The sequence below is a fragment of the Streptomyces sp. SID13031 genome, assembly GCF_010548305.1.
GTDB lineage: Bacteria > Actinomycetota > Actinomycetes > Propionibacteriales > Kribbellaceae > Kribbella.
In genome coordinates, this window is sequence record NZ_JAAGLV010000004.1 from 392,704 (window position 1) to 450,374 (window position 57,671).

Here is a 57,671-nt window from a genome sequence, read left to right on the forward strand (position 1 = left end):
ACCGGCAGCTCGAGGTGACTGCGCAGTACTACGAGGGCGAGCTCGACTACAAGCTGAAGAAGCTGATCGGGCTGTTCGAGCCGGCGGTGATCATCGTGATGGGTGCCGTGGTCGGGTTCGTCGCGATCGCCCTGGTGTCGGCGATGTACGGCGTCTTCCGGCAGGTGCAGGGCTGATGCGCGGCGGATCCGCTGAGCGGGGCGAGAGCCTGCTCGAGCTGGTTGTGGCGATTGCGTTGATGGGGGTGGCGATCGTCGCGGTGATGTCCGGGTTGACGACGACCGTGCTGCTGTCCGACGTGCAACGCAAGGAAGCGACGGCCTCCTCCGCAGTCCGCGCCTACGCCGAAGCGCTCCAGCAATTCGTTGCCAGCGGCCACTATGTTGCCTGCGCGAGCGCCGGATCGTACGCCGTACCGGGGTTCACGCCACCGGCCGGGTTCACCGCGCGCATCGTCGCCGGGTCCGTGCGGTACTGGGCAGGCGCGCTCTGGTTGCCGTTGTGCCTGCCGGATCGCGGGTTGCAGAAGCTGCGGGTCTCGGTGGAGAGCACGGACGGGCGCGCCTCGGAGTACCTGGACGTGGTATTGCGAAAGCCTTGTGGTGTGGAGGATCCGCCGTGCTCGTGAAGCGTGCCGAGCGTGGTTTCACGTTGATCGAGCTGCTGATCACGATCTCGTTGATGGGGGTGGTGGGCCTCGCGCTGTCCGACCTTGTCATCAGTGCACTCAAACAGATGAGTGCGGCCTCGGACCGGCTCGACCTGTCCCAGGACGAGCAACTCGGCGCGGTCTATTTCGCCCGGGACGTTGCGGCCTTCGGTTTGCGGGACTACGGTGCGGCGATCGGCGGGGGATCCCTGCCGTTCAAGCCGTCGCTCCAGCTGGACGCGGCCGACGACGCCGGCGGCACGACCTGCGGCCCGGTACCCGTCTCGGTCCTGCGCCTGCTCTCGGACGACTGGGACCTGTCCACCGCCCCGCCAGTACGCCGTACCACCGTCGTGGCGTACTACCTCAAGCCCGTCGACGGGGTGCTCGAGCTGCACCGAGCGAGGTGTGCCGGCTCGAGTACTCCGTCGTCGGATGTCCGGCTGTCCGAGAGCGTGAAACCCGGGAGCGTGTCCGTGAGCTGCTCGACACCGTGTACCGCGGTTGTCGCGCCGCTGTCGGTGACACTGCGGTTCCTCGCGACCAAACCGTCCATTGGCGACCAGGAGATCGTGTTGAGCGGCCTGCGGAGACAGTCGTGAGGTGTCAGTCATGAGGGGGCGGGACGAACGCGGGTCCTCGCTGCTGATGGTGCTCGTGGTGATCACCGTGGTCGCATTGGCGCTGTCCGCTCTGCTGACGAGGTCTGATGCCGCGCAGAAGGTGACCGAGAGTCTGCGGAAGGACGCGGCCGCGTCGGCCACGGCAGAGGGCGCCATGCAGGCGGCGATCAACAACCTGCGCAACAGCAGCTACAACGGCGAGCCGGGCCAGCACTGCTTCGGCCTGTCGGACACCCTCTCGCTGCTCGCCTTCGACGGCCTCAAGCCGGTGGCGGTGAAGTGCCAACCGGACCCGAAACAAGCGATCGTCCAATGCGGGGTGGCTGCCGCTTGTAACCGCCCGGACAACGCCATCCTTGCCCTCAGCACGATCCCCGGCGAGACGGCGCTCTCCGTGTCCCAGCCAGGCGGCTCGACCTTCCGCATCCACGGCAAGGTCTTCGCGAACTCGAGCATCGACGTCACCGCCGGCACGCTATCGGCCAGCGGAACGCTCTCAGCCCGAGGGCTCTGCTCCGACGGTGTCCTGGTCCCTTTATGCGGCCTGGGTGGCTCGCTTGCAGCGGCCCCCGCCTACGAGCCCGCCGTGGCGACTGTCCCCGCCCGCCGCTCCCTGCCGGCCTGTACTACACCCAACTCGGTCGTCACCTTCGTCCCCGGCTACTACGACGACGCAGACGGCCTGTCGACCATGATGAGCGGCACTAGCCCCTGCCACGACAGCACGTGGTGGTTCAAGCCAGGCGTCTACTACTTTGACTTCCACAACACCACGAACCCCCTACTGACAGGCAACAACACCTGGACCGTCAAGGACGGCACCCTGGTAGCCGGCACACCTGTCAACGCAGCCGGCGCCGCCATCGGCGCCCCGCCGGTGCCTGCCGCCATCCCCGGCTCCTGCGCCAGCCCCGTGGGTGGTGCACCTGCAGCCGGCGTGCAGTTCATCTTCGGCGGTACGAGTCGCCTCGACGTTGAATCCGGCAAGGCGGAGATCTGCGGCACCTACTCCGCCAGCAAGCCACCTGTCGCCGTCTACGGACTCACCAGTGGAGCCGAGACGGCTTCCAGCGACGTACTGAAGCCGACGGCGGTCAGCCTGTTCAGCAAGTTCGGCTCGTCGGCGACACCTGCGCGCCTGGGCACCGTGGACGATCAGGCAGCCTCCTGGAAGAGCACTGCGGTGAACGACACGGCCGGATTCACCTTGAGCGGCTACAGCCAGGCCGGCGCGATCCCGGTCGGCTCCGTCCTCGAATCGGCCGAGTTGAAGATCACCCACCGGCACAGCGACCCGCTCACCACCGACAAGCTCGACCTCTCGGTCGACGTCGGCCCCGGCGCACCGATCACTGCCACGGCGACCGGCCGGCCAGGCGGAGCGGCGTACGGGGTGACAACGATTCCACTCGACGCGTCTCGCACCGGCTCGCTGGCGCGCTCCGTGTACGCCGGCATCTTCACCGGCGCCTCAATCTCGCTCACCGCCGGTCTCACCGCGAAGGACGACACCGAAGACATCGATGCCATCCGAATCGAACTCAGCTACCGGGAACCCGCGCTCCGCAAGGGAAACGGCTGTGTTGTGGACGGCCCTTACCCGGCGAACGGCTGCGCGCTGATCGCCGGCAACGTCTTCGTCGACGGTACGATCTACGCCCCCGAAGCCGCCCTGGATCTCACCTCTGCGGGAGGAAATCGCCCGCTCGTCAAAGCCGGTGTGGTGATTCGTGCTTTGCGGGTTTCGATAACGGGCAGTCTCACTGGTGTGGCGATCGATTTGCCGGACGTTTCACCCGGGTTCACCTTCGGGCTGCATCTGTCCGTCTATCTCTGCCCCGGCACGCTGATCTGTGTGCCGAGCGGACGGCCGGCACTGCAAGCCAAGATCGGCCTGATCGACGCCGATCCCACGTCACCCGATCCCGGGCGGCGCAAAGTCACCGTGCTCGGCTGGTGGCGACCTGGCTGATGGGGGTTCTGACGCGCTCGTGGGTGCATTCGGTGGTCGGGGGAGAAGAAGCAATGAGTGAACAGGTCAAGGTCGTCGTCGTGGACGGCCACACGCTGGTCAGGTTCGGCCTGACCGGACTGGTCGGACAAGAGCCGGACCTGGAGCTCGTCGGCGAGACAGGCCTCGGCGCCGAGGCAATGGCGATAGTGGCGACCGCCAAACCCGACGTACTGGTCCTGGAGGCCGTCCTGCCAGACCTGGACGGCTTGCAGGTGGCCCGCGACTTCCGGGACCAGTATGCCGAGCTGGGTATCGTCCTGCTCGCCTCGGACGGCCGGGACGACGTCCTCTTCCAAGCGCTCGAATCAGGAGTCTCCGCCTTCGTCACCAACACAGCGCCGATCGAGGAAGTCCTTGCGGCGATCCGGCATGCAGCAGTAGCAGCCACGAGCTTCACCGCGAGCGGCCTGGCGCCTGCAATGGCCAGGCGCGACCAACCCTCCGCCCAGCCACTTCTGAGTCCCCGTGAAGCCGAGGTGCTCTCCCTGCTCGGCCAGGGCCTCTCAGTACGCGCGATCGCCACTTCGCTCTGCGTCAGCATCTCCACGGCCAAGACCTACGTGGCACGGCTCTACGAGAAGCTCGGCGCCTCCAACCGCGCCCAGGCGATCATGAACGCCCTGAAGCTCGGCCTGCTGCAGTCCTCGTGACTCACCCGGGAGAGCTACTCTCTCCCGGTGGACGACCGACGCGTAGTGGTACTAGTCGTCCCGGCAGCCGGTACTTGGGCCCCGCCGGGCCGAACCCCCGACGCTTGGCGCCTGGCGCTAGCGGAGGACACGTACGAAGTACTGGCTTCTCTGGACCGAGTAGACGTCGCAGTAGCCGTTGCTGGTGGAGACGAAGCTGGTCTGTCGGAGGTGGCCGCTCTGACCTGGCCCGACACCCCCGTGTACGCCGTGGACCCCGCGCGCCCCGTCCTGGACGCAGTCGACCAGGCCGGCCCCGCCGCGGCGGTTGTAGCCGTCAGCTTCGACGTACCCGATCTCCCAGGGCTTCTGATCGGCAAACTGTTCCGCGCCCTCGGCTCGGCCGACCTGGCTGTCACCCCCGCGGAAGACGGCTCTCTCGCGGCCATCGGCATCAAACTCCCGACGGCCTCCTGGGTCACGGCTGCCGCGCCGACCTTCGACACCCCACTGGCGGAGCTGGAGAACCTCAAGCCCCGCCGCCACGCCATCGCCCTCGGCCCCGGCTGGCACCGTCTGCGTTCAAACGCTGACTTGGCGCGACTGGACCCCGGCCTAGAAGGCTGGGACGCCACCAGATCCCTACTTCGAGGTGCTTGAGCCGTCACCTTCTCGCCGCTGGCTCGTTTCACCAGGCAGCGGGGACATGGGGGAATTTCCACGGGGACCTGTGGCCGTCGTCGCAACCGACTGCCGGTGCCGTTCAGGGGCGGTTCTACCGACAGCCGGGGAAGGGGGGAGCGACGACGGCCCCACCCAGTCACAACCGTGTGCGGGCCGACAGACAGGGACCGGCCCGCACACCCCGCCTCGACACGCCAACTGCTGACTAGCCGATCGGCCGGTAGGACCTTTCGACGAGTTTCTCGACAGCCGAATCGATACCGCTCGGCAGCTCGCCGACACCGAACCACGCCAGGTCGTGCGATTCCTCACTGACCACGTACTCCGTCCCCGCCGCGGCCGTCACCCGGAACTGGACGTCCAGGTGGAACCTGCCTTTGCAGCCGCCGGCCGTGAGCTCATGACGCGACAGCTGTAGCGGAACCGGATCGATCAGCAACCCGCTCAGTCCGGACTCCTCGGTCGCCTCCCGTAGCGCCGCGCCCGACAGCGTCGTGTCGCCCATCTCACAGTGCCCGCCGAGCTGCAGCCACCGGTTCACCAGGCCGTGCAGCGTCAACAGCACCCTGGGCGTCGCCGGATCCACGACCAGCGCGCTCGCCGTCAGATGCTCGGGCCGGGACGAGCGCCACATCCCGTCCTCATGCCCGGCCAAGTACTTCAGATAGTGCTCCCGCAGCTCAGCCTGCTCGGCATCCGGCGGATCCCAGCCAGTCAGTACTGCGGTCGCATCCGCGTGCAAACTCACTTGTCGCCTGAACCGCCCTTGTCGCCTGAACTGTCGCCCTCGTCGGTCGGGCGGTCCTCGTCGGTGAAGAAGTCGCTGATGTCGATGTCCGCCAGCTCACCCGCGTGCTGAGCGAACCCGATCGGGTCATCCAGATCAGCAGCGCTCGGCAGCAGATCCGGGTGCGACCACAGCTCGTCGCGCCCATCGACCCCACGGGCATCCCGTACTGCGGCCCACAGGTTTGCCGCGTCCCGCAGCCGCCGGGGCCGGAGCTGCAACCCGACCAGGGTGGCGAAGGTCTGCTCCGCCGGACCCCCGGCCGCGCGACGACGGCGTACGGTCTCTGCCAGCTGTACTGCGGCCGGCATCCGGTCCTTGGTGGCCTCCCGGACGACGTCGTCGACCCAGCCCTCGACCAGCGCGAGCGCCGTCTCCAGCCGGAGCAGTGCCGCCTTCTGCGCCTCGGAGTCCTCGGGCTCGAACAGGCCGCCCGCGAGGGCCTCCTGGATGGCTTCCGGGTTCTGCGGGTCGATCTCGGACATCGCGCGCTCGATCTTCCCGCTGTCGACCTCGATCCCCGCGGCATAGTCACCGACCGCGGCGAACAGGTGCTGCCGCAGCCACGGCACTCCGGCGAACAGCCGCTGGTGCGCGCACTCGCGCAGTGCGAGGTACAGGCGGACGTCCTCGTCGGTGAGCTCCAGGCCCTCGGCGAACTTCGCCACGTTGTCGGGGATCAGTACCGCCTGGCCGGCCGGGCCGAGCGGCAGGCCGATGTCGGAGGAGCTGACCACCTCGCCGGCCAGCTCACCCAGCGCCTGACCGACCTGGGCGCCGAAGATCGAGCCGCCGAGCTGACGGAGCATGCCGCCCATCGGTCCGGCCAGCTGCTGCGCCTCGGCGGGCAGGGCGCCGCCCATCGCGCCGGCGACGTGCTCGGCGACCGGGTCGACGACCGTCTGCCAGACCGGCAGGGTGTTCTCCACCCACTCCGCCCGGCTCCAGGCCGCTGACGTGGCCGATGCCTCGGGCAGCGTGGTCGCGGGGTCGAGCCAGTGCTCGGCCAGCCGCACCGCGTCGGCGACGCGCTCGGTGTCGGTCGGCGTGACGGACCTGTCCCCGGCAGCGGAGACGGTCTTGCGCGCGATGTCCTTGGCCAGGTCCCAGTTCACCGGCTTGCCGTCACCCGAACCGCTGAGCAGCTGCTGGACCTGCGCGAAGATCGCGTTCAGGTCTACGCCGTCAGCGCCGCCAGGGCCGGCCGCACCGGAGAACTGCTGGAACATGGCCTCGAACGGAGTTCCCTTGAACGGGTTGTCCGGTTCGTCGCTCATCGGAGTGGGCCTTCCTGTGCAGGTGGGGCGTACTACTCCAACGTACTGGTTGCCCGGCTCCGTTCCTCCGAAGGCGAACGGATTACCGTAGTAGGCGGCCGCTGGTGCGACAGTGTAGACAGTATGGTGCGCGCAGAGAGTAAGGACCGATCATGACCGAGACCATCAGGCTGCTGGACATCCGCGACTCCGCGCTGTCCAGCGACGAGGTGCTGGCCGCGATCGCCGACCCGGGCGCCGGCGGTACCGCGCTGTTCATCGGTACCGTCCGCAACCACGACCACAATCTCCCGGTCGACGAGCTCACCTACGAGGCGCACCCGGACGCGCTCAAACACCTCCGGGTCGTCGCCGATCGGGTCTGCGAGAACCCCGCCGTGACCGCCTTGGCGGCCGTGCACCGCACCGGAGTACTGACCGTCGGTGACACGGCTGTGATCGTCGGTGTGGCCGCCGCGCACCGCGATGTCGCCTTCGCCGCCTGCCGTCAGTTGATCGACGAGCTCAAGGCGGAGGTTCCGATTTGGAAACACCAGCGCTTCACCGACGGTGCGAGCGAGTGGGTAGGCACTTGCTGACCCGTACGCTGGGCGCATGAAGGTGGCCGGATGAAGGTCTTGGCGTGGCTGGCGTTCCCGCTGGTCGCCACCGCCCTGGCGATGTGCTGGGCGGCTTGGCGCGGGCGGAGTCGCGGTCCCCGCCGGTCCGGTGGCGCCTTCGCCTCGGTGGAGGAGTTCCGCCGCTTCAACGAAGCGGTGGCCGCGCCCAGTCCCCGCTCCACCCCTGAGCCGCGCCGCGGGCTGCGGGGTCTCTTCCGGAAACTCAAGATCGCAGGGCAGGGTTCGTGACACGTCGCACCGCCACGCTGGTCACCTCGATCGTCGTGCTCATCATCACGCTCGGACTGGTCACCGTCTTCCCGGTGCCGTTCGTCTCCTTCAGCCCGGGGCCGGTGAAGAACACCCTGGGCGAGTCGAAGGGCAAGCCGGTGGTCGAGATCACCGGTCACGAGACCTTCCCGACCACGGGCGAGCTGGACCTCACCACCGTGAGCGTCACCTCGCCGGACCGTGAGCTGACCCTGCCGCAGGCGATGCGCAACTGGCTCGACCCGCACCACGACCTGTTCCCGCGCGACATCATCTACCCGCCGGAGCAGAGCGCCGACGAGGTCGAGCAGCAGAACACCGCGGAGATGACCGGCTCGCAGGACAGTGCCGTCGCGGCCGCCCTGCAAGAGGCGAAGGTGCCGTTCAAGCCGAAGGTCTCGACGGTCTCCAAGGACAGCCCGGCCGACGGCAAGCTCAAGCCCGGCGACATCGTGCTGCAGGTCGACGGCACCACGCCGACCCAGGTCCCGCAGGTCGGCGAGCTGGTCCGCAAGCACCAGGTCGGCCAGGACATCAGCTTCCTGATCAGCCGCGCCGGCAAGCAGCAGACCGTCGTGGTGAAGACCGCCGCCACCCCCGGCGACGCCAAGCGGCCGATGGTCGGCATCACGATCGGCGTCGACTCGGCGGTCAAGGTGACGGTGAACCTCGGCCAGGACATCGGCGGCCCGAGCGCCGGTACCGCGTTCGCGCTGGCCATCTACGACAAGCTGACCGACGGCGACCTGCTGGCCGGCAAGCACATCGCCGGCACCGGCACCATCGACGCGCTCGGCCAGGTCGGCGCGATCGGCGGCATCCAGCAGAAGATCGCGGGCGCCAAGAAGGACGGCGCGACCGTCTTCCTGGTACCGGGTCCGAACTGCGAGGCCGCTCTGCACGCCGGCGTGGACGGCATCCGCCTGGTGAAGATCACGACGCTGCACGAGGCGATCGACGCTTTGAAAGCACTGGCCAGTGGAACTGGAGACGTCCCGGCATGCACGAAGTAGGACCTGACAACACCATCCCCGCCGACGCGCTGAGCCAGGCGGTGATCGAGATCGAGCGGCATGTCAGCAGCGCGGGCTGGGATCAGCCCGCGCAGCTGTTCGCGCTGGTACCGACCGGAGATCTGCTCGCCGCCGAGCCACAGCTGGCCGCCGAGCTGGGTGCGGACGACGCGTCCCAGCCGCTCACCCCGGTCGCCCAGGGCGAGCTGCCCGGTGGCATGGACGACGAGCACCTGGCCGAGGCGCTGGCCCGGATCGAGTGGCCGGAAGCGGTGAGCGGCTGTGCGGTCGCGGTCGAGCGGGTGGTGCTGCCGGCCTCGGTCGAGACCGGCCTGACCGCTGCCGAGTCCGACGCCGAGCTGGCCCGGCTGGCGGGTTCCGATCCGCGCCGGCACGAAGTACGGATGGTGGCCGCTGTCCTGCGCGACGGGGACCGGTTCGGCGCCGTCCGGCTGCGCACGCATGACGAGGACAGCGCGGTACTCACCGGCGTCGACTTGGTCCCAACGCTTTGCCAAGTACTGTCATTGACATTCGAGCCAACGACTTCAGGCAGTCCTGGTTCTGTGCTGGGCGGTACGAGTGACAACGAGGAGAAGCTGCCATGAGTGACGGCGTCTACGACATGCCGGAGGAGCCGAGGCGGTCGCGGCGAACGCCCGGCCAGCGCCCGCGGGCTCTACTGCCCACGATCGCCACCCTGATCGTGCTGCTCATCTTGTTCAGCGTCTTCACCGACGTCTGGACCCAGCGGCTCTGGTACCGGGCGGTCGATCTCGGCTCGGTGTTCAGCACCGTGCTCGGCACTCGCGTGCTGCTGTTCGTGGTGGTCGGCCTGCTGATGGCCGCCGCCGTGGTGGCGAACGTGATCGTCGCCTTCCGGACCCGGCCACGGGTCGCCATCGCGCCGTCGCCCAGTCCGGGCTTCGAGCGGTACGGCGACCTGCTGCAGCAGCGCGGCAAGATCGCCATCGGCGTGCTCGCCACGCTGATGCTGGTCTTCGGCGGCTCGGCCGCGTCGGGGGAGTGGAAGGTCTTCCTGGCCTGGAAGAACCGGACCCCGTTCGGCGTCGTCGACAAGCACTTCGGCAAGGACATCTCGTTCTTCGTCTTCGACTACCCGTGGCTGCGCGTACTGCTCGGCTTCGGCTACTCGATCGTCCTGCTGTCGCTGGTCGCCGCGATCATCACCCACTACCTGTACGGCGGCTTCCGCCCGTCGGCGAAGGGGCAGAAGGCCTCCGGTGCCGCGCAGGTGCAGTTCTCCGTGCTGCTCGGCCTGCTGGTCCTGCTGAAGGCGTTCAGCTACTGGCTCGATCGTTTCGGGCTGGCCACGTCCGACAGCAGGCTCTTCACCGGTATCGCCTACACGGGAGATCATGCCGTCTTGCCCAGCAAGGAGATCCTGGCCGTCATAGCAGTGATCTGTGCCGGCCTCTTCTTCGCCAACGTGGTCCGCAAGACCTGGCTGCTGCCAGGCGTCGGTACTGTCGTGCTGGTCCTGTCGGCAATCCTGCTCGGCGCGCTCTGGCCGGCTGCCCTGCAGCAGTTGCGGGTCCGCCCGAGCGAGCCGGTGAAGGAAGCCTCGTACATCACCAAGAACATCGAGGCGACCCGCCAGGCCTACGGTCTGGAGAAGACCAAGGTCATCAACTACGACGCGACCACGCAGGCCAAGCCGGAGCAGCTCGTGCAGGACGCCGGCGTCCTGCCGGGCATCCGGCTGATCGACCCGAGCGTTGTCGGGCCGACCTTCGAGCAACTGCAGCAGGTCCGCGGCTTCTACGCGTTCCCGACCGACCTGGACGTCGACCGGTACAAGATCAACGGCGAGGTCCGCGACACCGTGATCGCGGTCCGCGAGGTCGAGATCGACCGGCTGCCGGCCGGCCAGCGCAACTGGAACAACGACCACACCGTCTACACCCACGGGTACGGTGTCGTCGCGGCCAACGGCAACCAGCGCGCGGCTGACGGCTCGCCGGTGTGGTCCGAGAAGGACCTGCCGCCGGTCGGCGACCTGGGCGACTACGAGCCGCGGATCTACTTCGGCGAGCAGTCCCCGAACTACTCGATCGTCGGCGGCGCGAAGGGCGGCGCCCCGGTCGAGCTGGACACCCCGGAAGGCAAGGACGGTGGTCCGCCCACGCTGAACACCTACACCGGCAAGGGCGGCGTACCGCTCGGCTCGTTCGGCAACAGGTTGCTCTACGCCACCAAGTTCCGCGACGCGAACCTGCTGCTGTCGAGCCGGGTGAACGATGACTCGAAGATCCTGTACGACCGCAACCCGCGCGAGCGGGTCGAGAAGGCCGCGCCGTGGCTGACCCCGGACGGCGACCCGTACCCGGCCATCGTCGACGGCCAGGTGGTCTGGATCGTCGACGGCTACACCACGTCCGCGAACTTCCCGTACTCGCAGAAGGTCGCGCTCGACGACAGCACCCGGGACACCACCACGGGCCGCGGCACGATCGCGCAGCAGCCGAGCGAGGAGATCAACTACATCCGCAACTCGGTCAAGGCCGTCGTCAACGCGTACGACGGTTCGGTCAACCTGTACGCGTGGGACGAGAGCGACCCGCTGCTGAAGACGTGGATGAAGGCCTTCCCGGGCACGGTCAAGCCGCGCTCGGACATCTCGCCCGCGCTGATGTCGCACCTGCGCTACCCCGAGGACATGTTCAAGGTGCAGCGCGACCTGCTCGCGAAGTACCACGTCACGGACTCGACCACCTGGTACCAGAACAGCGATCTGTGGCGCGTACCGGCCGACCCGACCGTGAACGCGAGCGGTTCGGACGGGCAGCCGGCGGACCAGCCGCCGTTCTACCTCTCGCTGCGGATGCCGGACCAGACCGACACGAAGTTCTCGCTGACCTCGGTCTACGTGCCGAACGCCAACCGGGAGAACCTGACCGGCTTCCTGGCGGTCGATTCCGAGGCTTCGTCGCCGGACTACGGGCAGTTCCGGATCTTGAAGTTGCCGGGCAACGTCCAGATACCCGGGCCGGGACAGGTCGCGAACAAGTTCCAGACCGACGACGGCATCAGACAGGCGTTGCTGCCGCTCAACCAGCCGACCAGCGGTGCCAGAGCCCAGTTCGGCAACCTGCTGACCCTGCCACTCGGTGGTGGTCTGCTCTTCGTGCAACCCGTCTACTCGGTGCGCACCAGCGGTTCGGGTAGCTATCCGGTACTGCGGTACGTGCTGGTCGGGTTCGGAGATCGAGTCGCCTTCGGCACGACCCTGAAGGAAGCGTTGGCGAAGGTCTTCAACACCAGCGTGGAGACGGGCGAGAAGCCGCCGGGCGGCGAGCCGACAACTCCACCGACGACGACGAACCAGACGGTTACACAGGCGCTGGCGGAGGCACAGACCGCGTACACGGCCGCACAGGCAGCGCTGAAGTCCGGCAACCTGGCCGAGTACCAGGTGCAGGTCGACAGGATGAAGGCGGCGATCGACCGAGCCGTATCGGCCGGCGCGGTGCCGACCACGCCTTCAGGCACACCTTCAGCCCCGACAACCCCAACCAGCCCACCAACCTCCCCAACGGGCTAGCAGTAGTAGTGGTCTTCTGATCCGGGCGGCGGCACCTCTGGTGTCGCCGCCCGGACCTTTTTCCACAGCTCTGAAACTCGTCGCCGGTTTGACGAAGAACCGGTGCACCTTCTCTGGCAAGGAACCCTTTCACCCGCAGCTCCACCGGGTGCTTCGCCTGAGGAGGCAGCCATGTCGTGTTCTTCGTCTTGGTCCGTGGTCCGGCCCGCAACCCGTCGTATCGTGATCGGCGGCGCGATCGCCGTGCTCGCGGCACCGGCCGCACTGGGTGCTCTGCTACCGACCGCCGCGGCAGCAAGCCCAGCTCCAGCCTCACCGTCCGGTCAGCACCGGACGTCCCCATCGACCCAGCAGAGGGCGTGCACCTTGGACGGATTCGCCATCGACCACCTACCCGGCGGCATCGGCTCGCCGAGCGACTTCGAGTACGAGTGGGAGGAGGTCGTCTTCCACAGCCGCGTCTGGGAGACCGGCCCCGACCCGGAGGGCGCGACCAAGGTCGACCTGACGGTCAAGACGGTCCGGGGCGACAAGGTGATCGACCTCGAGACGCTGCGGACCTTCCTCGCGGAGTACCACGAGAAGGATCCGGAGACCTGGGAGCTGACCGCCGTCGACGTCGCCGGGTACGGCGGCTATCGCGCCGACGACGAGGTGTTCTTCTTCATCTCGCCCGGGATCGCCGCCGAGGTGTCGATCGACCGCACCCGCTTCAGCGAGGACGACCTGCTGACCACAGCCATGGGCTTCCACCCGGAGGACTCCGCCTGACCTGGCGCGGGGCCCACACCGAGCGTTGTCGGTGTGGGCCCCGGCCGGTGGTACTACGTTGTGCTGCGTCTTGCTTCGGCCTGCCGCGTCAGAGGATCGAGTTGGCGCTGACCGTGAAGCCGGTGTTGACCGGCGCTCCGGCGTTGGTGAAGCAGTTGACGTCACGCACGATCAGATCCGGACCCGAGGTGCTGTTGGTCCAGAACGTGTTCATCCCGCAGAAGTTCGAGTTCGACCCGTAGGCGGTCACCTGGACCGTGTTCTGGGTGAAAGCGATCCGCGGGAAGGTGACCATCGACAACCCGGGACCGGCCGGGAGGATCGTGTTCGCTCCGAGCCCCAGTACCGAGTTGAGGTTGGTGCTCAGCGGTCCGGCCGGCGGCTGGTTGAGGAAGAAGCCGAAGTACTTCGGCGGGTAGGCCGCTCCGTACAGGGAGGCCTTGTACTGGTAGGTGAGGGTGAAACGCGTGTTGAACAAGGCGCCGGCCGAGTTGAAGCAGAGCACCTTCACGTCTTGACCAGCGCCGCTCGAAGTCCAGGTCTGGACCTTGCAGCGTGCGCCGGTCTGCGGGTTGACGGCCGTGGCCTGGAGACTGCCGTCGAGAGTCCCGCCGGCCACCAGCCCGGGGAACTTCACCTGCCACTGCCCGACACCGAGCGGCGTCGAGGTGTTCGGAGCTCCGGCCGAGTTGTACTGGCTGACGAGTGCGCCGTTCGGCTGCGAATCGACATACCCGAACAGACCCGGCGCCGGACCACCGGACGCACTGACGAAGAAGGCGCTGAAGCTCGTCACATCGAGCGCACCGCCGACGCGGTAGCAACGGATGTTGACGATCTCGTCAGGCCCGGACTGGAACCAGTTCTCCGCCTGGCACCAGTGCGGCGCGTTGTTGATGGCCGTGACGTGCACGACCCCACCGGGCGCACCCTGTCCCGGGAACTTGAGCTGGTACCGGCCGGGTGCCAGCGGGATGACGCTGCTACCGGCCGGCCAGGTGCCGGTACCGATGGTGGTGCCCGCGGTTTGGTTCCACAGCACCCAGGCCTTGCGGTCGGGGACGGCGGCGTTTGCGGGCTGGATGATCGTGAGGGCCGCCGCCAGCATCAACAGACATGCTAGGAGGCGGGCAAGCAAAGACGGTCGTGGCATCGGATTCCCCCCTTAAGGAAATTCGCTCAGGAACGATTACTGGGGGAATGCAAGCATGCGCGTTCGGCGATTGGCAATAGCTCACTGTGAGGCCTTGTATACAGAGCGTTTGATTGATCGGCTACCGATCGCGCGATGCAAACGATGGATTGATCAGTGCCCGATCAGCCGATGCAAACGATGGAATGTCTGCCCGAATCCGAGTCGCGGCCACGCCCTGGAGGACAGCAGATTCGTCACCCGCCAATCCGTCACCACGGAGGTGTACCCGGCCTCGGCAGCCCAATTGAGCACGGCCTCACCCAGTGCGCGCCCAGCCCCGAGACCACGGGCCTCGGGGAACACCGCCGCATAGGCAAGGAATCCTGCATTGTCAGGCTGGGCCAGCCCGCTGTGCGCGCTGGACTTCTCGATCGAGCACCCGATCGACAGACCGATCACCTTCTCGTTGCGCTCAGCAACAAAGGTGGCGTAGTCCCGGTCGTCGATCGATTCTTCCCAGTCGGCGAGCGCTTCCTCGAGCGTCGGCATCTCCCCGGCGCTGAACACCGGCGCCAGCCCCTGATGCTGAGGCAACGCAAGCTCCAGCTCGGCCAGCACTGGGACATCGCCACGCTCCGCGCGCCGAATGGTCAGGCCGGATCGATTCGGCAACGGTGCCGCCGGCGCCGGGCGTACGGCATGCGCGTGCTGCGCCCCGAACCCCAACCGGAACCAGGCATCGACCAACTCTGCCTCATCAGGAACCAGCGCGTAGGCGCCGTCTTTCCGTCGGCCACCCATTTGGTTGCCGCGACCGCATACAGGTCCCGGATTCGCTCCGCTTCCCGCACAGCCTGCCCCGCGCGCTCGACCCAGATATTCTCTCCCCACACAGGCGAAGACTTAGGGGCCCCCAGCAAATACCCGGTGACCTCTCCGTCCTCCACCAGCACGGCCCCCGACGCACCCTCGGTCTCCCAAGCGGCTGTCACCTCAACGAGCGCAAGCTGTGGGTCCTCATACTCAGCCGGCAACAACGGATGCCGCACCCGATGCCGTTGCTGCCGCTCAGCCAGCAACCGCCCCGCGGCCCGCAGATCAGCCGTCTCGAACGCCCGCACCACCCCATGTCCCATCCCCAAAAACTACGCCGCCCGCCCCCACCGCGACACGCCTTTTCCCTCCCGGCCCCCGATTTGGACTACAGACCAACGTCCCCTAAACTAAAGACACAACGGCGCGGGGTGGAGCAGCTCGGTAGCTCGCTGGGCTCATAACCCAGAGGTCGCAGGTTCAAATCCTGCCCCCGCTACCATGGAAGGCCCTCTGGCCAGGCGAAAGCCCGGTCAGAGGGCCTTCGTTATTCGCGCTGAATCAGGCCGGCTACGGTCTGGCCTATGGTCTGGGAATCGCGTCACCGGTCCTCACTGGGGCTGAGCTGGGTGACCTCCGCACAGTTGATCCGCGTAAGCGGGCCAGGGCTTGGACTCGGGTCAGGGTCAGGTCGCGGCGGAGGATCCAGGCCAGCCCGGCGGTCAGGATCATCGTGATGCTCAGGGCAACGGCTGCCCTCGTGGGCGCGGCTCTTTCGTGACGCCTCAGACCGCCCTCTCGGCTAAGCCGCAGAGGTGCGCTGCCCGGTATCCGCGCACGCTCCCTCGCCCGAGTCATCACATAAGTGGCAGTGGTCCAGAACACATGACCATCTAATTTAGGTAAGGCTAAGCTCAGCCTGACCACAGTCGATGCCGGCCGGTCGGGCTACCGGTGGCAACTCGTCTGGGTTGACGAGGCAGCTTGGTTGCCGAAGGAGTGTGGTTATCGGTGGGGAGGTGCACATGCGCAATCCGGAGGTTGTTGTGGTCGGCGGAGGAAACGCCGGTTACTGCGCAGCTCACGCGGCGGCCGAGCGTGGGCGACGCGTAGTGCTGCTGGAGAAGGCGCCGCGGGCGCATGCCGGTGGGAACAGCTACTACACGCTAGGTTCGACCCGGATGGTGCACGACGGGCTCGGCGACCTGCTCGAGGTCCTCGAGCCTGATGAGCGTCACGCGCGTACTGAGGTCCCGCCGTACTCGGCGGCGGAGTTCCTGGCCGATCTGGAGCGGGTCACCGAGGGGCGGGGCGACAAGGAACTCGCCGAGGCTGTCGTCGAAGGCTCGCGTGACGCTGTCCGCTGGTTGCATGCATTGGGACTGCGATTCCAGCTGATGTACGAGCGGCAAGCTCACGAACGTCCTGACGGGACCTTCGTGTTCTGGGGTGGATCGCACGTGAGCAACGTCGACGGCGGTCCCGGGCTGATGTCGGTCCATGAGCGTGTCGCATCACGACTCGGAGTCGAGGTGCACTACGGCTGCTCGGTCACCGGGCTGATGACTGATGGTGGTTCGGTCGTCGGCGTTCGGATAGGTGATCAGGAGCTTCCAGCGGAGTCGGTGGTGATCGCCAGTGGCGGTTTCGAGGCGAATGCGCAATGGCGTCAGCGCTACCTGGGAGACGGCTGGCAGCACGCGAAGGTGCGTGGCACGCCGTACAACACCGGTGACCTGATCCGCGCGGCTCTGGAGATAGGCGCAGATCGTGGAGGCGACTGGTCGACTTGCCATAGCGTTCCGTGGGACGCGTCATTTCCCGAGAACGAGAGCAATCGTGCCTTGACGAACCGGCTCAGCCGGTACGGCTATCCGCTCGGCATCGTTGTCAACCGCCGGGGTCAACGGTTCCTCGACGAAGGCGCGGACTTTCGCAACTATACGTACGCGAAGTACGGCAAGGTGATCCTCGAACAGCCGGGTTCGGTAGCGTTTCAGGTATTCGATGCGAAGTCGCACTCGATGCTGACGGCGTACGAGTACGAGATGCCCGGGATCATCCCGCTTGTCGCCAACAGCGTCGAAGAGCTTGCCTCGGCCATGGATGTCGATGTCGACGGATTCGTGCAGACGGTTCGGGAGTTCAACTCATCGATCGACACCAGCCGTCCGCTCGATCCGACGATCAAGGATGGCCGCAGCGCATCGGTGGAGCCCGTCAAGAGCAATTGGGCATCGGCGGTCGAGGCGCCGCCGTACCATGCGTATCCGGTGACTTGTGGAATCAGTTTCACCTTTGGTGGCCTTCGCGGTGACGTTGATGGCCGGGTGCTTGATCGGTCGGGTGAGCCCATCCCCGGACTCTTCGCGTGCGGTGAGACGCTCGGGGGGCTCTTCAGCGGGAACTACCCGACAGGTGCCGGCCTGACCGCGGGAATGGTGATCGGGCGACGCGCAGGCTCGCTCGCCTGAGCCGGTGACCAGCACCAGTCGCCAACTCACGGGTGATCGCGATGTTCGCGGTGGCGTGCGGCGTACGCCAACTGTGGTTAGGCTTGCCTAAGTTGTTGGTGCTATTGTCGTCGCTCGATGAGGGATGGCCAGTCATTGCGCCGTTCGTTCGCGACCTGTGGCACAAGGGGCCGATTGCCGGATGACGATGGATGAGTTGATCGAGGACGGTGGCCGTCGTCTCGTAGTGGGAGATCGTGCCGGCGGTGAGGTTGACATTCTTGGTATCGGTTTCGGGTCGTCGAATCTGAGTCTGGCGATCGCGATTGAGGAATTCAATGATCGTCATCCTGCCGGTCGGCGGCTGACGGCGAGGTTTGTCGATGTCCGGCGGCAGTTCGGGTGGCATGACGGGATGCTGTTGCCGGGCGCGACCATGCAGATCAGTTTCCTGAAAGATCTGGTCTCGCTGCGGACCCCGACCAGTCCGTTCACGTTTCTGAACTATCTGCAGGAGCAGGGGCGGCTGTCCGACTTCATCAATCTCAAGACGTTCTTTCCGACGAGACGTGAGTTCCATGGGTACCTGAGCTGGGCGTCCCTGCTGTCCAACGTCGCGGTCCGCGCCGCCGACATTCTGCGTGCGATCACCGACGAGCAGCCCGCATCCCAGCCCGATCACCACGCCAATCAGCAACGATTGCCTGCCGCGATCCGGACCGACCCCCGATAGGAACAACGAGGAGCAGCACTGATGGCCCAGAACCCGTTCGACGACGACAACGGTTCCTTCTACGCGCTGATCAACCGCGAAGAGCAACACTCGTTGTGGCCGACGTTCAAGCCGGTCCCAGCTGGTTGGAGCATCGCGTACGGCGAATCCGGCGGCAGATCGCGCCAGGAAGTACTCGACTGGATCGACGAGCACTGGACCGACATCCGCCCGAAGTCGTTGCGCGATCACATTTCCCGGTACGAGACACACAACACCGACAAGGCCGCCGGCACCCCCGATGCCGCCCTTGCGTAGCAAGGCGCCCCGAACACCATCGACTGATCCCGCAGAACCCACTCTGCACAACTCATAAGGAGCCGGACATGCTTCGCGAAGTCCTGGGCGGAAAAATCCACCGCGCCACCGTCACCCAGGCCGACCTGCATTACGTGGGTTCGCTGACACTCGATGTAGACCTCGCGCGGGCCGCAGGCCTGACCGAAGGCGAGAAAGTGCAAGTCGTCGATATCACCAACGGGGCCCGTCTCGAGACCTACATCATCAACGGGCCCGCCGGAGGTGGCGACATCTGCATCAACGGCGCGGCGGCACACCTCATCCACCCCGGCGACCTGGTGATCATCATGTCCTTCCTGCTGGCCGAGGAATCCGAACTGGTCGGCTACCAGCCCAAGGTCGTACACGTCGACGCCACCAACCGCATCATCGCCTTGGGCAACGACCTCGCCGAGCCAGTGCCAGGGGCGGACGATCAGGTTTCTGCTCGCCTGGCGTGAGCCTTCGATCACCTTGCCGGGGATATCGCGAACGGGTGTGCGGTCGGGTGCTGAACTTGAGCCTGGCCGCCGGCACCCGACTCGACCAGTGTGGTTTCGAAGGTCGATCTGTACGCCGCTTGCTACCGCGATCGAACCCCGCGGAACCGGGCCCCGCCCCGCTCGCAGATCCCGTGAGACTCAGGACACTGGAGCCGGGCGATCAACTTAGGATAGGCTATCCATATGACTCGAATTGCTGTGTTGGGGGCCCGCGGGCGCATGGGCGTGGCGTCGGTCCGCGCAATTGAGGCCAGCTCAGATCTGACCGTGGCTGCCGAGATCGACATCGATGACGACGTGCAGGACATCGTCGACCACAACGCTGATGTCGTGCTCGTGTTCTCGCCACCGGACGTTGCCCACGAGCACGTCCAGTGGTGCATCAAGCAAGGGATTCATGTGGTGGTCGGGACATCCGGCTTCGACGAGCAGGCTGTGGAGCAGATCCGTGCCGCGCTGGTCGACCATGCTGAGGTCAACGTGTTCGTCGTTCCGAACTTCTCGGTCGGTGCGGTGCTGTTGACCAAGTTCGCCACCCAGGCCGCCCCGTACTTCGAGTCTGTCGAGATCATCGAGATGCATCATCCTGGCAAGGTGGACGCGCCATCGGGAACAGCGCAGCACACGGCCGAACTGATCGGTCGCGCTCGCGCCGAAGCGGGTTGCGCCCCATCACCCGATGCCACCTACCTCGACCCACATGGCGTGCGCGGCGGGCGGATCGAGGGAGTCTCCGTACACGCGGTCCGAGTCCGTGGGTTCATGTCATCGCAAGAGGTGCTGTTCGGAGTCGAAGGCGAACTTCTGAGGCTGCGCTACGACTCCGTGACACGCGAGTCCATGATGCCCGGAGTGCTCACGGCACTACGCGCCGTCCCGGATCTCACCGGAGTGACGGTCGGTCTCGACGCCGTACTGAACCTGGGCTGACCCGAAGCCCGACCTCGGGCACACTCATCGTCTGCGCGTTCCGGTACCTGCGAACAGGGAGTGCTGATGCCGGTACTGGCGGTCGGCAGCCTGGAGTTGACGTACGACGTGGTCGGCGACGGCGACCTCGTCGTACTCGTGATGGGCACCGGCGCCAAGGGCCACGTATGGACCTTGCATCAGGTCCCGGCGCTGGTCGGCGCCGGATACCGGGTGGCGACCTTCGACGCCCGCGGGATCAGCCCGATGCCTCGGCAGGCAGACACCAGCTTTCCCCGCATGACGATCAACGACCTGGTCGACGATGTCGCGAAACTGATAGAGCACCTCGGTGGACCCGCGCACGTGGTCGGAACGTCACTGGGCGCACGCGTCGTACAAGAGCTGGCGCTGAGTCGCCCGGAACTCGTGCGGCGAGGAGTGGCGATGGCGGCGCACGGGCGCCTCGACGAGGTGAACCGGCGCCTGACCGCCGGCGAGCGACAGCTGTTCGATACGTCCGTGGCGTTGCCGGCTGAGTACAGGGCCGCAATCGACGCGATCGTGAACCTGTCTCCCGCGACATTGAGCGATGCCGCCAAGGCACGGGACTGGCTCGCCGTACTGGCCTACTCGGCGGGACCGATGGATTCCGGTGAGCGCGGTCAGCTCGAGGTGTCCGCCCAGCTCAAGAACCGGCTCGCGGCGTACAACGCGATCACGAGGCCACTGCTCGTCATCGGCTTCGCCGACGACCGGATGATCCCGCCCTACCTGTGCCGCGAGGTCGCCGATGCCGTACCGGGCGCGCAGTACGTCGAGATTCCCGACGCCGGCCACTTCGGCTACCTCGAGCAGCCGGAGAAGGTCAACCAGTTGATCCTCGACTTCCTGGCCGAGCGGTCCTACCTGTACTGATCAGGCACGCCGGTGTCAGTCACCGTGGCTGGTGAACCGCCGTCAACACCTGGCGGCCCGTGACTGACCACCGTCCGTCGAACCCGGCGATCGCCGTACCACCGATGCGCGGTCCGGGGACCAGCAGATGTCCGGTGAAGGTGCCGTGCTCAGGGTCGATGACGAGCTCGCAGTCGGTGAAGTCCAACCACGCATGCGTCAGCGGATACCACGTCTTGTAGATGCTTTCCTTGGCGCTGAACAACACCCGTCCCCAGTGGATCGTGGGGTACCTGGCCGCGAGCCGGGTCAACATCGGCACCTCGCCGGCAACGGTGACGGCCTCGTCGACTCCATCAGGAAGCGGCTGGTGGACTTCGGCGTCGATGCCGACCGAGGCGATGCCCGGTGAGCTCGTGACCGCCGCGGCGCGATACCCGTCGCAATGCGTGAGGCTGCCCACCACTCCGTCGGGCCAGATGGGTTCGCGGTTCTTCCCCGCCAGGATCGGCACGGCCGGATGTCCGAGCCGGGACAACGCCTGCCGTGCGCAATAGCGGACCGTCGCGAATTCGGCGCGTCGCGTCGGTACGGCGCGTGCGATCGCCGCGTACTCCTGCGGCATCAGCGTATCGAGGGGTACGTCGCTGGTCCGCTCGTCGACCTCGACGTCTTCCGGTAGCAGCGCCGCGATCCCGGTTCGGCCGGTCATAACCCACGCACGCTCTCGACGTACCACCCTCGGCCCCCTGGCGGATCGGATCCATCACCGCTGATCGTGGAAAACGTTAGGGTAGCCTACCCTTTACGGGCTAGGAGACGGCCCCTCGAAGGGAAACCAATGAGCATCGAACCGCTGACCCTTGACGGGGTCGTTCCGTTTCCGCCGGAGACGGTAGCCGAATACCTCGCCGAGGGACACTGGCACGACCAGACGCTTCCGGAGTTGCTGTTCGCCACCGCGGAGCGTTGTCCCGACAAACTCGCTGTCATCGATCGCAACTCCCAGTTGAGCTATGCACAGCTCACGGACGAGGTCTTGCGCCTCGCTGCCGGCCTGCAGGATCTGGGGCTGAGCCGTGGCGACCGGGTGGTGGTTCATCTGCCCAACACCTATGAGTACATCGCCTTCGTCTTTGCCTTGTGGGAGCTCGGGGCGGTTCCCGTCGTCGCTCCCATCGCGCACCGTCGTGCCGAGATCGAGCATTTCATCGAGATCGCCGAGGCGCGCGCCTACATCACGGTCGCCTCGGACAGCGGCACCGATCTCGCTGCGATGGCCGCCGACCTGAAGCAGCGATGGCCCCAGTTGGAGCACACCGTAGTACTCGAACGTGGCGGCGGCGGCGCTGAGTACGAGGCGCTGCAGTCGAAAGGATCGCTCGAGCACGCACGCCGGTGCAGCCCACAGGACGTCGCGCTTTTGCAGATGTCAGGTGGCACGACGGGCGTTCCGAAACTGATGCCGCACACTCACCAGACGTACGGCTACGCACTGCGGAGAAGCGTCGGGGAACGCGGCATCACCGAGCGCACCGTGCATCTGCTGGTGATCCCGATCTGCCACAGTATGTCGACGCGGTCGCCCGGATTTCTCGGTGCGTTCAGCGTGGGCGCCACCATTGTGATCGCACCGAACGGCAGCCCCGATACGGCGTTCCCGCTGATCGAGAAGCACGGGGTGACCCGCGTTTCGCTGGTCCCTCCGATCCTGCTGGCCTGGCTGAACTCCTCGCTCCGTAAGTCCTATGACCTCTCCAGCCTGAAGGTGCTCATGTGCGGAGGCGCGAAATTGGTCGAAGCAGTGGCGAGCCGGGTCGAGCCGGAGTTCGGCGTGCAGCTGTCGCAGAGCTTCGGGATGGGTGAGGGCCTCGTCGTCAGCAATCCTGCCGACGTCGATCGGGCGACCAGCGTGCGGTACCAGGGTCGGCCGGCCTCAGCCGCCGACGAGATCCAGGTCATCGATGACGAGGGCAACGAGGTGCCGCCCGGCGCACCTGGTCACTTGCTGACGCGCGGACCGTCGGTGATTCGTGGCTACTATCGCAACCCCGAGCAGAATGCGCTGGCGTTCACCAGCGACGGTTTCTACCGCACCGGTGACATCGTCGAGCGGGACGAGCGCGGATTCATCAGAGTCGTGGGCCGGTCGAAGGACCAGATCAACCGCGGCGGTGAGAAGATCGCGCCCGAGGAGTTGGAGAACGCGCTGCTCACTCACGGCGGCGTACACAACGTCTCCGTCGTCGGCATCGATGACGAGGTGCTCGGCGAACGTGTCAAGGCGTACCTGATTCCCCGGACGCCGGAGACCGCGGCCGAGCTCACCTTGGGCAAGCTGCGTCAGTTCCTGCGCGACAAGGGCCTCGCCACGTTCAAACTCCCCGATGTCGTGGAGGTCGTGGACGAGTTCCCGTACACCGCGGTCGGCAAGGTCAGCAAGCGTCTGCAGCGCGAGCTGAACTAGGCGCATGTCGACCGAGACCACACGTGTCATCATCGCGGGCGCAGGCCCCGTCGGAATGGTCTGCGCGCTGGCGCTGAACCGGCGGGGTATTCCGGTGACCGTTTTCGAGTCGGAGCCGGCACCGGTGAAGGATCAGCGCGCGGCGACCATCCATCCGAGCACACTGGAGATGCTCGACGAGCTGGGCATCACCGAGAAGATCCGGGCGGACAGCCTGCTCTCGAGCACCTATCGCTTCCACGACCGGCCGACCGGAGACGTCGTGGCGGAGTTCGATCTCGGCCGGCTCGAGAACGAGCTCCGGTTTCCGTATGTGCTGCAGTACGAGCAGTACAAGCTGACCGCCTCCATCGCCGAGCAATACGCAGGAGAATCCGACTTCGACGTGCGGTTCTCCCACACGCTGACCGGTCTGACCGAAACGGCCGGCGGCATCGAGGTGGAGTACACCTCACCCGCAGGCACAGAACGCATGTCGGCGGCCTATGTCGTCGGCTGTGACGGTGGCCGATCGACGGTGCGCAAGCTGGCCGGCATCGAGTTCGAAGGATTCACCTATCCGGAGCGGTTCATCAAGATCGCGACCAGCTTCGACTTCAAGACCGTCAAGTCGGATCTTTCGCTGCGCAACTACTTCTCCGACCCGGACGAGTGGGCCAACGTGTTCAAGGTGCGCGGAGAAACACCCGAGGGGCTCTGGCGAGTGATTCTGCCGATCGGCCACGACGAGGACGACGCCACCGCGTTGTCGCCGGCGCGCGTCGAGCAGCGGCTGCAGAAGTTCTTCCCGAAGACCGGCCCGTACCACGTCGAGTACATCAACGTGTACGGAGTCAATCAGCGGGTGGCCTCGACCTTCCGTCAGGGGCGCATCCTGCTCGCCGGCGACAGCGCGCACGTCAACAACCCGATCGGCGGCATGGGCATGAACGGCGGCATCCATGACGCCATCAACCTGACGGAGAAGCTCGCGAAGGTGATCGCCGGTGAGGCCGGCGACGACCTGCTCGACCTTTACAGCCGCCAGCGTCGCCATGCCGCAGTGAACTATGTACAGGCTCAAACGATCGCCAACAAACGGCTGCTGGAAGAACGCGACCCCGAGGTGCGTCGACAGAACTTCGACGCGCTGCGCCGTACCGCCGAGAATCTCGACACCGCTCGCGCCTACATGCGCCGCGCGGCCCTGTTCGACAGCCTGCAAGACGCTGCCGCCATCACCTGAGGACACCACGGTGCCGGCGAGTCCGGTGCAGTACGACGCGTCGACGTCGTACTGCACCAGGCGACGACAGCTACTCAGCTGACTCCTTGACCAGCAACTTCGTCAGGAGTAGGCCCCATTTGGGGAGCCCGGAGTCGGGTTCGACGATCGACTGATGGGTCTCGTCCTCAGCGACAGAGAAAGAGAAGTTGGTCAGATAACCATCCCAGCCCAGCGCGTCCTCACGACCTAGCTCCGCCACTCGGGGCGTGTGAGTTGCTGAGGATGCGATCACGAGCGCCTCGATGTCGAGACTGCCCCGCGTCGGAGTCGACGTCATGACGTCACACCGAAGTCCAGCCGTCTCGACAGCCTTCAACTGCTTCCCGTCGGCGAGCAACTCGTTGAACGCTTCCTCGCCGAAGGCTTCCCGCATTTCGGCACGCATCGACTCGGCGGATCCAGGTCGCACCAGGCGTTCCGTCGAGTTTTCTGAACCGGCCGGCATCGCATCCACGATCACCAGGGTCTCGACGCGCTCCCCTCGGGCGAGGAGCTGGCGCGCCACGGCAAACATGATGTGTGCGCCGTACGACCAACCCAGCAGTTCGTACGGTCCGGTCGGCTGCAGTACCTGGATGACGTCGGCATAGGTAGCGGAGAGGTCGTCGAGGTCCTTGAACTCGATCTCCAGGCCGACGATCGCCGGATCATCGATTCCGACCAGCCCGACTCCGTGCGGGAGGTAGCTCGACAGTTCCGAGTACATGGACGAGCCGCCGAATTTCGGGTGCGCACAGAACAGATTGCGGCCGTTCAGCGATGGCACGAATCGGTGCGCGATCGCGGTGACGGCGACCTCCGGATCCACATCCGGCTGCATCTTCTGATCGACAACCGAACTCAGTTCGCCGATCGTCGAAGCGGTGATGACGTCCCGCATCGCGATGTTCACGGGGAACGAGCGATTCATCTTCGAGGCGAGCCGCATCGCCGCGAGCGAATGCCCGCCCAGCCGGAAGAAGTCGTTCGCGGCGCCCAGGTCCAGTTTCTCATCGAGGTCGAGCACCTCACGGAAGATCGCGGCCAAGGCCAACTCCGTAGCCGACTCGAGCGCCCGGCCCGAGGCGACTCCGGCCGCGGCTACGTCCGCCGGAGGCAGCGCTCGGCGATCCAGCTTCCCGGTCGGGGTGAGGGGGAAAGACTCCACCGGGACAAGGGATGCCGGGACCATGTAATCAGGCAGGTACCTGGCCAGATGGGTTCGCAGCGACTCGCTGATGTCGAGGTCCGCGGTGGTGCTGTAGTAGGCGGCCAGTTGCAGCCCCGTGGAATGCTCGAAGGCGACCACTTCGGCGCGCGTGATCCCGGGGAATTCTTGTACTACGTCCCGGATCTCGTCCGGTTCGATGCGATAACCGCGAATCTTGATCTGCTCGTCGGCGCGACCGAGGTAGTCGATCATCCCGTCATCGTTCCAGCGAGCGAGATCGCCCGTGCGATACATCCGTTCCGCCGGTTCCCACGGACAGGCGACAAAACGTTCGGCGGTCAGCGCGGATTGGCCCCAGTACCCGCGCGCGGTTCCGTCGCCGGCCAGGTAGAGCTCGCCGGCGACACCGGGAAGGGCAGGTTGCAGGTTCTCGTCGAGGATGTAGGCCCGGGTGTTGAAGATCGGCGTTCCGACACTCGAGGTGGTGCTGTCGGCCAGATCGGCACCGAGGGCATTGATCGTGTACTCGGTAGGCCCGTACAGGTTGTAGGACTCAACTCCGGGTGCGCCGCGCAACTGCTGCCACAGCCGGTCGGGGACGGCCTCGCCGCCAAGGGAGACGAAGACGACACCGGCCGCGTCGGAAGACACGGACCGGCCGGCCGGCCGGTCTCGGTCGAGTAGCCCTTCCTCGACCAGCAGCTGCCCGTACGACGGGGTCACGTCGAACCCGTCCATACACACCTCGTCGTAGTGAGCCAGCAGCCGCTGATGGTCGCGTCGCATCTCCTCGTCGATGACGTGAACCTCGTGCCCGTTCAGTAGCCAGAACAGCTGCTCCCAGGAGGCATCGAAGGAGAAGGACGTCGTGTGCGCGATCTTCATCCGGCGCCCGCGCTGGTGGTCCACTACCCGATCGAAGATCTTCTCGACGTGGTTGAAGTACATGTTCGTCAGTCCGCGGTAGCCGACGGCGACTCCCTTGGGCCGTCCGGTGGTTCCCGAGGTGAAGATGATGTAAGCGAGGTTGTCGAGGGAGATCTGCCCGCCTCGTTCCGCTGCCGTGATCGGATCTGTAGCGATCTGCGTGAGGCGATCCACCGTCGGTGCGGAGTCCAGGTTGATCACCTTGCCGACGGCGCCGGTGAGCCGATCCACGTCGCGGTCGGTCACCAGCGTGACGGTCGGTTCAGCGATCTCGAGCATGTAGCCGATGCGTTCGTCCGGCAATTCGTTGTCCACCGGGACGTAGGCAGCTCCGATGGCGAACACCGCGAACATCGCGATGACCGTGCGCTCGTCGCGTGGCAACACCAGCGCGACCCTATGCTCCGGGCACACTCCCTCGTCCAGGAGAAGGCGGGCGTAGCGATTCACTTCAGCGAAGAACTCCACAAAGGTGAACTGCTGATCTCCGGCGACCAGCGCCGTTTCCGATCCGGACAGCCGGACCTGCCGGTGCAGCAACTCGCCGACCGTGACCGGTTCGATGTCGCGGACGAGATCAGCGGCGATCCCCGTGTGCGGGTCGGTCTCGTCCGGCAGCAGCGCGGACAACGTACCAACGGCCTCGTCCAGCCCGCGAGTGAGAGAAACGAGCACCTGGACGTAGCGCTTGAGCAGCAGCTCCGCGGCCGGGGCATCGAAAATGTCCTGGCGGTAGGACAGGCGCACGTGCACGGTCGCCGCTCCGTCGCGTTCTTCTGGGTCGACCGCGAACGTCACCGGGTAGTGGGTTGCGTCGTCGACCTTTGCGCCGACCACCTGCAACCCGGCGGTGTCCGGCCCGTCAGTCTTACCGAGTGGCACGTTCTGCACCACGAAGAGCGTGTCGAACAGAACAGGAACGCCCGCATTGGTCTGGATCTGGGTCAGAGCGGCTTGTGGATAGTCGATGACGCGCACCTGCTCGGACTGGACCCGGGCGAGCAGTTGCCGATTCGTTTCGAACGGGGGCAGGTTCACCCGCATCGGAACGGTGTTGAACAGCAGCCCGATGATTCGGTCGGCGTCGGGCAACGACGGCGGCCGGCCGGAGACGGTGTTGCCGAAGACGACGTCATTGCTGCCGGTGAGCCGGCTTAGCGCGATCCCCCAGGCGGTCTGCAGCAAGGTACCCACCGTGACCTTGGCGTCTCGTGCGGTACCGAACACCATCGCGGCCTCTGCCGGGCTGAGATCGAGGTGAAGTTCACCGGTCTCGCCCTGTGCGTCACCGACGTCGACGAAGTCCGGGCACAGCAACGTCGGGCCAGCCAGTTCCGCAAGGTAGTCGTCCCAGGCGCGATAGGCGGTAGCGGGATCCTGCTCGTCGACCCAGTCCAGGTAGGAGCGGAAAGACACCGGTCGCACGCGATCGACGTATCCGTCATCAGCGTAGATGCTGAGGATCTCAGCGAGTAGCGCGTTGATGGACCATCCGTCCAGCAGGATGTGCTCAAAACTCATGACCAACGTCCACGCTTGGTGGTCGTGTTCGAGCAGTGTGAATCGGATCAGCGGCGGGATCTCGAAGTCGAACGGCTCACCTCGCTCGGCCGCCAGGAATTGCTCCACATCGACCCCGCGGCCATCCCATTCGTCCAATCGGATGACCCGCACCGGGACTTCGACGCCGGACGGGATCACCTGTACGTCCCCGGGAGGGATGAACGCCGCCTGGAGGTTGGGGTACCTCTCCATCGCACTGGCGATGGAAGCCGTCATCCGGCCGGGATCGAGATCTCCCGCAATCTGGCGGGTGATCTGCGAGACGTAGGTGTTGTGGTCGTCAGATTCCTGGGACCGCAGTAGGTGATAGAACAATCCGCGTTGCAGCGGGGCAAGCGGAAGGATCTGGACGCCGTGCCCGTAGCGGGCTCGGATGGATTCTTCTTCGACGGGCGTCAACGTGACCCGGTCAGCGCGACGCAGAGTGAATGCGTCTCGACGCTCGTGGCCGGGGGCCGGGATTCCGGCTCCGCCAATCTCTTCGGTGATGGCGACGGCCAGCGCCAACGTATCGACATCAACAGTGTGCGCCGACTCCACCCAGACGCGGACGACGCAATCGTCGGGTTCACTACCCGCGACGAGGACATGGATGCCGAGTCCGTCCTCTGGTACTCCGACACCCGCAGCAGGCTCGGTGATCAACTCCGCTTGACTACGGAACACGCCTATGCGGATCCGTGGAATCGGAAGATCATCGAAGAAGCGGCTGAACCGGGGGTGTCCGGCCAGCGAGGCATAGTCGGCCGCTCGCTCCGGGCTCAGTCCGATGACATCACCATCATCAAGTAACACGGGGGATCTACGCGTCATCAGGGGACCGTCGGACTCGTGGAGCTCCACGAGCAGATCACCTTCAGCGACCCCGGCCAAGGCCTTGGCCACGGCCGTCAGCACCACGGACCGCAGGGAAGTTTCGTCTGCGGTGGAGGCCGAACGTCCAGCCGTGACACTGAACGCTTCCGAAGCTACCGAGTCGCCTCGCTTCCGCAGCACAGTGGCGGTCGCATCAGCGAGCTGATCTACCCAGTCCTCCCAGAACGGATCGTCAAGGACAGCCGTCAACTCGTCGTCGTTGTATCCAGCCGCAGCCCGGGGAGACGTGCCGACAACCATCGGAATGCTTGCCTGATAGGCGGTGACCAGCTCGGTGAGCTTCTCCCGGACCGCATCCAGCAGCTCAGGGTTGCTGGTCTCGGCGATCAGTTCACCGGCGCCGCTGTCGCGGATCGCCAACCGCAAGGCGAGACCTGCTCCCGACAGGGCATGACTGACGTGGTCGATCGCCGCTCGCCAGAGCGGAGCCACGCTGATATCGAAATCCTCGAGAGCCAACTGGAAGCGGGGAATGTCCCGGACGTTGTCGACAGCTGGGGTCCGGCCCTCGTTGCCGGCACGAACGATCTGGGCGAGTTGCTTGACCGTCAAATCCGGGTGCCGCGAACCAAGCACCAGGAAGCGCGCTGTGTTCCGTAGCAATCGTGCAGTGGTTTCCGCCGAGAACAACTCGCGGGCCGCGTTCAGGTTCATTCCGAATGCCCCGCTGTCAAGTCTTTCGATACTCGACACGAGATCGAACAGCGCGGGCTGAGACGCCAGCGGGCCATCCGCAGTGGTCGAGGTGTAGTTGGTGAGCGGCGACGCCGCACCCGAATCTCCACCGCGATCCACGTAGGCGGCCATCACCTGGAAAAGCGGACTGATCCCGACCCGCCGCGGCGGGTTCACCGCCTCGACGACGTGCTCGAACGGGACGAGCTTGTGGTCAGCGGCTTCGAGCATGCGATCGCGGCAACGGAGCAGCGTCTGCGCGAACCCGGCTTCGGCGTCGATATCGGCACGCACCACGACGGTGTTCACGAAATAGCCGATCAGGTCGTGCAACTCGGGCTGGTCGCGCAAACTGGCTGGGGTGCCAATGGGTACGGTATCGCCTGCCCCTTCGTCCCAGAGCGCCAAGGAGAATGCCGCAATCAACGCCTGAAGCGGTGTTGCCTTGTGTTCGACCAGTAATTCGTCGACCGTGGCGGTCTCATTGCTGGTGAGGGACGTGGTGGCCGGCCGGATGGTTCGCTCTTCGGATCCGTCACGTGGTTGGTCGAGGGGCAGGACGGTTTCCGTCGGGAGATCTGACAGCATGTCCTGCCAGTACCGCAGGTCCGATTGATAGCGAGACTCCGGATCTTTCCGATTTCCCAGCACCTGCCGCTGCCAGACCGCAAAGTCGGCATACTGGGTCGGCAAGGGCTCGACCTCAGTGGAATTGCCGGCAGCCGCTTCGAGGTAGAACTTGTTCAGTTCATGAACAAGGACCCCGAAGGAATCCGCATCGGTGATGATGTGATGCCCGTAAGCTACCAGCACGTCGCCGTCGGCATGGCGCAACAAATGGAACTTCAGCCCGAACTCGGAGGTGAAGTCCAGTGGCAATGCGGCAACCTGAGCGATCTTGTCATTGAGCAGCTCGGGACCGACGTGTTCGACCTCCAGGACCAAGGTGTCGTCGTCGGGTTCCGGACAGATGACCTGGCGGAGCGATGAGGTCTCCTCGTCCGGCACGAGGATGGTACGCAAGATCTCGTGCCGAGCGACGATCCGACGTACCGCCGTTGCCAAAGCATCCAGGTCGAGCCGCTCGCCGGCTTGCAGCACGATTTCAGTCCGATAGATCGGACGCCCGACGATCTGCTCCGTGAACCAGAGTGCTTGTTGTCCGTAGGAGACGGGGAGCACGGCAGGGCGTGGTAAGTCGCCGATTCGTGGGCCGGGTGCTGCAGTGGTTGCAGTGGTGTTGTCGGCGATGCGGGCGAGTTCGCTGATGCGGGGATGGTCGAAGACATCGCGGAGTGTCAGCGCGATGCCAAGCAGTGCGTTGACGCGTGCGACGACTCGTGTCGCTAGTAGCGAGTGTCCGCCGAGGCGGAAGAAGTCGGTGTCCACGCCGAGATCGGTGTCGTCGGCGAGGTGGAGTACGTCGCGGAAAATGCCGGCGAGAGCGATTTCGGTGTCGGTTTCGGGTAGCCGGCCATCGGCTGCACCTGCAGCGAGGTCTGCTTGCGGCAAGGCGTGGCGGTCGAGTTTCCCGTTGGCGGTGACCGGGAATCGGTCCAGACGCATCAAGGTTGCGGGCATCATGTAGTCCGGTAACGACCGTGCGAGATGCTCGCGCAGCGAGTCGCACAGCACCGCATCTTCGGCCGCCGCGGTACCTGCCGTGGTCACGTACGCCGCGAGGTATTTTCCACCGGCCGGGTGATCAAAGGTGACGATCGCAGCACCCGATACCTCCGGGTGCTGTTCGAGGACAGCGCGGATTTCGGCGGGCTCGATCCGGTAGCCGCGAATTTTCACCTGGTCGTCGCTGCGGCCGAGGTACTCCAACTGGCCTTGGGCGTTCCATCGCACGACATCGCCGGTGCGATACAGCCGAGCGCCGTCGTCGCTGAACGGATCGGCCACGAATCGGTCGGCGGTCAGGCCTGCGCGGGCGACGTATCCGTCGGCGAGTTGCACCCCACCGAGATAGAGGTCGCCTGCGATACCGGCCGGCACTGGACGCAACCAGGCATCGAGGACTCGTGCAGTGGTGTTCGCTACCGGAGCACCGATTGGGGTGTTGTCGGTGATGATGGCGGTTGTGCCGTCGCCGGTGACCTCGGTCGAGCCGTAGAAGTTGTGCAGTGTTGCTTGTCGTGCGGCGGTTTGCATGGTGTCCGCGGTGACCGGGCTGAGTGCTTCACCGGAGGAAATCCAGTGCCGGATCGAGGTCAAGGCCGCGGGTGCGTCGTCGTGACGGACGAGGACGTCGGCGAGGCTGGGCACGGTCAGTAGATGTGTGACGCGGTGCCGGGCGATCGTGTCCAGCAGACCGACTGGATCTTGCGCGGTTTCTGCAGGCACGACCACGACTCGGGTGCCGGCGATCATCGGCCCGAACAACTCGGTCACGGCATCGACAAAACCGACGCCGCTCTTCGATAACGCTACACTGCCTGGCTCGTACTTCAGTACTTGCTCACCCCACGCGAGGCGATTCACCAGTGCTCGATGTGAAACTGCGACGCCTTTCGGGTTTCCCGTCGTTCCTGACGTGAAGATCACGACAGCAGCGTCCAGTTCGCTCAGCGGCCGCGCCAGAATCGGGGCGGTTTTCTCGCCGACGGCCAAGCGTTGCTGCACTTCGTGGTCGTCGATCCGGAGTACTGGTGCCGGATGCTGACCCAGCAGGTGTTTGTGCGTTTCTGCGGTAATCACCACACCGGGTGCGGCGTTGTCGAGAATGTGTTTGATGCGTTCTGCGGGGTATCCCGGGTCGATCGGTACGTAGGCCGCGCCGGCCCGCATCACTGCGGTAAGTACCACTACCAGGTCGACCGACCGTGTCATGGCGATCGCGACCCGGTCCCCGACCCGCACACCCTGATCGATCAGCAGCCGAGCCAACGCGTTGACCCGCGTATCGAACTGGCCATAGGTAAGTTCGGTGCCGTCATCGGCGACGACCGCGACCAGGTCCGGGCTCTCCGCTACCCGGCGGCGCACCAGCTCATCAACAGTCGCCGGTGCAACATCAAGCGCCTCACCCTGCGTCCACGTCGAGTCTGTGCCATCGGTGTCCAGCGTGAACCCGGCGCTCAGTTCGTGCAGGGTTTGGAGCGGGGAGCCGTCGAGGGCGGCGTTGAGGAAGCGGCCGAACTGTTCGGCATGCAGGACTGGGTCGCTGGTGGCGGAGCCTGAGGATGCTTCCAGGCGGATTCCGGAGTCCGGGTCGCGGTAGATCGCGAGGTCGAGTGACCCGACCGGGCCGGTGCTGATTGTTTCGGGGACCGCGACGGTGCCGCCCAGGCGCGGCATTGATTCGAAAAGTCTGATGTTGATCGTCGGGAGGGCGAGATATGAGGCTTGGCCATTCGGCCACAAACGGGCGATCTGGTGATCTTCGACGCTTGTGTGGTGTCGGGAAGCTTTCAGTTGTTCTGCGACGACCTGAAGGACATTCTCGAAGGTGTCGTAGGGACTGATCTCGGTGACGACCGGGATTGCTCTGGAGATCGCGCTGGGTGTTTTCAGTGATTCGCGGTCGTCGCGCAGCATCTGGGGAACCCGGACCGCTATGCAGTCACGGCCGTCGACCAGAGCGGTGTAAACGCCCCACAAGGCAATGAGGGAATCGGTCCAGGAAACCCGCGAAGCGCGAGCGAACCGCTGAACCCTCGAATACGTGTCATCAGGTAGCGGGACAACGACTGGCTGACTCGAGGAGACGAAGACCCCGGAGAAGTCCTCCGTGCTCTCGTGGCCGGCGCTCTCGATCCCGAGGACGCCCGTCCAATACGCGACACCTTCGTCGACCCCGGAATCGCCGTGCTCCTTGGTACCGGTGACGTCTTTCAGACTGCCGAACCAGCGGTCCGGGACCGGATCAGCTGCTTGTGTCGCGGAGTAGACCTCGGCAACGCGGCGAATGAAAAGAGAAATGCTGTAGCCGTCGACGAGCAGGATGTTGGTGACCAGGATCCATCCCCAGGTTCCGTTCTCGCGACGGACCAGAGTCGAGCATGTCGTCGGCTCTGCGGCAGTGGCCGGTGCTGCGGTGAGTTGTTCGCGGGCCATGACCCGGATCTGATCGTCGCCGTGGCCCGCGTCCACGATCTCTGTCGACAGCGTGGTCGCGGTGTCGACGTACTGGAAAGGGACGCCGTCGTCGTCGCTGAATCGGACTCGTAGCGCATCGGTTTCCGTGAAGACAGTACTCACCGAGGATGCGAATGCGGCTGGATCGATCGGGCCGTCCAGCCAGATCAGTTGACCTGCGCAAAAGACCGATGACTCAGGGGCAAGTCTCCGTGCCACCCAGTTACCTCGCTGGCTGGCAGTCAACTCCACATGATCAAAAGCCGTCAACTGAGGCACATCCACTTCTCTTGAGACCAGGTCGAGCGGACCGAGGCAAGGATCTGCAATATTAATGAAGGTTAGGCTAACCTTGCAACGTGCCGCCCACCCCGCCACCCAACCGCCCCGCAACGACGGCCTCGGACTCCGACCCGTCCGGGCTGGGTCGGGGACCTTTGACCCGTCGGTTGCCTGTGCTTTGGCAGGCGCCCACCGATCCGCCCGAGGTCCAGCCGTTCGAGGCCGACGCGGGGACTACGGCCGGTCGATTCCTGGTGCGTGTGATCCTCTCGGTGCGGCGGGTCACCGTTCCTGCGACGCTGGCAGCGATCGTGTGGCAGGTGGGTGAGGCGGCGGTCCCGGTGGTGATGGGCGTCGCGATCGACCGGGCGTTGGCAACCGGGAATGCGGGGCAGTTGGTGCTGTGGATCGGCGCACTGGTGGCCTTGTACATCGTGTTGACGGTGGCGGCGAAGTTCGCTACTCAACTGACCGCGTACGCGGTGCAGTTGCTGCAGCACCGCATCCGCAGCACCCTCTCGACCCGCGTGCTGCATCCGGTCGGCGGCGGCGCCCACGCGCCGGATGGAGGCGTCGTCTCGGTGATGACCAACGACGTCGCCCGCCTGGCCAACGGAGTCCAGCTCGTCATCATGCCGATCGCGAGGATCATGACCATCGGATTCATCGCCGTATCGCTGTTGACGACACACTGGCTGCTCGGGCTTGCGGTGCTGGTGGGGGCGCCGGTGGCTGTGTGGTTGATGGGCCTGCTCAGCGAGCGGCTGTCCCGGGACACCCGCGAGTACCAGGGACTGCTGGCCACCACAGTCGGCCTGGCCACGGATGTCGTGGCCGGATATCGGGTGGTCAAGGGGATACGCGCCGAGACCGAGGCGACCAGAAGGTACCGGCAGGCAAGCCAGGAGACGCTCGTCGGCGCCAAGCGCAATGCGGGACTGCTGGGGAGGTTTCTGATGGGCTCCGGTGTGGTCACCGGCACCTTCGTTGCAGCGGTGATGGGGCTGGCGGGCTGGTTCGCCGTGGATGGGCAGCTGAGCATTGGCGAGCTGATCGCCGCCGTCGGCCTCGCTCAGGCGCTGCTGCCGCAGATCCAGTCGATCGCGAACGATTCCATCCCCAACCTTGCCGGAGCCCGCGCCTCGTCCGCGCGTGTCCTCGACGTGCTGAAGACCGACGTCGCCGTGGCGCCCGAGCCTGACGACGCGACCCGGCCGGAGGTTCCGCAGCTACCGGTGCTGGAGGTGTCCACGCCCAGCGCGACGATCCGGGTGGAGCCCGGCGAGCTCGTGGGAGTGCGCGCCGACGACTTGACCGCTGCCCGTGTCGCGGAGGCGCTGCTGGATCCGCGCGGGCCTGACGGCGAGATAGCGGTGCGGCTGGACGGGATTGCTGCGGGGGAGTTGACCGCGCAGGAGTACCGCTCCCGGGTCACCTTCACGCCGCACCGGGTGATGCTGTTCAGTGGAACGATCCGCGACAATCTCACCGCCACCGCGGCCGCACCCGAGCTGGTGACAGCTGCGGTGCGAGCTGCGGCATGCGACGATTTCGCCGCCGATCTCGACCTCCAGGTCGGCGAGGACGGCAACCGCCTCTCCGGCGGCCAGCTCCAGCGACTTGCGCTTGCCCGCGCCCTGGCGAGCGACGCGCCGGTGCTCGTGCTGCACGACCCGACCACGGCGGTCGACCCGGTCACCGAGCACACGATCGCGGAGCGGTTGCGCGACGTCCGCGCGGGCCGCTCGACCCTGCTGATCACTTCGTCTCCCGCGTTGCTGGGCAGCTGCGACCGCGTCGTTGACCTGCTCGAGGACGCACCGATGCCGGTAAGGACAATGCCGTGAGCGGGACATCCGCAGCAACCGAGCACGCGCTGCCGGTCGCGGGCGGCAGGGAGACGGCCAGGGAGGTGTGGCGACTCAGCCGCGGGCATCGGCTCCGGCTCGCCACGGTCGGAGCGCTGGGGATCGTCAGCACCGGCGTCAACGTGATCCCGCCGGTGATCATCGGGTTCCTCGTCGACCGGGTACAAGCTGGTACCGCTGACCTCGGCACCGTACTGACGGTCACGGCCGTCATGGCGCTCTCGGCAGTTCTCGGCGCGGCCGGCACCGCGGTGACGATCGTGCTTGCCACCCGCGTCTACCACACCATCCTCGCCGCGCTGCGCGAACAGCTCGTGGGCCGCGCCATGACGCTCCCGCAGCACCTCGTCGAACGCGCCGGGACCGGGGACCTGATCTCCCGGACCAGCGACGACGTCACCGCCGTAGCCGATGCCGCCCCCGCGGTGATCCCCGCGCTCACCGTCACCGCGTTCACCATCGTCGTGTCGCTGGGCGGGCTTGCGGCGCTGGATTGGCCGTACGCCGCCGCATTTGCCGTCGTACTGCCTATCTACGTACTCGTCATGCGCTGGTACCTCCGCATCGGCCCGCGGATATATGGCGCCGAACGCGCGGCGATGAGCGCCCGAGCACAGCAGATCCTCGAGTCCCAGCGCGGCTACGCCACCGTGGTCGGGCTCGGGCTCACCGAGCAGCGGCACCACACCGTGATGGCTGCCTCCTGGGGCGTCGCGGTGTGGACGCTTCGCGCGCGCACCGTGCAGGGCATGCTCAGCATCCGCCTGAACCTCGGCGAATGTCTGAGCCTGGCCACCGTGCTCGTCGTCGGCTTCGTCCTGATCGAGGCGGACGCATCCACCGTCGGCGGCGCCACCGCCGCGATGCTGCTCGTCCTGCGCCTGCTCGGACCGGTCAACGAGCTGGTGTTCGTCATCGACGACCTCCAGTCGGCCCTGGCATCGCTCAGCCGCATGATCGGGGTCGCTACTATCCCGGAGGAAGCGGGCGAGCCGACAGTGACAGCGGACACGAGCATCGCCGTGCGGCTCCACGACGTCGGATTCCGCTATGGCGACGGGCCCCGCGTGCTCGACAACCTCACCCTCGACATCCCCACCGGTCAGCGCATCGCTGTGGTCGGCGCCTCCGGGGCCGGAAAGACGACGCTCGCCGCCGTCATCGCCGGCATCCATCTACCCGACGCCGGGACGGTGGCCCAGCCCGGCCGTACTGCGTTGATCACCCAAGAGACGCACGTGTTCGCCGGCACTCTGCGGGACAACCTCACGCTTGCCGCTCCCGGGGCCACCGACCACGACATCCACGCAGCGCTGGACGCCACCGGGGCAGCCGGTCTGCTCGACCTGCTACCGGACGATCTCAACACGATGATCGGCACCGGCGGGCATCCGCTCACCGATGCACAGGCTCAACAGCTCGCCCTCGCCCGGCTACTGCTCGCCGACCCGGAACTGGCGATCCTCGACGAGGCGACCGCCGAGGCCGGCTCCACCCATGCAGGGTTGCTGGACCGTGCCGCCGAGGCGGCTTTGCGTGGGCGCACCGGGTTGGTGATCGCGCATCGCCTCTCCCAAGCCGCGACCTGTGACCGGGTTGTCGTCCTGGAGCACGGCCGGATCATCGAGAGCGGAACACATGACGAACTGGTCGCCGCTGGTGGCGTGTACGGCGGCCTGTGGAGCGCGTGGGAGGCCGGACGAAGCATGAACATCAAATTAGGAGGGACTCGGTCATGACGGGAAACGTTGTCGGCACACCGGACAACACGGCGGTACGGACCGCGCTGTGGCGTGCCTTGCACACACAGGTGGACGAGCCGCCGCACGTCCTCGAGGACGTGCTGGGTGCCCGGCTGGCGCAGGACGACGACGGCTGGCGCGAGCGCGGAGACATGGTCCCTGGCGACTCACGAGGAAAGCGAGCCACGATCGTCGGGCGGGCTCGGTTGACCGAGGACCTGGTGGCGCAGGCCGCGAGCCGCGGCGTGGATCAATACGTGATCCTGGGCGCCGGCTTGGATACGTACGCTCAACGTCATCCCGAGGCGGGCTCGACCATGACCGTCTTCGAGATCGACCAACCGGAGACGCAGGGATGGAAGCGGAGCCGATTGATCGAACTCGGATATGACATCCCGGATTGGCTGCGCCTGGTTCCGGTCGATTTCGAAGCGAACGATGATTGGTGGGATCGACTGCAGGCGGCGGGATTCGATACCTCACGTCCCGCGGTGGTGTCCTGGCTGGGGGTCACCATGTATCTGACCGAACAGGCCACGACGGCGACCCTCAAGCGGGTGGCGAGCCTGCCGGCCGGCTCTTCGCTGATCCTCACGTTCTTCCGTCATCTCGAGGATCTCGCGCCCGAGGACGTACAAATTCGGCGAGCCTCCAGAGAGGGCGCTCGGCGGGCCGGCACGCCGTTCATCGGCTTTTACACTCCCGGCCAGATCATCGAACTGGCGCGACAGGCAGGTTTCGCGGACGCCGAACATGTGTCGGCAGCCGGCCTGGCCGATCGCTACTTCGCGGGCCGGACCGACGGCCTCCGACCGTACAGCGGCGAGGAAGTGCTGATCGCCACCGTGTGAAACAGCCGACGGAAACTATCGAAAACAGGTTGGGCAAGCAATGAATGAGGAGTTCTGATGAGTCTCAGCACCGAGCAATTGATCGCCGACGTCGCCGACGTGTTGTATCTCGAACCCGCGGCGATCGACTACGAGTTGAGCCTCCGCGACCAGGGGATGGACTCGGTGCGTCTGATGGACCTGGTGGAGCGGTGGCGCACCGCGGGAGTCGAAGGGATCGACTTCATCACCCTGGCCGAGGACTCGAGACTGGGCCACTGGATCGAGGTCATGGACAAGCTCCAAGCTGGTGGCGAAGTGGCTTCATGACCCTGCGGTAGACGCACGACGGCCGACGTCCACGAGGGCGGCGGCCGTGTGGTCGACGCCGTCGTACTGCTCGCGCAGCCGCGGGCCCACAATCTCAGGTCACGGTGCCAGCACACGCAACGTATTACCCCACCCCACGAGCGGCGTCGCGATCACTGTCAATCCGGCGCCGGCAATGACCGCCTCGAGTTCGTCCTCGGTGCGGTATCCGGATCCGTGGAGTGTCAACCGCATGATGTCGAGCTCTGCGTCGTGTTCGTCCAGCTCATCGAGATCGAAAGTGTCCTCGACCAACAGCACCCGGCCACCGGGGCTCAGGCTCGCAGCGGCCTGCTGAAGGATGAACCTCGCCTCTGGGTCACGATGCTGCCCGAGCGTGTCGATGATCAGTACGACGTCCGCAGGTTCGGTCTTTTCGAACACCGACTGCTCAACAATCCGGATCCGGTCGCGGCTCGTCGCATCCGTAATGCTGATCGGAATATCCCGGCGGAACCAGTCCGCCGCGGTAGGGAGCGCCACGATGGTCACCCTCGCTTCCGGATGTCCCGCAGTGAGGTAGTCGGCGTGGACCCCTGCAGCAGCTCCGTGGACAACTACCGTGCCGACGCCCTCGAGCACGGGCGACTTCGCGAGCGGCTCGGCGAGTACCTGCGCGAACCGGGACTTGTTCTCCAGACGCTTGTGCTCAAAGGTCACATCGCTGCGGAGGGCGTCCCAATCTTTGCCGGTCACCGACTCCAGCACCGGACGATCATCGCGGACCGCCGCTTCGAGGCCGTAGAAGGCCTGTGACATACGGAAGTCGGCCCCGCCGGAAACCAGGTGATCGAGCACGGCCTCGTCGGTCAGAAACTCGCCGGTCTCAGTGAGTTTGTATTCATCGCCAACTTGTTCCAGGAGTTCGATCGCCTGGAGGTACCGCAAGAACTTCGCCAGGGAGCGTTCTTTTGCGCCGGTGTGCTGTGCGAGCGCGGGCACGGTGCGCACTCCGCGGCTGATGCAGTCGGCGATCCCGAGATTCGCGGCCGCCCGAATAGCCAGCGGCGGAAGCAACTCGGACATCTCATGGAATTTCTCGAAGGCCTCGTCGTTGCGCTCGAGGTCCGGCATGGCGGGGTCTTCGTCCGACGCCACCACCTCTGCGCGCCGCCAGTAGCCGGTGAAGTCGATGTCGGACTTGTCGACACCGCGCTCCTCAATGAGATACCGCCGCAGATCACGGACCACGGCCTGTTCCCCGGCGAGCCAAGCGAACACAGACCCCTCTTGCCGGCCGCCCTCGCGTACTGCCTGCAGCAGCAACGGCTTTGTCCCCGGCACCTGTCCGTCCCGCACGACCCAGGTCACCTCGACACCGGGACGTGCTGGGAGCTCGATCCGGTGAGCCTCCTCAGCCACCTCGATGTAGACCTCGGCCTGTGCTTCGTCGGGTAGTTCCTCGAGTAACCGGTCGATCGCCGGGATGGCCGTATCGTCACCGGCAATGAGGAACCGGTCGTAACCCTCGGGCCACCCGCTCGAGACCGACGGTCCCCCGACGTGGAGGCGATCGCCGGGGTTCGCCCGGTACGCCCACGTGGTCGCGACGCCGACACCATGTTTCACGAAGTCGATGTCGAGCTCGCGAGCCTGCGAGTCGTAACGTCGTACCGTGTAGACCCGCCACAGCGCCGGCGGGTCGGTCGGCCACCTGTACTTGCCGTCCTTGTAGACCGGGACCACCGGCTCGCTTTCGCCGGGGTACGGGAAGATCAACCGGACACTGTCGTCGAAACCGCGGCTGGCGAACTCGGGGAACGTCGTACCGTCGCTTCCGGTGAACGATCCCAGCTGGTCACCGGTCAGGGTCACCCGGCGCAGCCCGGGAGTGACGTCGACAACCCGCGCCACCTCCAACTCCCGCAGGGCGATGTTGTGTACGACGGTGGGGCGGGCGCGACGCGGCACGGCGACTCCTCATCGAGCAGGTCAGAAGCAAATCCTTAGCATTGCCTAACCTAACAAATTTCCGCTGCAAGAGCTTCTCGGAGCTCGGTGGCTACTTTTTCCGCGAAGCCGAGGACAGCGATTGTGGTTCTGTCCGGGGCGAGGTGATATCGGATCACCGCGCGATACAGCTGCTCGGTGCCTTCTGGGGTTGGTGATCCGCTGTCCGGCCCATAGACCCGCGTGAGGATCACCGCGGGGGAGGGGTTACGCCGCAATGCTCTGCGTCCGGCCTTGTTGTGGTAGCGCAGCAGCGCCAGCTCGGCGGTTCTGGTCGGCTCGGCCTCGTCGAGAGCGATGGTGGCGGCCGCGGTGAACGGACCGACTGACATCGTGCTGTTGCCGGGAATCAGCGGGACGTCTTCGTCGACCACGCCGCCGATCAGTCGTGCGATTCCTGTTGAGTGGAGCGCGTTGCGGATGGCTTTGCTGACGACGTCTTCGGTCAGGGAGCTGTCCCAGCAGAAGGCGGAGACGGTGCCGGCAGCAAAGGTGGGGTCGTCGATCCTCTGTGTTCGGGCGAGGAGGCCCTTCCAGCGATCGAGGCCGTCCGTAGCAACCGCCTCGCCGGCTGCTTCGATGGCTTCGAGCGCAGGGACGAGCGCTGGTGGGCGGGACACTTCTGCTACGCCGGACACGGACTGCTGAAGTGCCTCCGCCAGCCGGTGCAGCGAGGCTCGGTCGACGGTTCCCGCGTGGACGGCGAGCACTGCAACCGTTTGTTCGGCGTTGTGTGCGTAGGCGAGGGCAGCCGGGCGGCCGGCCGAGATATCAAGGAGATCAACGGCGGCCGACCTGATTGCGTCAACGTTGGTGTTTGTCTCGGCCGTCAAATCCACAGTCTGGGGCTGGACCGTCTCCGGAGGTAGGAGGTAGGTGAACCAGAGTCGCCGGCTGGTCGCGTCAACTGATAGGCGAAGCGCGTCCGTGGTAGCGACGAGTGAGCGGAAAGACGAGACGACCGATTCGCTCGTCGACTGCGCGGGCAAGCTGATGGGCTCAGTAAAGACGTACTCATCGGGTGCAGTGTCCATCTCGCGTAAGCGCTCGAGGGCAGCAGGCGTTGGGACAAGAACCGGCTCGGCCGAAATGGCGCCGTGCGTCGACGGCGCAAGCAGCGCAGCGAGGGCGCCGACAGTACGCCGCACGAACACATCAGACAGCTTGAACGTCAGCTTGTGCTCACGAGCGTAGGCAACGAGTCGTGCCGCGGAAATGCTGTCGCCACCCAGGCGGAAGAAGTCGTTGTCCACGCCGAGGTCGATGTCGTCGCTGAGGTGCAGTACGTCGCGGAAGACGCCGGCGAGGGCGATCTCGGTGTCGGTCTCGGGTGGCCGGCCATCGGTTGTGCCTGCGGCCAGGTTCGGTTGTGGCAGCGCGTTGCGGTCCAGTTTCCCGTTCGCCGTCACCGGGAATCCGTCCAGGCGTGTGAACGTTGCGGGCACCATATAGTCCGGCAGCGACTGGGCGAGGTGCTCGCGGAGTGCGTCGAACAGCACTGCATCCTCGGCGTTCGCGGTGCCGGCAGTGGTCACGTATGCCGCGAGGTACTGTCCGCCGGCCGGGTGATCCAAGGTGACGACTGCCGCACCCGATACCCCTGGATACTGCTCGAGGACCGCGCGGATTTCGCCAAGCTCGATCCGGTATCCGCGGATTTTCACCTGATCGTCGCTGCGGCCGAGGTACTCCAACTGCCCCTCGGAGTTCCACTGCACGACATCGCCTGTGCGATACAACCGCGTACCGTCGGCACTGAACGGATCAGCCACGAAGCGACCGGCGGTCAAGCCCGCGCGAGCCACATATCCATCGGCGAGTTGCACCCCACCCAGATAGAGCTCACCCGCCACACCGACCGGCACCGGACGCAACCAGGCATCAAGAACACGCGTCGTCGTATTCGCCACCGGAACACCGATCGGCACCCCCGCCGCATCGACAAGCTCGGCCTGAACCACCGGGTGAGCGGTCACATCCACAGCCGCCTCCGTCGGCCCGTAGAGGTTGTGCAGGTCCGCGTTCTCGAACAGCGCAACGGCACCGGCCGCGGGTGACACGGGTAATGCCTCGCCTGAGCAGAACACTCGGCGTACCGAAGCCACCGACGCTCGGTCCGGGGCCGAGGTGAGGAAGGCCTGCAGCATCGACGGCACAAAATGAGTGACCGTCACTGCGCGACGATCAATGACTTCGAGCAGATACTGTGGATCCTTGTGTCCGCCGTCCTGCGCCACGATCACCACTGCGCCGGTAACCAGCGGTAAGAAGAATTCCCACACCGACACGTCGAACGTGAACGGGGTCTTCAACAGCACCCGATCCGGCGTACCGATCTGGTAGACATCACGCATCCACCACAGCCGGTTGACTATTGCCTGGTGGTTGATCTGAACGCCTTTGGGGCGTCCGGTGGTGCCGGAAGTGAAGATCACGTACGCCGCATCCGTCGGGAGCAGCGGACGCAAGAACCGCGGTGGGTCGATCACGCCGGCACCGAGGTGTTGCTGCACGAATTCGTCGTCGATGAACAGGGTGTTCACCGGATGATCGGTGAGCACGTGATGATGAACACCGGCGGTGTGCCGGTCTGTGATCACCGCACGTGGTTCGGCGTCCGCAAGGATGTACTTGACGCGTTCGGCGGGATAGCCGGGGTCGATCGGCACATACGCCGCCCCGGCCCGGATCACCCCAGCCAAAGCGACCACCAGATCGGCCGAGCGCGGCAGTGCGACCGCGACCCGATCCCCGACCCGCACGCCCTCCGCAACGAGGAGGTGGGCGAGAGCGTTGACCCGCGCATCAAGTTCGCCATAGGTCAGTTCAGTGCCGTCATCGGCGATGACCGCGACCGCGTCCGGGCTCGCCGCGACCTGCCGGCGTACCAACTCGTCAAGAGTCGCCTCGGGAAGATCGAGCGCCTCACCACACGACCACGCATCGAGTTGTTGCAACTCCGGTGCGAGCAACAGGTCCAGATCACCGACCCGCGCCTCTGGACCAGTAGCGATTGCCTCCAGCACCGACTTGAAGACGACAACGAACCGCTCAGCAGTAGCGCCATCGAACAGCTCGGTCGCGTAAGCGAGTTTCCCGCTCAGCTCGTTGAGCGAATCGAAGATGTCAAGGTCGAGATCGGTCTTGACCGCGCCGACCGCCGCGGGAGTCGGTGTCGTCTTGACATTCCCGATCTGCAGGCCGCCCGCGCGGCGGCTTTCGATGACGCGGTGGGTGAGCATGATCTGGAAGAGGGGGTTACGGCCAACGGATCGCTCGGTGCCCAGCGCACGGGTGATTTCTTCGAAGGGCGCGGCCTGGTGCTCGAACCCGCCGAGCACCGTTCGTTTGGTGTTCTGCAGAACGTCGGCGATCGAGTCACCGGCGTGGAACCGATGGCGGATCGGCAGTGTGTTCACGAAGTATCCGACCAGGTCTTCCAGGCCGTCCTCGGTGCGTCCACCGACCGGTGAACCGATCACCACGTCCGCACCGGCGCCCAGCGCCGAGACGGTCAACGCGGTCGCGGCCTGGAGAGTCATGAACATGGACACGCCCTGCTCATCCGCAGCCTGTCGCAGGCCGGTCACCACCTGTGGATCGATGGTGAACCGTAGATCCGCACCGCGGTGGGTCGGTGCCACCGGTCGGGCCCGGTCCGGAGTGATCGCGGACTCCTCGGGCGCATCCGCGAGGACGTCACGCCAATAGGCCAGATGCTGGGAAAGCAGTGAACCCGAATCCGACGCCGCACCCAGGACGTCGCGTTGCCAGATCGCGTAGTCCGCGTACTGCGCCCGCAATGGCAGCCATCCCGGCTCCTGCCCCGCGGCCCGCGCCTGATAAGCGGTCGACAGGTCGCCCAGTAGCGACGGAAACGACCATTCATCCACTGCGTGGTGATGTACCGCGACAACGAGCGCCCAGTCGTTATCGCCGGTGCGTAGCAGCGCGACACGGATCGGGAGATCGACCGCGAGATCGAACCCGGCCTGCACCACCGCGCTCACCCGCGCATCGACGCCGGCAGCATCCACGCTCGTGACATCCTCAACGAGCAGAGAGAGCCGGTCGGCCGCGTCATTCGCTGGAATGACGACCTGACGTAGCGTGCCGTCCTTCTCCACCAGGAGTGTGCGCAGCGCCTCGTGACGAGAAACCACATCCCGTACCGCCGTGATCAGAACATCAGGGTCCAGATCGCCGTGCAAACGCAGCACCACCGGCACCACATACCGCCCACCCGGCCCACCCAACTGATCGATCAGCCACAGGGCTTGTTGTCCGTAGGAGACGGGTAGCACGGCGGGGCGTGGTAGTTCACCGACTCGTGTTCGGGATTCCGCGGTGGTGGTGGTTGTGGTGGTGTTGTCGGCGATGTGGGCGAGTTGGTTGATGCGGGGGTGGTCGAAGACATCGCGGAGTGTCAGTGCGGCGCCGAGCAGTGCGTTGGCTCGTGCGACGACTCGTGTCGCTAGTAGTGAGTGTCCGCCGAGGCGGAAGAAGTCGTTGTCGACGCCGAGGTCGGTGTTGTTGTCGAGGTGGAGTACGTCGCGGAAGATGCCGGCGAGGGCGATCTCGGTGTCGGTTTCGGGTGGCCGGCCGTCCGCTACATCTGCGGTCAGGTCTGGTTGCGGCAGTGCGTGGCGATCCAGTTTCCCGTTGGCCGTGACCGGAAATCGGTCCAGGCGCATGAACGTTGTGGGCACCATGTAGTCGGGTAGCGATCGTGCGAGATGCGCGCGGAGCGCGTCGAACAGCACCGCATCCTCAGTGCTGGTCGTGGTGACGTATGCGGCGAGGTGTTTTCCGCCGGCCGGGTGATCCAGAGCGGCGATTGCGGCACCTGATACGTCTGGGTGTTGTTCGAGGACGGCGCGGATTTCGGCGGGCTCGATGCGGTGTCCGCGTATTTTGACTTGGTCGTCGCTGCGGCCGAGGTATTCCAGTTGTCCTTGTGGGTTCCACCGGACCATGTCGCCGGTGCGATACAACCGTGCGCCGTCGTCGCTGAACGGGTCGGCGACGAATCGGTCGGCGGTCTGGCCTGCGCGTGCGACGTATCCGTCCGCGAGTTGCACCCCACCGAGGTAGAGCTCTCCAGTCACTCCGGCCGGTACTGGACGCAACCACGCGTCGAGAACGCGCGTCGTCGTATTTGCCACCGGAGCACCGATCGGGGGGTTGTCGGTGATGACGGCCGCTGTTGCATCGCCGGTGACTTCGGTGGATCCGTAGAAGTTGTGCAGTTCTGCTTGTGGTGCAGCGATTCGCATCGTGTTCGCGGTGCTCTGGGTGAGCGCTTCACCGGAAGAAATCCAGTACCGGACCGAGGCCAGCGCTGAGATTGCGTCATCGTGTCGGACGAGGACGTCGGCCAGGCTGGGCACGGTCAGCAAGTGTGTGACGTGGTGTCGGGCGATCGTGTCCAGCAGAGCGGCTGGGTCTTGGGCGGTCTCTGCTGGCACGACCACGATTCGGGTGCCGGCGATCATCGGCCCGAACAGTTCGGTCATGGCGTCGACGAAACCTATGCCGCTCTTCGACAGCGCCACACTGTCCGGCTTGTAGTCCAGCACTTGCTGACCCCATGCGAGGCGGTTCGCGAGCGCGCGGTGCGTGAGGGCGACTCCTTTCGGGATGCCTGTCGTGCCGGATGTGAAGATCACGACGGCCGCGTCGAGGTCGTTCAATGGCCGGGCTGGAACGGAGGTGGTTTTCTGGCCGGTGGCCAGGTGTAGCTGTACTTCGTGGTCGTCGATCCTGAGTACTGGTGCGAGATAGTCGCCCAGTACTTGTTGATGTGTTTCGGTGATGTGGTGGTCTGTGATCACCACGCTGGGTGTGGCGTCGTCGAGGATGTGTTTGATGCGTTCGGTGGGGTATCCCGGGTCGATCGGCACGTAGGCCGCTCCGGCCCGGATGACTCCGGTAAGTGCTACCACCAGGTCGACCGAGCGTGTCATAGCGACTGCGACCCGGTCTCCGACCTGCACGCCCTCTTCAATGAGGAGATGGGCGAGAGCGTTGACCCGCGCATCAAGTTCGCCATAGGTAAGTTCGGTGCCGTCATCGGCGACGACCGCGACCATGTCCGGGCTCGCTGTTACCTGCCGGCGTACCAGCGCATCAACAGTCGCCCCGGGAACATCGAGCGTCTCGCCTTGCGGCCACGACGGATCGGGTGTGAGTCCGGTGCTCAGTTCGTGCAGGGTCTGGGCCGGAGACCCGTCAAGGGCAGCGTTGAGGAAGTCGCTGAACTGTTGGGCGTGCAGGAGTGGGTCGCTGGTATCGGAGCCTGCGGAGATCTCTAGCCGGATTCCGGTCTCCGGGTTGCGGTAGATCGCGAGGTCGAGTGATCCGACGGGGCCGGTGCTGATTGTTTCGGGGATCGCGTCAATGTCGCCTAGGCGCGGTGTTGATTCGAAGAGTCTGATGTTGATCGTGGGGAGCGTGAGGTATGAGGCCTGGCCGCCCGGCCATGAGCGGGCGATCTGGTGGTCTTCGACGGTTGTGTGGCGCCGCGAGGTCTTCAACTGGTCTGCGACGACATCGAGGACATCGGCGAAGGTTTGGTATGGGTTGATCTCGGCGACCACCGGGATTGCTCTTGAGATCGCGCTGGGTGTTTTCAGTGATTCGCGGTCGTCTCGCAGCATGAGGGGAACGCGGACGGCTACGTAGTCGCGGCTGTCGGCCAGGGCGGTGTAAACGCCCCAGAGGGCGATCAGGGAATCAGTCCAGGAAACCCGGGCAGTGCGAGCGAACTGCTGGACCTTCGAATAGGTGTCGTCGGGTGTCGGGACGACAACTGGGTGGCTTGAGGAGACGAAGACTCCGGAAAGGTCTTCCGCGCTCTCGTGGCCGGCGCTTTCGATCCCGAGGATGCCGCTCCAATATGCGACACCTTCTTCGGTGCTGGAATCGCCGTGCTCCGTGACGTTTTTCAGGGTGCCGAACCAGCGGTCCGGGACCGGATCGCCTGCTTGTGCTGCGGAGTAGACCTCGGCGACGCGGCGGATGAAGAGGGAAATGCTGTAGCCGTCGACGAGGAGGATGTTGGTGACAAGGATCCATGCCCAGGTCCCGTCGTTGCGACGGACCAGAGTCGAAGACGTCGTCGGCTCACCGGTAGTGGCGGGTGCTCCGGTGAGTTGTTCGCGGGCCATCGCCCGGATCTGATCGTCGTCATGGCCCGCATCGACGATCTCTGTCGACAGCGTGGTCGCGGTGTCGACGTACTGGAAAGGGACGCCGTCGTCGTCGCTGAAACGTACCCGTAGCGCATCGGTCTCGGAGAAAACAGCACTGACCGAGGACGCGAACACGGCCGGATCGACCGAACCGTCCAGCCAGATCAGTTGACCCGCACAAAACACCGAAGACTCGGGAGCAAGGCTGCGTGCTACCCAGTTGCCTCGCTGGCTCGCAGTCAACTCCACACGGTCAAAAGCCGTCAACGGAAGCACACCCACTTCTCTTGAGTCATCTCGGTTCGGTTGGGGGCGCCGCCGGTGGGCGTTCACGGCCCAAGGGCACCACTGACGGGGTACCGGCGACCGGATCGGGTACGACGAGGCAGCGCAGTCCGAAGACCTCGTGCACGAGGTCGGCGGTCACGATCTCAGCCGGCGGGCCTTCGGCGACGACATGGCCCTCTTTCATGGCGATCAGGTGGGTGCCATAGCGGGCGGCCTGGTTGAGGTCGTGCAGCACGGCGACCAGGGTGTGGCCGACGTGGTGCAGGTCGGTGAACAGTTCCATCAGTTCGATCTGATGGGTGATGTCGAGGAAGGTGGTCGGCTCGTCGAGCAGCATGATGTCGGTGTGCTGCGCGAGCGCCATGGCCACCCACACCCGCTGCCGCTGACCACCCGACAACTCGTCCACCAGACGGCCGGACAGGTCGGTGACCGCAGTTTGGTCCATCGCCCGTACTACGGCCTGCTCGTCGGCCTGGGTCCACTGCCGGGCGAACCCCTGATGCGGATACCGGCCCCGGGCCACCAGGTCGGCCACAGTGATGCCGTCGGGGGCGATGGAGCTCTGCGGCAGCAGCCCGACCCGCCGCGCCACCTCCTTGGTCTTGAAGGAGTTGATGTCGGCGCCATCGAGAACGACCTGCCCGGCCGACGGTTTCAGCAGCCGGGAAAGGCCGCGGAGCAGGGTGGACTTGCCGCACGCGTTCGGACCCACGATCACTGTGAACGACTCGTCGGGGATCGCCACGGACAGTTCGCGGGAGATGACGCGTTTGTCGTAGCCGATCGTCGCCGACTCCACGTGGAGTCGTGAGCCGCTGGGGGACGGAGTGGACATGGGTGCGTCTCCCGCTGCCGCAAGACCGTTGATGGTGCTGGCGTGGGTGCTCACAGGCGTCTCCTGGCTTCGGTGATCAGCAGCCAGCCGAGGTAGCCACCGCCGAGCATGACGGTGATGATGCCGACCGGCAACGGGGTTGGGGCGACGTGCTGGGCGAGGTAGTCAGCCGTCAGACAGAGCAGTGCGCCGACCAAGGCGGCGGGAGCGAGGGTGATCCCCGCGCTGCGGGTGAGCCGGCGTCCGATCTGCGGCGCGACCAGGGAGATGAACGCGATCGGGCCCGAGGCGGCGGTGACCGTCGCCGTCAATGCCACCCCCAGCACGATCAGCCCGAGACGAGCCGCTGATACCCGCACTCCCTGGGCGGCGGCCGCATCGTCACCGAGCTCCAGCTGCCGCATCGACCGGCTCGACAGGGCAGCCAGCAGCAGGAGTGCGGCGATGCAAGCGCCGCCGGTGACGACCTGGGGCCAAGAGACGCCGTTGAGCGACCCGGCACCCCAGGTCGCGGCGGCCATCGCCTCATCCAGATCGGCTTTGAGGATCAGCCAGGTGTTGGTCGAACCGAGCATCGCCGAGATGCCGATGCCTACGATGATCAGCCGGAACCCCTGCACGCCTCGCCGGTAGGCGAGCAGGTACACGGCGACGGCCGTAGCGATTCCGCCGACCAGCGCTCCGCCGACCAACTGCCAGTAGGTGCCGTTGACAAGCAGGATCACGATCAGCGCCCCGGTGTAGGAGCCCTGGGAGAACCCGATGATGCCGGGGTCGGCGAGCGGGTTGCGCAGCGTCGACTGAAAGACCGCCCCGCTCACCCCCAGCGCGGCGCCGAACACCAGCGCCGCTACCACGCGGGGCAGCCGCCACTCGACCACGATGTCGTGGACGAGCCCGGTCGTCCCACCGGTCAGCGAGGAGACCACCTGTCCTGGACTGAGCTGGTACGAGCCGGTCATCAGGGCGAGCACAGCCATACAGGCGACCGCCAGTGCGAGGACCGAGCAGACGATGACCGAGCGCCACTCGAACCGCACCGCGACCCTCCGGCGCCGCAGCACCAGCACCCGCCGCCCGAAGTCCACGCGACGCATTTCCGGCGACCAGGCAGTCCGGGAGGAACCAGCGTGCGGATCGAGTCCACTGCGCGCGCTCACAGCCCGCTCGCCTTCTTCTGCCGCACCAGCGCGATGAGCACGGGGGCGCCGACGAAGGCGGTGACGATGCCCACGGGGATCTCGCCGGGCCGCATCACGACCCGCCCGAGAATGTCGGAGGCCAGCAGCAGACTCGGGGCCAGCAGCACGCTGTAGGCGAAGATCCAGCGCTGGTTCGGGCCGACGATCCAGCGCGCGACGTGCGGCACCATCAGGCCGACGAAGCCGATGGGCCCGGCGATCGCGGTGGCGCCGCCGGCGAGCAGGGTCAGCGCGATGATCGCGAGGACCCGGGTGCGGACCAGCCGGACGCCTTGGGCGACGGCCAGCTCGTCGCCGAGGGCCATGGCGTTGAGCGGGCCGGACACCGCGAAGGCCAAGAGGAGCGCGATCGCGAAGAACGGCAGGATCGGCCACACCAGGTCGAGCGGGCGGCTCACAATCGAACCGGCGTTCCACGATCGCATCGCGTCGAAGGCGTCCGGGTTGGTCAGCTCGAGGGCCGAACCAGCACCACCGAGCACCGCGCCGACGCAGACCCCGGCGAGAACCATCATCACCGGCGACTGGCCGCGTCGGGTCGACCCGAGGGCGAGCACCATCAGGGTGACGATCAGCGCTCCGGCGAAGGCGAACCACATGTAGCTCTGAATGTCGCGGACTCCGAGCAGCCCCACGGCGACCGTCACCGCGAAGGAGGCGCCCGCGTTCACTCCGAGGATGCCCGGATCGGCCAGCGGATTGCGGGTCAGCGCCTGGATCAACGCCCCTCCGACCCCCAGTGCCGTGCCCACGACCAGCCCGACGACGGTGCGCGGCAGCCGGAAGTCCCGGATCGCGAACTGATCGATGTTGTCCGAGGGATGGAACAGGGCATCCCACACCACAGCGGGCGTGATGGCCGTCGACCCGATCATCACGCTCGCCACCAGTAACGCCAGCAGCACGATGAGCGCGACGACCAGGCCGATCAGACGACGACGCGATCCGGACACCCTGACGGTGCCCGGATCGGTGGGTCGTTGCAGGGCGAGGTCAGTCACTTCTTGGCGGGGAGGGTCGCCAGTGCTTTGTCGAGCGAGTCGAGGTACCGCAGTACGGCACCGTAGGAGTTGTTGCCGGGGCAGAAGACGCCGAGCGCACGACCGGTGTTCACGGCCGGCAGCGCCTTCCAGGTGTTGGTGTCGGCCACCGGCGCGAAGACCGCTGTCGGCTGGCCCTTGGAATCGGCGGGGTAGGTGATCACGTCGTACTGGGAAAGCTTCGCGAGCTGCTCGAAAGGCAAGGACGCGTAGGCCAACGGGTCCTTGCCGGCGGCCGCCTTGGGGAAGTTCAGGCCGACGTCGTTCTGGGCGATCTCGACGCACCCGATGTCGCCGATGACGTACGTCCCGGGATCGGAGTTCGCGTAGCGGTCGAGATTGACGAACTTGGTGTTCTTGATGAGGTCCGAGTACGTCTGCTTCATCTTGGCGACGTGTCCCTCGAAGTCCGCCTTCTGTTGGCTGAGCGTAGCTGTCACGTTGCCGGCCTCCGCGAGCCCCTCGGCGAGTGCCTTCCACTCGGTGTCGAGCCCCCAGAAGACTGTCGGGGCGATCGTCCCGAGTTGTTTCTCGATCTTCTTGAACTCGGTATCGGGAATCTGGACCAGGATGAGGTCCGGCTTGAGGCTGGCGACCTTTTCGAGGTCCACCTCGTCACCGAGGTTCGTGGCCTTCTCGAACGTTGCTCGCTGCTCCGGCGGCAACAAGCTGAGTTCGGACTCGGCCACCCCGGTGACGCCCACCGGCGCGCCACCCATGTCGATGAGCGGCAGGTCCGTGTTGCCGATCGTGACGACCCGCTGCGGGTCGGCGGGGATCGTGATGTCGCCGTTGCCGGCCTTGACGGTGCGGGTCTTGGCGGCGTTGTCGCCAGTCTTGTCGCCGGCGTTGTCGTCGGAGCTCCCGCAGGCCGTGAGGACGAGCGCGATGCTCAGGACCGCGGCGGTCAGGGCCGCGCCGCGCCGTCTCAGGGGTGTCGTGGTCATGGGTGTGCTCTTCCTCTTCTTCTTCAGGTGGGAACGGGAGGTCAGTGGGTGCCGGCGGGTACGAGTTCGTGGACGGTGGTGCCCATCCGACGGTGTGTGTGGTTGACGCCGTGCCTGACGAAGTCCACGTCCAGCTCGCCGGCCTCGGGGTCCCAGCGACGCACCGTGTAGACCTTCGACAGGGGCCGGGGGTTCCTCGGCAGGTCTACGCCCTTCTCCGGCTGCACCGGCAGCACCGGCTCGGCATGGCCGGGGTAACGGAACACCAGACGGATGTCGTCATCGAATCCAGGGGAGTCGAAGGCCGGCTGCGGGAAGCCGTTCGCCGAGGTGAACTCGCGGAGCTGCTCGCCGCTCAGCGTGACCCTCCGCATACCCGGTGTCAGGTCCATCACCCGAACGACCTCGACCTCCCGCAGGGTCAGGGGGTGCACCGTGAGACGGCGCGAGGTCTTCGGCATGCTGAGAGCGGGCCTTTCCGATCTTCTTCCGGTGATGAGGCCGCACTCCATCGACGCAGGGACCCGGGATCATATTAGGTAACCCTTACCTAAAAAGCTAGCTGTAACACCGGCGGACGGTCGCAGGTTCAAATTCTGCCCCCGCTACTTTTGAAGGCCCGGACCAACAGGTCCGGGCCTTCGTTTTGCGTTGGACAACCGTGGTTCCCCACGCCCGCGCCTCCCTTCGCGCCTGCGTCGCGCGCTCGCCGCCAGCTCGCACCCGCCCTGGTACGAGGCCTCCTCCGTCGCCCGCTCATGCGACGGCACCCCGATCGCCGGGCGCCCCAAATTCCGGGCCAACCAGCGTTGCGGCAACGATCCCGACAGCCGTCTCGGGTTCAGCGTCAGCGTCGGCGGTGGTTGGCTAGAAGACGTAGAAGGCTGAGATCGCCATCGGGAGGATGCCGAGGATGAGCCATGGTGAGAGTGGGCGTCGGCCGTGGATGAGTAGGACGCTTGTCGCGGTGGCCAGGCCGGTGACGCCGCACATCACCCACAGGCCGACCCCGGAGGAGTGTTTGGCGTGCTCGAGGTGTGGGCTGTAGGCGGCCAGCGCGAGGGTTGGTGATCCGCCGATGTGGATGAAGATGACGGATGCGACCCAGCGCTGGACAGTGTCGATCTTCAGGCCCTTTCGCCGCGACGGGTCGCTGCGCCACTTCGAGTGTGAAGCGTTCGGCATGGAGTCCTGGTTCATGGCTCGGTCCCGGCATCGGAGAGGTTGAAGCTTTCTGGACATCGCCGGGAACACGACCCCGGACTTTCCTGATCTTGTCAATCTGGGCCGCGGACCTGGATGTGGTGCATTCCGGCTGTCCGGGGTAGCCGGCGGCGCTGCGCCCTGGTGGCGATGATCCGTAGTTCGGTTTGCCTGGCGGCGAGGTGGGCTGCGGTGCTCGCAATGATCGCGATTGCGGTGTGGTCGAGGCTGGTGACGCCGAGAAGGTCCAGCTGGAATCTGGACGAGTCTTCGCCGGCACACGGCTTTAGCTGCTTGGCGAGCCGTACGGCGTACGGCCAGTTGAGGGGGCCCTTGATCTCGACGATTGTCCAGTCGCCGACCTGGCGGCGGGTGATGGTAGGCGCGGTGTGCTGATTGGTGTTGTTGCCCGCGAGCGTCACGAGTTACTGCTTGGGGCAGCGATGTCAGGTTCTGCCGTGGTGTGGTGCAGGATGCCGTTGCTGTGCAGGTGGGCGCGGGCGGCGTGGATGGCGTCGGGTGTGTTGGGGAAGACGTGGCCGGCGGCGTGGAGTTGGGTGATGACGTCGAGCGCGGCGAGCGGCCGGTTGTGGCCGGGGCGGATGCCGGAGATGAGGACGGTCATACCGCGGCGCTGGAGTTTCTGGATGGCGTCTTTGAGGACGAGGGCGCCGCTGGCGTCGATCGCGCTGACGGCTGACATCCGCAAGATGACAACGGAGACGGTGGCGACCTCGGACAGTTCGAGGAGGAAGCGGTGGGCGGCGAAGAGCAGGGGGCCGTCGATGCGGTAGGCAACGATGTGCTGGTCCAGCAGGGCGCGTTCTTCGGTGGTGTGGTCGCCGGGCAAGTCGGGATGGAGCGGCATCTGGCGCAGGGTGGCGCTGCGGGCGACCGCTCGGAGCGCCAGCGCTCCGGCCACGATCAGGCCCAGGATGACGGCCTTGACCAGGTCGAGGGCCAAGGTGGCGATCGCGGTGAGGGCCAACACGATGGCGTCGGAGCGGGTGGCGCGCGCCATTGCCAGCACGGAGCCGACCTCGACCATCCGAATGGCTGTGGCCAGCAGTACGCCGGCCAGGGCCGCGACGGGGATCCTTTCGACCAGGGGTGCGGCGGTGTAGATGAGCGCTGCGAGGACTGCGGCGTGGATCAGCGCGGCCAGGCGTGAACTGGCTCCGGACCGGACGTTGACCGCGGTCCGGGCGATCGCGCCGGTGGCAGGTACGCCGCCGAACATCGGGGCGACGAGGTTGGCGATGCCTTGGCCGAACAGTTCGCGGTCTGGGTCGTGGCGGTGGCTGACGCCCATGCCGTCGGCGACTGCTGCCGACAGCAACGATTCCAGTGCCGCCAGCGCCGCGACGGCAAGCGCCGCCCCGGCCAGCGATGACAGCGCTGACACGTCGATGAACGACAGAGACGGGGCGGCGAGCCCGGAGGGCAGCGATCCGATCCGGGCGATGTCGAGGCCGGCCAGTTCGGTCGCGACGGTCGCGACGACGACCGCAAGGATGGAGAACGGCACGGCCGGGCGGAGCCGTCCACCGGCCAGGATGGCGACCGCGACGAGGGCCGCGGTCGCGGCTGCGGCCCACTGCGGGTGCGTGGCGAAGGCCGCCACGGAACGGGCGGCGACAACGGCGACCTGATCGCCGTCGGGTGGGTGGACACCGAGGGCGGTTGGTATCTGCTGCAGGCCGATGACGGCCGCGATCCCGAGGGTGAACCCCTCGACGACGGGGGCGGGGACGAACGCCATGTAGCGGCCTGCTTTGGCGATGGCCAGGCCGATGAGGATGAGCCCGGCCATGAGTCCGACGGTCAGCACCCCGGCGGCGCCGTGGGTGTGCATGATCGGCACCAACACGACGGTCATCGCGCCGGTCGGGCCGGAGACCTGCAGGTTCGAGCCACCGAACGCCGCAGCCAGCGCGCCGGCGATCACTGCGGTGGTGAGCCCGGCCGCGGCGCCCAGGCCGGACGAGATACCGAAACCCAAGGCGAGCGGCAACGCGACGATCGCGACAGTCAGTCCGGCGATCAGGTCGCGGCGGGGCTGGTGCAGCATCGCGGCCAGGTCGTCGCGGGCAGGGAGCAGCGACCGTGTCCGTTGCCAGACACGCGACGACGAACGGCTCATCGAGTCGTGGCCTCGGCCTCGCGAAGCTCCGCGAGCAACTCACCTTGGGTCGTGATCAAGGTCGTCAGGATCCGGCGAGCGGTGCGCAGCAACTCGGCGACATCACCACTGGCGATCTCGTAGACCACGCTCGATCCGTCCCGACGGGACACCACGATTCCGTGCCGGCGCAGCACGGCGAGCTGCTGCGACAAGCTCGACGGCTCGATCGCGATCTCGGCCAGCAGGTCACGTACCGGTCGCGGACCGCCCTGCAGGAGCTCCAGCACCCGGATCCGCACCGGGTGGCCGAGCATCCGGAAAAACTCTGCCTTGGCCTGATACAGCGGAACCATCGCCGTACTGCTCATCGCTCACCACGCTGGTCGGCCGCAGCGGTTTGAGCGGTGCTGACGTCGACGCCGTTTTCCATCGCGCTCCTCAACAGACTGTCGAGCTCGCCCGTGCGTACGTCGACCGCGTAGAAGTCACCCTCGGACCGGGCCTGATCCAACGCCTGCCGCGCCTCATGCACGCGGCGTCGCAGGTCCATCGCAAACTCACCCTCGCCCACGAGCAGCCTCCACATCGTCTGATGACTTCATCATGTATTGAATTGCAAACTTTTGCAAGTCAGCAAGTAGGGGGAGTAGTCGCCTCGGCCGTCATGCGCGTCGAGCGGGACTCGAAGTGGTCCCTCGTCCCTGCTACTGAGGACCTTCGGCACTGATCGTCCGGCCGCCCGGGGGCTGGAATGAAGAACTGTAGAGACGCTCGAACGGCGTCCCGTTCAGCGAAGTGCCGTTGCGGCCGAGGAGACAAGAGATGACTGTCAGAGTAGGGATCAACGGGTTCGGGCGGATCGGGCGGGACTTCCTCCGAGGTGCGCTGGAGCGTGGCACGGAGGTTGTCGAGGTGGTGGCGATCAACGACATCGCCGACCCGGCCACGCTGGCGAACCTGCTGCAGTACGACTCGACGTACGGGGTGCTGCCGGAACGCGTCGGACACACTGCTGACAGCATCACCGTCGGCGGAAAGACGATCCGGGTGACCGCGGAACGGGACCCTGCAGCGCTGGACTGGCGCGGGGCCGGCGTGGACATCGTGATCGAGTCGACCGGGCGGTTCCGTACGCGTGAGGCAGCCGCCGCGCACCTCGATGCGGGCGCTCGCAAGGTACTGCTGTCGTCTCCGGGCAAGGGCGTCGACGCGACGCTGGTGCTCGGCGTGAACGAGGACACCTACAACCCGGCCGAGCACCACATTATTTCGAACGCTTCCTGCACGACGAACTGCGTCGCGCCGATGGTTTCCGTGCTGCATCGGGCCTTCGGGATCGAGCACGGCCTGATGACCACGATCCACAGCTACACCAACGACCAGGTGACCCTGGATTCGCCGCACAAGGATCTGCGGCGTGGGCGTTCGGCCGCGGTGAACATGATCCCGACCAGTACCGGCGCCGCGAAGGCCGTCGGCCAGGTCATCCCTGAGCTGGCAGGCAAGATCGACGGCATCTCGGTCCGGGTCCCGCTCGAGGACGGTTCACTCACCGATCTGGTGGTGTCCTTGGCCGAGCCGGTCACGGTTGAGCAGGTGAACGAGGCCTTCGCCGACGCGGCATCGGGCTATCTGAAGGGCCTGCTGCGGTACAACGAGGACCCGATCGTGTCCCACGACATCATCGGCGACCCGTCATCATGCATCTTCGACGCGCCCCTGACGCAGGCGAACGGCAACCTCATCAAGGTCTTCGGCTGGTACGACAACGAGTGGGGTTACACCAGCCGTCTCCTCGACCTGACCGAGCTGGTCGCCCGGGGACTCAGCGCGCCGGCTGGAGCAGTGTCGTGATGGCTGACTCGCCGTACGTCCACTGGGAGACCGCACGGGCAGGCTTCACGACGACCGACGCCGCGTACCGCGAGTTCGTCCGGGCGGCCAGGCTGCGTCCGTTGATCGCGACCCAGATCCGTCGGCTTCGCGAGGGAGCTGACCTCGTCGCTGTCGGAGCGTTCATCCGTACTGCGTTCTTCGACGCGGCGGTCGCCCCTGGCGTGGCCGATGCGATCGCACAGGGGTACCACGAGCTCGGCGGACCCGAGGCCGAGTTGACCGTGGGCTGTGTCGCGGCCGACGAATTA

The 57,671-nt window shown here is 66.0% G+C and carries 44 protein-coding genes and 1 tRNA gene (2 of these 45 only partly in view); 27 read left to right on the plus strand and 18 right to left on the minus strand.

The genetic code is table 11. From position 1 onward, the window contains the following. The 6 genes in view from G3I17_RS11690 to G3I17_RS11715 are tightly spaced (at most 53 nt apart) and all read left to right on the plus strand, a layout consistent with a single transcriptional unit that may run on beyond the window. Positions 1-176, plus strand: partial view of a type II secretion system F family protein gene (locus G3I17_RS11690; protein WP_164595982.1) — the 3' portion only. The gene continues 1,030 nt to the left of window position 1, outside the view; 176 of the gene's 1,206 nt are visible here — the last part of the coding sequence; the start codon falls outside the window, past its left edge; it ends in the stop codon at positions 174-176. Continuing rightward, on the plus strand, positions 176-628 hold the full coding sequence (locus G3I17_RS11695; protein ID WP_164595983.1) for a type II secretion system protein: 453 nt from the start codon (positions 176-178) through the stop codon (positions 626-628). The genes G3I17_RS11690 and G3I17_RS11695 overlap by 1 nt, the downstream gene beginning before the upstream one ends. Further along, a complete protein-coding gene (locus G3I17_RS11700; protein WP_203590024.1) occupies positions 619-1,251 on the plus strand; it encodes a type II secretion system protein in 633 nt (210 codons plus the stop codon). Before G3I17_RS11695 ends, G3I17_RS11700 begins: the two co-directional genes overlap by 10 nt. A gap of 10 nt (positions 1,252-1,261) precedes the next feature. Further along, entirely contained in the window at positions 1,262-3,244 is a 1,983-nt protein-coding gene (locus G3I17_RS11705; protein ID WP_164595984.1) for a hypothetical protein, read from the plus strand. 53 nt (positions 3,245-3,297) lie between these two features. Continuing rightward, positions 3,298-3,936, plus strand: a complete 639-nt coding sequence (locus G3I17_RS11710) for a response regulator transcription factor (RefSeq protein WP_164595985.1) — start codon at positions 3,298-3,300, stop codon at positions 3,934-3,936. Positions 3,937-3,963: 27 nt separating this feature from the next. Next, on the plus strand, positions 3,964-4,575 hold the full coding sequence (locus tag G3I17_RS11715; RefSeq protein ID WP_164595986.1) for a DUF2064 domain-containing protein: 612 nt from the start codon (positions 3,964-3,966) through the stop codon (positions 4,573-4,575). 229 nt (positions 4,576-4,804) lie between these two features. On the opposite strand, the gene G3I17_RS11720 is transcribed toward G3I17_RS11715, so the two are convergent. Then, positions 4,805-5,347 carry an NUDIX domain-containing protein gene (locus G3I17_RS11720; RefSeq protein ID WP_164595987.1) on the minus strand — a complete coding sequence of 181 codons (543 nt, stop codon included), beginning with the start codon at positions 5,345-5,347 and terminating at the stop codon, positions 4,805-4,807. After that, the gene (locus tag G3I17_RS11725) at positions 5,344-6,615 is read right to left on the minus strand and encodes a zinc-dependent metalloprotease (protein ID WP_239062462.1); all 1,272 of its coding nucleotides are present in this window, start codon (positions 6,613-6,615) and stop codon (positions 5,344-5,346) included. The genes G3I17_RS11720 and G3I17_RS11725 overlap by 4 nt, the downstream gene beginning before the upstream one ends. A gap of 200 nt (positions 6,616-6,815) precedes the next feature. Between G3I17_RS11725 and G3I17_RS11730 the strand changes: the two genes are divergently transcribed. From G3I17_RS11730 to G3I17_RS11755, 6 genes are all read left to right on the plus strand, one after another. Then, the gene (locus tag G3I17_RS11730; RefSeq protein WP_164595989.1) at positions 6,816-7,241 is read left to right on the plus strand and encodes a molybdenum cofactor biosynthesis protein MoaE; all 426 of its coding nucleotides are present in this window, start codon (positions 6,816-6,818) and stop codon (positions 7,239-7,241) included. A gap of 30 nt (positions 7,242-7,271) precedes the next feature. Beyond that, entirely contained in the window at positions 7,272-7,511 is a 240-nt protein-coding gene (locus G3I17_RS11735) for a hypothetical protein (RefSeq protein ID WP_164595990.1), read from the plus strand. Next, on the plus strand, positions 7,508-8,545 hold the full coding sequence (locus tag G3I17_RS11740; protein ID WP_164595991.1) for a PDZ domain-containing protein: 1,038 nt from the start codon (positions 7,508-7,510) through the stop codon (positions 8,543-8,545). The genes G3I17_RS11735 and G3I17_RS11740 overlap by 4 nt, the downstream gene beginning before the upstream one ends. Further along, a complete protein-coding gene (locus G3I17_RS11745; RefSeq protein WP_239062400.1) occupies positions 8,533-9,153 on the plus strand; it encodes a PPA1309 family protein in 621 nt (206 codons plus the stop codon). The genes G3I17_RS11740 and G3I17_RS11745 overlap by 13 nt, the downstream gene beginning before the upstream one ends. Continuing rightward, positions 9,150-12,110 carry a UPF0182 family protein gene (locus G3I17_RS11750; RefSeq protein ID WP_164595992.1) on the plus strand — a complete coding sequence of 987 codons (2,961 nt, stop codon included), beginning with the start codon at positions 9,150-9,152 and terminating at the stop codon, positions 12,108-12,110. Before G3I17_RS11745 ends, G3I17_RS11750 begins: the two co-directional genes overlap by 4 nt. Before the next feature lie 171 nt (positions 12,111-12,281). Further along, positions 12,282-12,881 carry a hypothetical protein gene (locus tag G3I17_RS11755; RefSeq protein WP_164595993.1) on the plus strand — a complete coding sequence of 200 codons (600 nt, stop codon included), beginning with the start codon at positions 12,282-12,284 and terminating at the stop codon, positions 12,879-12,881. A gap of 88 nt (positions 12,882-12,969) precedes the next feature. Here G3I17_RS11755 and G3I17_RS11760 read toward each other — a convergent pair whose 3' ends face one another. Both G3I17_RS11760 and G3I17_RS11765 read right to left on the minus strand, forming a co-directional pair. Beyond that, positions 12,970-13,989: a hypothetical protein gene (locus G3I17_RS11760; RefSeq protein WP_164595994.1), complete on the minus strand. Its 1,020-nt coding sequence runs from the start codon at positions 13,987-13,989 to the stop codon at positions 12,970-12,972. 198 nt (positions 13,990-14,187) lie between these two features. Next, positions 14,188-14,817: a GNAT family N-acetyltransferase gene (locus G3I17_RS11765; protein WP_203590025.1), complete on the minus strand. Its 630-nt coding sequence runs from the start codon at positions 14,815-14,817 to the stop codon at positions 14,188-14,190. Positions 14,818-15,254: 437 nt separating this feature from the next. Here G3I17_RS11765 and G3I17_RS11770 point away from each other — a divergent pair. The 7 genes from G3I17_RS11770 (at position 15,255) to G3I17_RS11800 (ending at position 20,663) form a co-directional block, all read left to right on the plus strand. Beyond that, positions 15,255-15,331, plus strand: a tRNA-Met gene (locus G3I17_RS11770). A 523-nt stretch (positions 15,332-15,854) separates the two neighbouring features. Continuing rightward, complete coding sequence (gene tcuA / locus G3I17_RS11775) at positions 15,855-17,303, plus strand: FAD-dependent tricarballylate dehydrogenase TcuA (RefSeq protein WP_164595995.1); 1,449 nt, start codon at positions 15,855-15,857, stop codon at positions 17,301-17,303. A gap of 181 nt (positions 17,304-17,484) precedes the next feature. After that, positions 17,485-18,015 carry a SidA/IucD/PvdA family monooxygenase gene (locus tag G3I17_RS11780; protein WP_343238268.1) on the plus strand — a complete coding sequence of 177 codons (531 nt, stop codon included), beginning with the start codon at positions 17,485-17,487 and terminating at the stop codon, positions 18,013-18,015. A 21-nt stretch (positions 18,016-18,036) separates the two neighbouring features. Next, positions 18,037-18,312: an MbtH family NRPS accessory protein gene (locus G3I17_RS11785; RefSeq protein WP_164595996.1), complete on the plus strand. Its 276-nt coding sequence runs from the start codon at positions 18,037-18,039 to the stop codon at positions 18,310-18,312. A 68-nt stretch (positions 18,313-18,380) separates the two neighbouring features. Then, on the plus strand, positions 18,381-18,794 hold the full coding sequence (panD, locus tag G3I17_RS11790) for an aspartate 1-decarboxylase (protein WP_164595997.1): 414 nt from the start codon (positions 18,381-18,383) through the stop codon (positions 18,792-18,794). A gap of 225 nt (positions 18,795-19,019) precedes the next feature. After that, positions 19,020-19,766 carry a 4-hydroxy-tetrahydrodipicolinate reductase gene (gene dapB / locus G3I17_RS11795; RefSeq protein WP_164595998.1) on the plus strand — a complete coding sequence of 249 codons (747 nt, stop codon included), beginning with the start codon at positions 19,020-19,022 and terminating at the stop codon, positions 19,764-19,766. A gap of 66 nt (positions 19,767-19,832) precedes the next feature. Next, positions 19,833-20,663, plus strand: a complete 831-nt coding sequence (locus tag G3I17_RS11800; RefSeq protein WP_164595999.1) for an alpha/beta hydrolase — start codon at positions 19,833-19,835, stop codon at positions 20,661-20,663. A 19-nt stretch (positions 20,664-20,682) separates the two neighbouring features. Here G3I17_RS11800 and G3I17_RS11805 read toward each other — a convergent pair whose 3' ends face one another. Beyond that, complete coding sequence (locus tag G3I17_RS11805; protein WP_164596000.1) at positions 20,683-21,354, minus strand: 4'-phosphopantetheinyl transferase superfamily protein; 672 nt, start codon at positions 21,352-21,354, stop codon at positions 20,683-20,685. 129 nt (positions 21,355-21,483) lie between these two features. Between G3I17_RS11805 and G3I17_RS11810 the strand changes: the two genes are divergently transcribed. Next, positions 21,484-23,109: an AMP-binding protein gene (locus tag G3I17_RS11810; protein ID WP_164596001.1), complete on the plus strand. Its 1,626-nt coding sequence runs from the start codon at positions 21,484-21,486 to the stop codon at positions 23,107-23,109. A gap of 4 nt (positions 23,110-23,113) precedes the next feature. Beyond that, the gene (locus G3I17_RS11815) at positions 23,114-24,334 is read left to right on the plus strand and encodes an FAD-dependent monooxygenase (RefSeq protein WP_164596002.1); all 1,221 of its coding nucleotides are present in this window, start codon (positions 23,114-23,116) and stop codon (positions 24,332-24,334) included. 70 nt (positions 24,335-24,404) lie between these two features. Here the strand turns inward: G3I17_RS11815 and G3I17_RS11820 are convergent, their stop codons facing one another. Continuing rightward, positions 24,405-34,028: a non-ribosomal peptide synthetase gene (locus G3I17_RS11820; protein ID WP_164596003.1), complete on the minus strand. Its 9,624-nt coding sequence runs from the start codon at positions 34,026-34,028 to the stop codon at positions 24,405-24,407. A 77-nt stretch (positions 34,029-34,105) separates the two neighbouring features. On the opposite strand from G3I17_RS11820, the gene G3I17_RS11825 reads away from it, so the two are divergent. From G3I17_RS11825 to G3I17_RS11840, 4 genes are read left to right on the plus strand one after another with little or no spacing between them, the layout of a single operon-like run. After that, complete coding sequence (locus G3I17_RS11825) at positions 34,106-35,779, plus strand: ABC transporter ATP-binding protein (RefSeq protein ID WP_164596069.1); 1,674 nt, start codon at positions 34,106-34,108, stop codon at positions 35,777-35,779. Further along, positions 35,776-37,539: an ABC transporter ATP-binding protein gene (locus G3I17_RS11830; protein WP_164596004.1), complete on the plus strand. Its 1,764-nt coding sequence runs from the start codon at positions 35,776-35,778 to the stop codon at positions 37,537-37,539. Before G3I17_RS11825 ends, G3I17_RS11830 begins: the two co-directional genes overlap by 4 nt. Further along, positions 37,536-38,393 carry a class I SAM-dependent methyltransferase gene (locus G3I17_RS11835; RefSeq protein WP_164596005.1) on the plus strand — a complete coding sequence of 286 codons (858 nt, stop codon included), beginning with the start codon at positions 37,536-37,538 and terminating at the stop codon, positions 38,391-38,393. The genes G3I17_RS11830 and G3I17_RS11835 overlap by 4 nt, the downstream gene beginning before the upstream one ends. Positions 38,394-38,450: 57 nt before the next feature. After that, positions 38,451-38,702 carry a phosphopantetheine-binding protein gene (locus G3I17_RS11840; RefSeq protein ID WP_164596006.1) on the plus strand — a complete coding sequence of 84 codons (252 nt, stop codon included), beginning with the start codon at positions 38,451-38,453 and terminating at the stop codon, positions 38,700-38,702. Positions 38,703-38,801: 99 nt separating this feature from the next. Here G3I17_RS11840 and G3I17_RS11845 read toward each other — a convergent pair whose 3' ends face one another. From G3I17_RS11845 to G3I17_RS11900, 12 genes are all read right to left on the minus strand, one after another. Then, entirely contained in the window at positions 38,802-40,652 is a 1,851-nt protein-coding gene (locus G3I17_RS11845; RefSeq protein WP_164596007.1) for a siderophore-interacting protein, read from the minus strand. 50 nt (positions 40,653-40,702) lie between these two features. Continuing rightward, complete coding sequence (locus G3I17_RS11850; protein ID WP_343238269.1) at positions 40,703-48,217, minus strand: amino acid adenylation domain-containing protein; 7,515 nt, start codon at positions 48,215-48,217, stop codon at positions 40,703-40,705. Next, positions 48,177-49,010, minus strand: coding sequence for an ABC transporter ATP-binding protein (locus G3I17_RS11855; RefSeq protein WP_164596070.1), 834 nt, complete (start codon positions 49,008-49,010; stop codon positions 48,177-48,179). The genes G3I17_RS11850 and G3I17_RS11855 overlap by 41 nt, the downstream gene beginning before the upstream one ends. 50 nt (positions 49,011-49,060) lie before the next feature. Beyond that, positions 49,061-50,107, minus strand: coding sequence for an iron chelate uptake ABC transporter family permease subunit (locus tag G3I17_RS11860; protein ID WP_164596009.1), 1,047 nt, complete (start codon positions 50,105-50,107; stop codon positions 49,061-49,063). A 59-nt stretch (positions 50,108-50,166) separates the two neighbouring features. Beyond that, the gene (locus G3I17_RS11865; protein WP_343238270.1) at positions 50,167-51,213 is read right to left on the minus strand and encodes an iron chelate uptake ABC transporter family permease subunit; all 1,047 of its coding nucleotides are present in this window, start codon (positions 51,211-51,213) and stop codon (positions 50,167-50,169) included. Further along, positions 51,210-52,199, minus strand: a complete 990-nt coding sequence (locus G3I17_RS11870; RefSeq protein ID WP_164596010.1) for an ABC transporter substrate-binding protein — start codon at positions 52,197-52,199, stop codon at positions 51,210-51,212. The genes G3I17_RS11865 and G3I17_RS11870 overlap by 4 nt, the downstream gene beginning before the upstream one ends. 41 nt (positions 52,200-52,240) lie before the next feature. After that, positions 52,241-52,660 (minus strand): siderophore-interacting protein, encoded by a 420-nt coding sequence (locus tag G3I17_RS11875; RefSeq protein WP_203590027.1) that lies wholly within the window; start codon positions 52,658-52,660, stop codon positions 52,241-52,243. Between the two features lie 406 nt (positions 52,661-53,066). After that, positions 53,067-53,399, minus strand: a complete 333-nt coding sequence (locus tag G3I17_RS11880) for a hypothetical protein (RefSeq protein WP_164596011.1) — start codon at positions 53,397-53,399, stop codon at positions 53,067-53,069. Positions 53,400-53,476: 77 nt separating this feature from the next. After that, on the minus strand, positions 53,477-53,824 hold the full coding sequence (locus tag G3I17_RS40665; RefSeq protein ID WP_164596012.1) for an STAS domain-containing protein: 348 nt from the start codon (positions 53,822-53,824) through the stop codon (positions 53,477-53,479). After that, positions 53,821-55,545 (minus strand): SulP family inorganic anion transporter, encoded by a 1,725-nt coding sequence (locus G3I17_RS11890; RefSeq protein WP_164596013.1) that lies wholly within the window; start codon positions 55,543-55,545, stop codon positions 53,821-53,823. Before G3I17_RS11890 ends, G3I17_RS40665 begins: the two co-directional genes overlap by 4 nt. Continuing rightward, complete coding sequence (locus tag G3I17_RS11895) at positions 55,542-55,895, minus strand: metalloregulator ArsR/SmtB family transcription factor (RefSeq protein WP_239062401.1); 354 nt, start codon at positions 55,893-55,895, stop codon at positions 55,542-55,544. The genes G3I17_RS11890 and G3I17_RS11895 overlap by 4 nt, the downstream gene beginning before the upstream one ends. Further along, positions 55,892-56,077 carry a hypothetical protein gene (locus tag G3I17_RS11900; protein WP_164596073.1) on the minus strand — a complete coding sequence of 62 codons (186 nt, stop codon included), beginning with the start codon at positions 56,075-56,077 and terminating at the stop codon, positions 55,892-55,894. Before G3I17_RS11900 ends, G3I17_RS11895 begins: the two co-directional genes overlap by 4 nt. A gap of 272 nt (positions 56,078-56,349) precedes the next feature. Here G3I17_RS11900 and gap point away from each other — a divergent pair, with 272 nt between their 5' ends. Together gap and G3I17_RS11910 are read left to right on the plus strand one after the other, a co-directional pair. Then, positions 56,350-57,381, plus strand: coding sequence for a type I glyceraldehyde-3-phosphate dehydrogenase (gap, locus tag G3I17_RS11905; RefSeq protein WP_164596014.1), 1,032 nt, complete (start codon positions 56,350-56,352; stop codon positions 57,379-57,381). Then, on the plus strand, positions 57,381-57,671 hold the 5' portion of the coding sequence (locus tag G3I17_RS11910) for a PEP/pyruvate-binding domain-containing protein (RefSeq protein ID WP_164596015.1). 231 nt of this gene lie beyond the right edge of the window; 291 of the gene's 522 nt are visible here — the first part of the coding sequence; it begins with the start codon at positions 57,381-57,383; its stop codon lies off the right edge, out of view. The genes gap and G3I17_RS11910 overlap by 1 nt, the downstream gene beginning before the upstream one ends.

Excerpts from the sequence above, each read along its gene's own strand:
- G3I17_RS11695 (WP_164595983.1), top strand. The coding sequence starts at position 176 with ATGCGCGGCGGATCCGCTGAGCGGGGCGAGAGCCTGCTCGAGCTGGTT.
- G3I17_RS11705 (WP_164595984.1), top strand. The coding sequence starts at position 1,262 with ATGAGGGGGCGGGACGAACGCGGGTCCTCGCTGCTGATGGTGCTCGTG.
- G3I17_RS11710 (WP_164595985.1), top strand. The coding sequence starts at position 3,298 with ATGAGTGAACAGGTCAAGGTCGTCGTCGTGGACGGCCACACGCTGGTC.
- G3I17_RS11725 (WP_239062462.1), bottom strand. The coding sequence starts at position 6,615 with ATGTTCCAGCAGTTCTCCGGTGCGGCCGGCCCTGGCGGCGCTGACGGC.
- G3I17_RS11730 (WP_164595989.1), top strand. The coding sequence starts at position 6,816 with ATGACCGAGACCATCAGGCTGCTGGACATCCGCGACTCCGCGCTGTCC.
- G3I17_RS11735 (WP_164595990.1), top strand. The coding sequence starts at position 7,272 with ATGAAGGTCTTGGCGTGGCTGGCGTTCCCGCTGGTCGCCACCGCCCTG.
- G3I17_RS11745 (WP_239062400.1), top strand. The coding sequence starts at position 8,533 with ATGCACGAAGTAGGACCTGACAACACCATCCCCGCCGACGCGCTGAGC.
- G3I17_RS11750 (WP_164595992.1), top strand. The coding sequence starts at position 9,150 with ATGAGTGACGGCGTCTACGACATGCCGGAGGAGCCGAGGCGGTCGCGG.
- G3I17_RS11755 (WP_164595993.1), top strand. The coding sequence starts at position 12,282 with ATGTCGTGTTCTTCGTCTTGGTCCGTGGTCCGGCCCGCAACCCGTCGT.
- G3I17_RS11760 (WP_164595994.1), bottom strand. The coding sequence starts at position 13,989 with ATGCTGGCGGCGGCCCTCACGATCATCCAGCCCGCAAACGCCGCCGTC.
- G3I17_RS11765 (WP_203590025.1), bottom strand. The coding sequence starts at position 14,817 with ATGGGTGGCCGACGGAAAGACGGCGCCTACGCGCTGGTTCCTGATGAG.
- tcuA (WP_164595995.1), top strand. The coding sequence starts at position 15,855 with ATGCGCAATCCGGAGGTTGTTGTGGTCGGCGGAGGAAACGCCGGTTAC.
- G3I17_RS11780 (WP_343238268.1), top strand. The coding sequence starts at position 17,485 with ATGACGATGGATGAGTTGATCGAGGACGGTGGCCGTCGTCTCGTAGTG.
- G3I17_RS11785 (WP_164595996.1), top strand. The coding sequence starts at position 18,037 with ATGGCCCAGAACCCGTTCGACGACGACAACGGTTCCTTCTACGCGCTG.
- panD (WP_164595997.1), top strand. The coding sequence starts at position 18,381 with ATGCTTCGCGAAGTCCTGGGCGGAAAAATCCACCGCGCCACCGTCACC.
- dapB (WP_164595998.1), top strand. The coding sequence starts at position 19,020 with ATGACTCGAATTGCTGTGTTGGGGGCCCGCGGGCGCATGGGCGTGGCG.
- G3I17_RS11800 (WP_164595999.1), top strand. The coding sequence starts at position 19,833 with ATGCCGGTACTGGCGGTCGGCAGCCTGGAGTTGACGTACGACGTGGTC.
- G3I17_RS11805 (WP_164596000.1), bottom strand. The coding sequence starts at position 21,354 with ATGACCGGCCGAACCGGGATCGCGGCGCTGCTACCGGAAGACGTCGAG.
- G3I17_RS11810 (WP_164596001.1), top strand. The coding sequence starts at position 21,484 with ATGAGCATCGAACCGCTGACCCTTGACGGGGTCGTTCCGTTTCCGCCG.
- G3I17_RS11815 (WP_164596002.1), top strand. The coding sequence starts at position 23,114 with ATGTCGACCGAGACCACACGTGTCATCATCGCGGGCGCAGGCCCCGTC.
- G3I17_RS11835 (WP_164596005.1), top strand. The coding sequence starts at position 37,536 with ATGACGGGAAACGTTGTCGGCACACCGGACAACACGGCGGTACGGACC.
- G3I17_RS11840 (WP_164596006.1), top strand. The coding sequence starts at position 38,451 with ATGAGTCTCAGCACCGAGCAATTGATCGCCGACGTCGCCGACGTGTTG.
- G3I17_RS11855 (WP_164596070.1), bottom strand. The coding sequence starts at position 49,010 with ATGTCCACTCCGTCCCCCAGCGGCTCACGACTCCACGTGGAGTCGGCG.
- G3I17_RS11860 (WP_164596009.1), bottom strand. The coding sequence starts at position 50,107 with ATGCGTCGCGTGGACTTCGGGCGGCGGGTGCTGGTGCTGCGGCGCCGG.
- G3I17_RS11870 (WP_164596010.1), bottom strand. The coding sequence starts at position 52,199 with ATGACCACGACACCCCTGAGACGGCGCGGCGCGGCCCTGACCGCCGCG.
- G3I17_RS11875 (WP_203590027.1), bottom strand. The coding sequence starts at position 52,660 with ATGCCGAAGACCTCGCGCCGTCTCACGGTGCACCCCCTGACCCTGCGG.
- G3I17_RS11880 (WP_164596011.1), bottom strand. The coding sequence starts at position 53,399 with ATGAACCAGGACTCCATGCCGAACGCTTCACACTCGAAGTGGCGCAGC.
- G3I17_RS11890 (WP_164596013.1), bottom strand. The coding sequence starts at position 55,545 with ATGAGCCGTTCGTCGTCGCGTGTCTGGCAACGGACACGGTCGCTGCTC.
- G3I17_RS11895 (WP_239062401.1), bottom strand. The coding sequence starts at position 55,895 with ATGAGCAGTACGGCGATGGTTCCGCTGTATCAGGCCAAGGCAGAGTTT.
- G3I17_RS11900 (WP_164596073.1), bottom strand. The coding sequence starts at position 56,077 with ATGGACCTGCGACGCCGCGTGCATGAGGCGCGGCAGGCGTTGGATCAG.
- gap (WP_164596014.1), top strand. The coding sequence starts at position 56,350 with ATGACTGTCAGAGTAGGGATCAACGGGTTCGGGCGGATCGGGCGGGAC.